This window comes from Nocardia sp. XZ_19_231, assembly GCF_015355705.1.
In the GTDB taxonomy this organism is placed as follows: domain Bacteria; phylum Actinomycetota; class Actinomycetes; order Mycobacteriales; family Mycobacteriaceae; genus Nocardia; species Nocardia salmonicida.
This window is the reverse complement of sequence record NZ_JACUZI010000011.1, coordinates 112,227-166,486: the sequence shown is the minus strand read 5'-3', so window position 1 is coordinate 166,486 and position 54,260 is coordinate 112,227. Positions and strand designations below refer to the sequence as shown.

The following is a 54,260-nucleotide window of genomic DNA, read 5'->3' as shown; positions in this document are numbered from 1 at the left end:
GGTATTGACGATTCGCCTATCCGTGGCGGGTTCGGAGTCAATGTGCGTTGAAAAGGATTGGGAATGATCGGCGAGACTTTCGACGACTATGTAGACGAACTGGGGACTATCCGGATTCCCGGCGATCAGACCTTGATCGACTTCGTCGACAAGCACAGCGAGGCCAACGGGGACGACCTGGCCTACCGCTTCATCGACTACTCAACCGAACGGGAGGGGGAATACCAGGAACTGACCTGGCGCGAATTCGGCGTGCGGCTGCGCGCGGTGGCCGCGCGATTGCAGCAGGTGACGAAGCCCGGTGACCGGGTGGCGGTGCTGGCGCCGCAGGGGCTGGACTACGTCGTCGCGCTGTTCGCGGCGGTGTACGCGGGGAATGTGGCTGTGCCGCTGTTCGATCCGGAGGAGCAGGGCCACAGCGACCGGCTTCATGCCGTCCTCGGCGACTGCGAACCCGCCGCGGTGCTCACCGTCGGCAGCGCGGCCGCGGGGGTGCGCAAGTTCTTCCGCGAACAGCCCGCCGCGCAACGGCCGAGAATCATCGCGGTCGAGGCGATTCCCGACACCGTCGGCACGCGCTGGCGCAGGCCCGACATCAATATCGACAGCGTGGCCTACCTGCAGTACACCTCCGGATCCACTCGGGTGCCCGCCGGTGTCGAGATCACCCACCGCTCGGTGGGGACCAACCTGCTGCAGATGATCGATGCCATCGGGATCACCGAGAACGCGCGCGGGGTCACCTGGCTGCCGCTGTTCCACGACATGGGGCTGCTCACGGTGATCCTGCCGACCATCGGCGGCAAGTTCATCACCATCATGTCGCCGAGCGCGTTCGTGCGCAGGCCGGCGCGCTGGATCAAGGAACTGGCCGCACAGGCCGACGGTGCCGAAATCTATTCGGCGGCACCGAACTTCGCCTTCGAACACGCGGCGATGCGCGGGTTGCCCAAGGGCGACGAGAGCCTCGACCTGTCGAATGTGATCGGCCTGATCAACGGCAGTGAGCCGGTGTCGGTGGCCTCGATGCGCAAGTTCAACGAGGCTTTCGCGCCGTACGGGCTGTCCAAGACCGCGATCAAGCCGTGCTACGGGATGGCCGAGGCAACGCTGTTCGTCTCGGCGACCAAGCGCGATGACGAGGCACGGGTGGTCTACGTCGATCGTGGCCAACTGAACGACGGCCGGATGGTGGAGTGCGACGAGCATGCCGCGAACGCGGTGGCGCAGGTGTCGTGCGGACACGTCGCGCGGTCACAGTGGGCGGTGATCGTCGATCCCGGCACCGGGGTCGAGCGCCGCGACGGCGAGGTCGGCGAGATCTGGTTGCACGGTGACAATATGGGCATCGGGTACTGGGGGCGGCCGGAGGAGACCGAGGAAACCTTCCACAACCGGGTGGTCGCGCGGATGCCGGTCGGCAGTCGCGCCGAGGGCGCGCCCGATGACGCGAAGTGGATGCGGACCGGTGATTACGGTGCCTATCACGGTGGCGAGCTGTTCATCACCGGTCGCGTGAAGGATTTGGTGATCGTCGACGGGCGTAACCACTATCCGCAGGATCTCGAGTACTCGGCGCAGGAAGCCAGCACCGCCCTGCGGCCCGGTTTCATCGCGGCCTTCTCGGTGCAGGCGGGCCAACTGCCCGCGCCGGTGCTCGAGGCCGGGACCGTGTCCGATCCGGCGGCGGAGCAATTGGTGATCGTCGCCGAAAGAGGTACGGGCGCGGCGAAACTCGAGCCGGGGCCGATCACGGATACGGTGCGTGCGGCCATCGCGCGCAGGCACGGGGTGATGGTGCGGGATCTGTTGCTGGTGCCCGCGGGGTCGATTCCGCGGACGTCGAGCGGCAAGATCGCCCGACGGGCCTGCAAGGCGGCGTATCTGGACGGCACGCTGCGCGGTGGGTACCGACAGCAGGCATATCCGGACGCTCCGGAGGAGTGAGGACCGTTCGGCCACTGGATATTCCGGTGGCCGAACGTGTCACCGGGCAGCTCAGTTGACGCAGGGGATGGTGCTGTCGATATTGGTGGACAGCGGTTTCCCCGCGTCGGGCAGTGGCGTCGATCCGGACGCCGTGGTGGTGGTCGGGGGTGTAGTCGTCGATGTGGTCGGGCTCAGCTCGGTGGGCAGGGTGAAGTCGGCCCCGAGTGCGACCCGAACCCGCCCGTCCTCCACCGACGGCGACGCCGAAACCGGTAGTCCACCGAGGAGTTCCGCCAGCGCGCGAGCGTCGTCTTCGGCACCGAGGCCGTAGGTGACGGTCGAATACTGATCGTCGCTCGAGTCACCGTTGCCGATCACGCCCGCACCGTAGCCGCGGGTCGTCAGCGCGGCCGAGAGCACGGCGGCCTGACCGTTCGCCGAGCCCACATTGTGCACATCCACCACGCTCGTCGGAATCGGGGCCGCGGTAGAGGTTTTCGGTACTTCCTGGCCGAAAGCAGCCCGGACCTCCCGTTTGATCGCGGCTGGGTCGACGATGTTCACGTCCTGACCGTCGATCACGTCGTAGCGCAGCACCGGCAGCGTGCGGAACTCCACCGGCACCGACCCGGCGGCGCCGAGGTCGCGGGCGAAGTCGAACAGGTTCCAGCCGTCGGAGAGCACCACATCGCGGTGCGCCACATCCATCAGCGCCGAGAGCTTGCTCAGGTTGGTGAGCGTTCCAGAGTCTTTGAGCGACTTGGCGACCGAGGTGAGAAACGCCTGCTGGCGGTGGGTGCGATCGAGGTCGCCGTTGAGCAGGCCGTGGCGTTGGCGAACGAACGCGAGGGCCTGCGAACCGTTGAGATGCTGCCTGCCCGCGGGGAAGACCGCACCGGAGAACTCGCTGTCGTCGACGGCGTGGTTGAGGCAGACGTCGACGCCGTCGATCGCGGTGGCCAGGTCGTAGAAGCCCGCGAGGGAGATCTCGGCGAAGCGGTCGATCGGCACGCCGACGAGATTGCGGACAGTGGTGACGATGGACGCGCGTCCGGCCTCGCGGCCGCGGCGCTCCAGCACCACCGGATCCTTCTCGCCCTGTTCGATCAACTTCGCTTGTACCGCGGCCTTTTTCAGGCCGTACGCCTCTTTGATCTTGAGCTGCTGGTACCCGGGGATACCGGTCACCGGTACGTAGTCGTCGCGCGGGATCGAGAAGGCAACGACCTTGCTCACGTCGGCCGGAATGTGGAGCAGGATCAGCGAATTCGCGTTGTAGCCGCCCTCGGTACCGTCACCGGCGTGCAGCTGGTCGAGAATCTCTTTCGGCAGGTCGTTGCCGTTGAGGTCTTTGCGGGTGTCCAAGCCGATCAGCAGGATGTTGACGGCGCCGCCGCCGGAACGCGGAGCATCATCACCGATCGCGGTGGAGTGGGTGAAGCCGGAATCGAAGTCCTGCTTGGCCGACCAGGCAAGGCCGGTGCCCGCGAGCACAGCCAGCGCGGTCGTCGCCACGAGCATCCTGGCCATGATCAATCCGGCGCGGCGGGCGCGTCCACGACGGGGCGCGCGGTGGTCGGCGATGCGCCTGCCGACGCGCTGTGGTCCCCGCCCTGTCGTTTCCCGGGGCGCCCCCACCGGAAATTCGTTGTCCCCGTTCACCGCAGTGCGCTACCTGCCTGCCACTGTTCCCACGGCACACTCCAGTCGCCGTTCTGCCACACCTCGAGCGGCGCGCCGCCGGTATTCCTGATGTCGACCACGTCGCCGGGTTGGGAGAAATCGTAGAACCAACGCGCGTTCTCGCCGCTGAGATTGAGACAGCCATGTGAGACGTTGGTGTTGCCCTGCGCCCAGATTGTGTCGTCGAGTTGGTGCAGATAGATGCCGTCGGTGCTGATCCTGGTCGCCCAGCCGATGGATTCCTTGTAGCCGAGCCGGGAGTTCACCGGCAGGCCGTAGGTGGAGGAATCCATGATCACCGGGTTCGCCTTGTCCATCACGGTGTACACCCCCGGCTGGGTCCAGAAGGTGATGGTCTTGCCCGCGACGGTCTGGCTGCCGCCCATGCCCAGTGAGGTGGGCATCGTCTTGATGAGTGTGCCGTTCTCGTACACCTGTACCTGCTTGTCGTTGTCGTCGACGATCGAGACGTGCGAGGGGCCGATGGTGAAGCTGGTCCTGGTGTCTTCCTGGCCGTAGAGGCCGCCACCGAGGTCTTTGCCGTAGATGTCGGCGGCGAGTGTGACTTTCGTACCCGGCGCGTAGTAGTTCGCGGGGCGCCAATGGGCGTTGCGGTTGTCGAGCCAGTACCAGGAGCCGGTGACGGGCGGGTCGGTGGTGACCGACAGGTACTTCTCTGCCGTCGCGCGATCCGGCACGTCTTCGTCGAAGTGTGCGACGACGACGGTGCCGACGCCGAAGGTGGTCGATGGGGAGAGTTCCGTACCGCCGGTGGTTCGGAAATAGACCTTGGTCTGGTTGTTGGGCGCCAGGGTGGTGAACGACGAGGTGATCGGCCCGACCCGACCGGTGACGGTGACCGCCTCGGCCGTGACCGTGTAGGTGTGGCCGTAGCCGAGTGGTTCCGACGGCTTCCAGGCCGACTGGTCGGGGGTGAGGATGCCCTCGACCGTGCCGCCCTGCTCGTTGGTCATCGTCACCGCGGTGAGTTGCCCGTCGCTGGTGCTGACCCGGACCGGAGCGAGCGGATCGAACTCGGTCGCGCCGTCGACCGGTGCGACCGAGATCGCCGCTGCCGGTGGGGCGGTGGATTCGGGCCCGGAGTCGGTGGGCGAGCTACCGCAGCCCGCGACCAGCACCATGAGCGCGGCGGCGAGGCCTGCTCGAAAACGTCGTCCTGACATACGCTCTCCTGTGCTCGGTGCCGCTCAGCTCTGCAGCTGACCTCGACCCCGGTCTCTCCTCACCGGGCGACCCGGCCGTGTGCGGCCGGCGGGCGTGAAGCGATAGCGCCAACCAGCGTAACTCCGTTCACCACGGGCGGGTCAGTCCTCGCTGGTGGCGCGTTCGCCGAGAAACCGGAGCAGGGCAGGATCGGTGGAGGTGAAGCGGTCTACTTCCTGGCCACCGGTGCATTCGTAGAGGGCGATGGTCACCGCGTCCGGTCCGCGCCCGACGACCCGCCAGATCGCGCCGGAATCCTGCCAGCGGCGGAGGGTTTCAACAGGGTCGGCGCTCACTCGATCCACCGTAACGCGCCGCGAAGGCGGAAGGGTTGTCGCTCAGGTCCGTTCGCGGTAATTCGCGGCCACGAGCGCGAGGCAACACGCGGCGATCGCGGCGGTGACCAGGTACATGGCCGGGTAGCCGAAACCGAGACTGCTGTGCAGGGCCGACAGGACCGCGGGCACGCCGAAGCCGAGGTAGCTCACCGAGTAGAAGACGGCGTTCAGGCCGGCCAGATCGCCGGGGCCCGCGATGCGTTCGATCTGTTGCAGGCCGGCGACGAGGCCGATGCCGTAGCCGCTGCCGAGCACGACGGCGGTCAGTAGCGTCACCCAGATGCTCAGGGTGGCCGCGGTCCACGCGGCCAGGACCATGCCGGTGGTGAGCAGCACCAGCGCGATCACTCCCGCGCGTGCGGTGCCGGGGCGGTCGATGCGTCGCGCCGCCGATTGGATGGTGAATCCGCAGCCGAGCGTCACCATGGTGACCAGGGCGGAGAAGGCGATCGGGGCCTGCTGCACGCGTGGCAACATCAGGGTCGGCAGGACGGCGTAGGCCGTGGCGTTGGCGGTGAACAACCACAGTGCGATCGGCACCGCCACCCGCAGGAATCGTCGGTGCCCGGCGGCGGGGATCTTCAGGTCGTCGCGCAGCCTGCCCGGGCTCGCTCGGCGGGTCACGGTTTCCGGTGTTCGAGCCACCCAGAACGCGGTCGCGACGCAGAGCGCCGCGTTGACGAGATAGGCGGTCGAATCCGGCAGCGGACCCCACTGCGCGAGGGTTCCCGCCACACCCGCGCCGAGGGCGAAGCCTGCGGTCAGGCTCATCGCGGATCGACGGGCCCCTTTGCCCGTGGCGGCCGCGGCGAACGGCGGTTGCGACAGTTCCTTGAGCCAGCTGCCACCGACCGCCATCGCCAGTCCGAGCGCGACACCGCACAGCATCCGCCCGGCGGCCAGCATCGGCACCGAGGCCGCGCCCACCGCGAGCAGCAGCGAACCGGCCGCGGCGATCAGCGGTGCGGGCAGCATCAGCGGGCGGCGGCCGAACCTGTCCGAGAGCGGGCCGCCGATGAGCAGGGCGGGCACGATACCGAGGACGTAGTAGAACAGCAGCAGGTCGACGGCGGTCAGCGCGAGACCGTGGGCCTTGTACATCACCAGCAGCGGTGTGAACTCGTTGCCGCCCCACGCGATCGCCACCATGGCGGCGGACACGCCGAGCCAGGCGCGGCTGACGGAGACAGCACTGGGCCGCTCGGTGGTGAGAATCGCCATCACAGGCCCTTTCCGGTCCCGCCACCCGTGCATGGGCGAAATGGTGGCAACCGGTCTCATTTTAAGGGCGGCCGGTCGCTGTATTACCGTCGGCCTGTGCGTGAGCTGCGGATGGGGTGTGCGATGTGGACCCATCCCCAGTGGCAGCAGCGGATGCCGGCGTCGGGGGAGCGGCTGCGCGCTTACGCCGGGCACTGCGGTGCGGTCGAGGGCAACACCACGTTCTACGCGACGCCGTCCGCGTCCACCGTCGAGTCGTGGGCCGGGCAGACCGCACCTGATTTCCGGTTCGTGCTCAAACCGCCGAGGGCGGTGACGCACGAGCGCAGGCTCGTCGACGCCGGTGCCGAACTCAGCGCGTTTCTCGACGTGATGGCGCCGCTCGGGCCACGGGTACACGCCCTGTGGATCCAGTTGCCCGCGTCGTTCGGGCCGACCGATCTGGGCGCGCTCGCCCGCTTCCAGCGGGAGCTGCCCGGTGGGCTGCGGTGCGCTGTGGAGGTGCGTCATCCGGCGTTCTTCGACGACGAACGGGCGGCGGTACAGCTGGAACGGGTGCTCGGGCGGATCGGGGCCGAATGGGTGCCGTTCGATACGACGGTCCTATTCGACGGTCCACCCGGCGACCCGTCGGAATACGAGGCGAGGGCGAAGAAGCCTCGGGTGCCGCGCCGGATGCGGGCGTTGACCGAGTACCCGATCGTGCGATACCACGGCCGCGCCGACGCCGAACGCACCGTGGCGGGCTGGCAGCCGTGGATCGAGACCGTCGCCGGATGGCTGCGCGAAGGTCGCTCGCCCACGGTCTTCGTGCACACTCCCGACAACGCCGCCGCCCGCGGATTGGCCCGCCGCTTCCACGACGAGGTCCGCGCGATCGTCCCCGAGTTGCCCGCGCAGCCCGTCCCCGAGCCCGATGAACCGATGACGCTCTTCTGAGGGCGGGCCGGACAACGTGAGGTGACCTGCACCGATTTCGCGAACACATGTCGTACCCCCGTGTAATGCTGTGCGCCACCGCTGGGGAGTGGGTGGGTGAACTCGAAGGGGACGAGTATGTCGACGGATGGAGTGTTGTTGTCGCCCGCGCCGCACTGCGAGCCGCAACTGGAGGGCGGGGCCGTGGTACATCGGTCAGCGGCTGAGAATATTGTCGGGCCCCCACCGCTCAGGGGATCGGTTCGGCGCAGGGCGGCAGGTGGCACACCGGCCGGAATCCGCAGGGCAGTGCGGGCATCGTGCCCGCAGGGCGCGCCGCCCGCCGCCGGACCGTCCACGAGTGCGAAGCGATTCACCGAGCAGGTCTTGCGGCTACTGCTCGAGGTCGTCGATCGGCGCAGATCGTCCACGCATCTGCGCGCGTTCACCGAGGCGAAGGCGCTGGCGGCCATCAACACGATGCTCGCGCAGGATTCGGTTCCCGACCGAAACCTCGGGACCGCCACCTTGACTCGCTTCCACCTGACCCCGGTGGGCGGCGATGCCGCCGAAGTCTTCGCTTCGTACCAACGCGGCCCTCGGACATTGGCCATCGCGGGTCGCATCGAATCTTCCAAGGACAGTTGGCGATTGGTCGCAGTACGAATGTTCTGACGGTGCCGAGTCGGGGCTCGCGGTCGCCTCAGCGCAGGGCGGTGACTCCGGAGAAGTTATGGGGTGCGCGGTGATTGCGGTCGGGAAGGCTGCCGAGGGCATGGTCGGGGTGCAGGCCGAAGTACTGCTTTCGGGTCTTGCTGGTCCAAGCCAGTGCGGCCGCGGCGGCGATGCGGTGGAAGTGGACGGTGTAGCCACGTTCGTAGATGCGCAGGAGGGCATAGCCGCCGGGGTATTCCTTCACGGCCGCTACCTCGAGGTACTCGACACGGCCGGAATCGGGGCGGGTGCGGCGATTTCGGTGGGTGTGGCCGCTGTGGTGCAGAAAGACGCCGGGGCTGGTTCGGTAGCACGCTTGGAGTGCGGCCGCGCTCGCGCGATCGAGAACGAAACCGGGGCCGCCGGGATTGCTCAGCGCCGCATAGCGCGTTGCCGGGTGGTGTCCGAAGATCAGCGTCGGTCGGTCGGGGTCGGCGGCGAGTGTCGTGCGCAGCTGGGCGAGTTGATCGCTATCGATCGTCCCGCCGGAACCTCGTTTACGTGTGGTGTCGAGGGCGATCAGGCGCAGGCCGCCGAGTTCATGACAGGCGAGCTGCCCGAAAGGCTGAAAGACGCTGCCCCAGTGATCGTTCGCGCCGTGTGGAACGTCGTGATTGCCGCGGCAGACGAAGTGATCGCGGCCCGCCGAGCCCCAGTCGTCCAGGCGCGCACCGATGCCCGCGGATTGTTCGGCGGTGCCGCTATCGGTGAGGTCGCCCGCGACGACGAGGTGGTCGACAGCGCGCTCGGGTCGGCGGATGTCGTGCAACAGCGCCTCGGTCATCACCTGCGGGTAGTGGCCGTCGTCATGTCGCAGCCCCGGCGGCAGCCCTGCGACGATCAAGCCGCTGCGATCCTCGCCCCAGTGCAGGTCGTTGGCGAGCGCGATCGTGCGCAGCAGTCGCCCCTGCGGCGGCGGTGCTGTCAGGAAAACGCCGGTGACCTCGGGGGTTCCGGGGCGTCGGGTCACCCAGGTGCGGCCGGGTACCGCGGTTTCGCCGTCCGAGCAGGCCATGAAGCGATAGCGGCGGCCGGGCTCGAGCCCGCGCACCTCGGCATAGTGGTGTGCGGTACGACGGCTGTCGAGGTATCGGGTGACAGCGGTGGCCGAGCTGTCGGCGGGGGCGAGTCGCACCTCGGTGTCGGCCGCTGCCGGGCGAAGCTGTCCCGCACGGTCGCGTCGATGAGTGGACCAGGTGAGGATCGCCGTGTCGTGGGTAACTGTCACGACCTCGAGATCGGTGACCACGAGCCGATCACGCACGCCGGTCAGCGAATACGGCCGGGCCATCGGCGCCCGAACCGTCGCCGCCGCGGCGCCCGAGGCCGCGTTGACCAACCATGCGGTGTGTAGTCGCGGATCGAGCATGCCGGGCTCCGTTCGCCGTCTGACGCTGACGGTACGGTGCCCGACTGAACACGTGTGGACGGCGATGTGGCCGTTGACCGCCCAGGTAGCGACCGTGAAGTGATGCGCACCGACTGCTACTCGGATCGTGGCTCGTTCCGGCTCGGTTGTGCCTCACCGCTTTCCGGGGTGTCGCCGTCGAGTCCGTCGGGCAGCCGCCGAGCGCCGCTGGCCACCTCGGCGATGAGATCGTCGTAGCCGCAGGCCAATTCGTGCAGGCGTAGCTGCGCGGCGTGCAGTTCGGCTTCGGCGCCGCAAGCCAGCGCGCGGTAGGTGAGCGCGGCGAAATGGGCCATGCGGTCGACGACGGCGCCGATGCTCTCGGTGTGCATCGGCGCCGACGTCGCCGGGGTGGGGGAGCGCAGGACGACCCAGCGGTCGATCTCGCAGACCAGACGCGCACGCGTCCAATCGATGTCGCTGGTATCACCGGGTATCTGTTGTTCGCGGCGTTCGTGCAGGGTGGCGAGTTCGTGTGCGGCGGCTAGGACCGGATCACCGTCACCGGCGACCCCGCAGACCGCCTGCATCATCTGTGTTCGGTCCGGCAGTACCGGTTCCGGTCCGGGTCGTCCCGTCGAACCGCTGCCGTCCGTGTCCACTGTTGCCGCACCGTCCTCGTCGTCTGATCTGTACCGCTTGTCGAAGGACATTCGTCTCGGCGGGGACGACGGATAGGTCACGAAATGACCCCTCAACAGCGAAAACCGGCCGCGAACAACTGTTCGCGGCCGGTCGAGATCATCTGCCGAGCCGGCGTATCACAGGCTCCGGGCGATGATTTCCTTCATGATCTCGTTGGTGCCCGCGTAGATGAGCTGGACACGGTTGTCGACCCACATGCGTGCGATCGGGTACTCGTTCATGTAGCCGTAGCCACCGAACAGCTGCAGACAGGTGTCGGCGATCTGCATTGCCTTGTCGGTGGTCCACCACTTGGCCATGGCGACGGTGGGGATGTCGAGCTCGCCGCGCAGGTGCTTCTCGACGCAGTCGTCGATGAACACGCGCGCGATCCGCGCCTCGGTGGCGACCTCGGCCAGCTTGAACTTGGTGTTCTGGAATCCGAACACCGCACGGCCGAACGCCTCGCGCTCCTTGGTGTAGCGCAGCGTGTGATCGAGGGCGACCTCCATGCCCGCGACCGCGCCCATCGACACGATCAGGCGCTCCTGGGGCAACTGCTGCATCAGCTGGATGAAGCCCTGACCCTCCTGGGTGCCGAGCAGGTTGGTGACCGGGACGCGCACGTCCTCGAAGAACAGCTCGGAGGTGTCCTGGCCCTTCTGGCCGATCTTGTCGAGCACGCGGCCGCGACGGAAACCCTCGCGGTCGGCCTCGACCAGCACCAGCGAGACGCCGGACGCGCCCTGGGTGGGGTCGGTCTTGGCGACCAGGATGATCAGGTCGGCCTGCGCGCCGTTGGTGATGAAGGTCTTGGAGCCGTTGATGACGTACTCGTCGCCGTCGCGGATCGCTTTGGCCTTGACCGCCTGCAGGTCGGATCCGGTGCCGGGTTCGGTCATCGCGATGGCGCCGACGACCTCACCGCTGGCCATCTTCGGCAGCCAGTGCTTCTTCTGCTCCTCGGTGCCGTAGGCGAGCACGTAGTGGGCCACGATGCCGTTGTGCAGGCTGATGCCCCACGAGGTGTCGACCGCGCGGGCCTGCTCCTCCATGAGCACGGCCTCGTGCGCGAAGGTGCCGCCACCGCCGCCGTACTCCTCCGGGATCGAGATGCACAGCAGGCCCACTTCGCCTGCCTTGTTCCACAGGTCGCGGTCGACGTGGTGCTGCTCGCGGTACTTGTCGATATTGGGGACCAGTTCCTTGGCCATGAACGCACGGGTCATGTCACGCAGGGCGTCCAGGTCCTCGTTCATCCAGCTGGACCGATTGGCGGCCATCGAGTCTCCTTGTTCGGCTCGGCACACCACCGGTCCAGGCGTGACCGGTGGTTACGGACACCAGTGTGCCGCAGTATTGGCGTAGTGACAATAGTAGCGCCGAAATGGCCTCTCACCAGCGGATCATGGGCAGCGGTGAGAGGGGATGGATGAGCGCGCGCCGTACCGTGAGCTCCACCAGCTTGAAGTGGAACCCGCTGTCGGGGTAGCGCCGCATCAGCGCGGAGTAGGCCGCGTAGGGCAGGCCGTAGCGGCGCGCGCCGAACGTCACGTCGATCAGATCGGCCCGCCGGAACAGCTCGACCGGGTCGGTGGCGTTGCCCGCCGAGCGCACCCGATGGTGGTCGCGGATCATCTCGGCGACGAGCTCGGCGATGTCCTCACGGTTGTGCGCGATCAGCCAGTCGCCCGCCAGGGCGCACGACGGTTCGAGATAGTCGAACGTGGCAGCCGCCCAGATGCCGAGGTCGTGGAAGGTCGCCGCGGTGCGGAACTCCTCGCGCGCGCTCGGCGGCGGCCCCGGCTCGCCGCTGCGGGCGAACAACAGGTCGGCCGAGCGGAGTACCCGAAGCACGTGATGGAAGTAGGCCTTGCGGTCGGCGCCGAGCCGTGCGGTCCACGGTTCGAGCCGTTCGGCGATCGCTCGGTCGAGTTCGCTTGTGTGCTGGGTCAATTCGCTTCTCCGGAGTCGATCTCACGGGCGTGCACGTCCCCCCGGCACCCCGGCTCAACCCTAGGTGCCTGTGGTTCGCGACACCCGGGGAAATGGAGTTTCACCCGGACGGTCGACGCCTCCGAGCACGCGTGGCCGCGACGGCTCACGGGGCGCTGATCCGGTCGGGTCGGGTTGTCGGCGCGCGGTGTTCGGCAACGGTCGGGCACCGAACCGCTGGAAACTCCGGCTCCGTCGGCGGCGGGGGATTATCTTCGCAGATCCGGTCACCGGCCGAAATTGTTGGGCGTGTCGCGCGCGGCGCGCCGTGTACGGGGAGCCGTGTGGGAGCATCGGTTTCGCGCTCGAGGGTATATCGACTAAGAATGGCCTGTGCCGTTCACACCTGTGGTCACCTGCCTGCCTTCGCGCGCCCGGGGCGGTGGTCTGGCATGACGATCGAGTCCGGTCTCGAGGACGACGTCAGCCAGCTCGCCCAGCGAGTCGAACGCGCCCGGGGTCGCCTCGCCTACCAATTCGATCCGGCCCTCACCGACGCGCTCTCCGAAGACGAGCTGCGCGCCGAACGTGAACTCGCCGAACGCATCCGTGAACAGGATCGCGAGCAGCGCTGGAAGCACACCCAGGCGATGGCGTCCGCATCGGACCGCAGCCGACAGACCACCGAAGCGATCGAGAAGGCCGACATGCGAGATCTGCTGCTCGCCAGGAAGGCGATGGCGTCCCAGCGTCGCGAATCGAGCCCACACGCGAAGCTCGCCTCGCTGTACCGGCACCGGTCGTGGTCGCTGAAGGCATTGGCCGGCGTGGTGGGCGCGGGCATGCTGTGGTCGGCGGTGAACGTGCAGCAGAACATCGCGCCCGGTGGGCCGAGTGATCCGCTGTTCTGGTTCAGCTATCTGCTCGAGGCGATGATCAGCGTGTGTCTGATCATCATCATGGTCGGCACGAACAAGGTCGCCGAGTGGGGCGTGATCGATAACCGGCGCCAGGTCGCCCTCGCCGAGCTTGCGCTGCTCGGCCTCACCGTCACCCTCAACACCTATCCCTACGTGCGTGACGGGCGGTGGTACGACGTTGCCGTGCACGCGGTCGCGCCGGTGATGATCGGTGTCGCGCTACTGATCCACGACGCGGTCAGCGCCCGCTACGGCTTGGCCATCACTCGCGCGACCAGCCAGGTCAGGGACCTGCCCGACCCGGCCGACAACATCCTCGGCCGCCAGGCCACCGAAGGTATCCGCCTCACCTACACCCCGCCGATGACGGGCATGGCTCGCGCGGAAGCGATCGCCGCCGCTGAACCGGCCGCCACCACCCCTGTCACCCGCGAACCCGCGTGGACGCCCACCGAGCCGATCACCAACGGCAACGGCCGCCCGCCGGAGAAGCGCAAGCGCTTCGGCATCGGCAAACCGTCCTCGGCCGACAAAGCCACCGCCAAGAAATCCGCCCAGGCCCCCGCGCCCGTCGTGGCACCGGAGCCCCCCAAGGAGCCGGTCAAGCCGGAGCCGGCCACCGACTCGGTCCCCGCCGCCCGCAAGAGCGCGATCTCCGATATCGAGGCCCGCGTCGAAAAAGCGTTCGCCGAAGCCAATTTCGGCTACGAGGCGATCGAGCCGACCAGCATCTACGACACCGGCCAATTCCGGATCGCGGAGAGCCTGGAACAGGAACTCAACGACATGCGTGAAGCCCGCCGCCAGGCCCGCAAGGAGCGCGCGAACTAGCAGACACACAAAAGGCCGATACCCGTGAGTGAGCGGATATCGGCCTTTTGCTGTGTTCGGGGTCAGCCGAAGATGCTGCCGCCGGTGCCTGCCTGCTGGCCGCCGCCGGTGCCGCCGATGAGGCCGCCCGGAGGCAGTTCGGAGGGTTGGACGATGACGAAGCCGCGGCCGGAGAAGGCCAGGGTGCTCGCCTCGCCGGTGCTGCGGCCCATCAGACGGCCGAGGCCGAAGGAGTCGTTGCGCTTGATGCCGGTTTGCAGGCTGGACGACCACGCCACGGCGGCGTTGGGGTCGGCGTAGGTGGCCTGGTCGACGGTGAGGACGACGGGGCTGCCGTGGGTGGTGATGGCGATGCGGCCGCGCCCGGTGAAGACGCAGTTGAACAGGCCCGCGTTGGAGGCGTAGCCCGCGGCGCCCTGGACACGGCCGATGTCGTAGCGCAGCGTGGAGTCGAAGGCGAGCACGTTGGCGCCGTTGATGGTGAGGCCGTCGGTGCCGTCGAGGTCGATGATGTGCACGTCGGCGGCGCTGTTGGCGAGGAACAGATCGCCTCGGCCGCTCACCTTCATCAGCGGCACGCCTTCGCCGGTGAGGTGCTGACGGATGGCGCGGCCGATGCCGCCGGAGCCGAGCGCTTCGAATTTCAGGTCACCCTGGTAGGCCACCATCGATCCGGACCGCGCCATCACCTCCCCGTTCATGCCGACCTTCACCATCTTGCCGCCCTGCTTCTGGATACCGAGGCCGTTGACCTCGGCATGCGAGGGGTCGAACAGATCGCTGTGCACGGGCTGGGCTCCTTGCTGAGAAGAGAACGAGGGTTGCTGCTGTTGCGCGGGTGGCGGGGCGAACTGGCCCGGTTGGCCCGGAGCGCCGTGACCGGGGTAGGTCGGCGGGGGAGTGGCCGGATACGCGGGCGGCTGACTCGGGGGTACCGGAGCACTCTGCGCGGCGGGAACTTCGGGCTCGTCGTCGAGATTCACGCCGAAAGCCGAAGCGATCCCGGCCAATCCGTCGTCATAGCCCTGCCCGATCGCCCGAACCTTCCATGCCTCGTTGCGCCGGTAGATCTCCACGCACACCACACCGCTCTCGGTGGTGAGCCCCGAAATCGGGAAGGTCAGTGCGGTGGAGCCGGATTCGATGGTGGCGGTCAGGGCGCCGACCGAGGCGAAAGTCGCGGGCCCGCGACCGTCGAGACTCGCGGTGACCACCACCTTGTCCACCTCGGCGGGCAACGCCGAGGTCTGCACGCCCACCACGTCGGGCCCACCATTACCGTGCCGGTACACCACGCCCGGTCCGGTGGGCTGATTGAAGAAGACGAAGTCGGCGTCGGAACGAACTTTGCCGGCGCTGTTCACCAGTAGCGCCGACACATCGACCGACGCCGAACTCGCCACGGTGATGGTCAACTGATCACCGGGCGCGGGCCGGTTCTCGCCGGGAGCCAGCGCGGTCACGACACAGCACCCGAAGGTCGGGCGATTCGTTGGTGTTCCACGAGTTCGATAGTGCCGTGTATGCCGTCACCGCGCCAGCAGCGACCTGTCAGTGCGGCTGTTCGCCGCCGCGCTCCAGCGGAATCTCCAGGTGCACCGTCTGGAAACTGTCGTGCGGGCCCCGTGCGTCCAGCGGCGCGCGAGCTCGGCCGGATGCGGCCGATGGGCGGGTCCCTGCGCCCGGATCGCGGTGGTGTCGACGATCAGGCCCTCGTGCTCGGCCACCCACAGCCGGTGGTGGTGGTCATCGCAGCTGCGCCAGTTCACGGTCGAGTACTTCCAGCCCCTCGACGGCGACCGGCCCCGGTCCGGTGTAGCCGAAGGGCGCCACGATGATCCGGTTCTCGCGGATCGCGCGCAGCCCGGCGAGTTCGGGGCGTTGGCGCAGGGCGGTGCGTACCGAGTCGGGTGTCTGGTCGCCCTGGGTGAGCAGAATGATCACCTCGGGGTCCGCGGCGATGAGGGTTTCGGTGTTGGCCTCGAAGTTGCGCTTGTCGATCTGGCCGTAGACATTGCCGAGACCGAGGATCTCCATCTGTTCGTGGACGGTGCTCTTGGCGCCGTAGGCCTTGAGCTGGGCGCCGTCGCGCGACAGGATCAGTGCCGCGGCGGGGCGGGGAGTCGTTGCCCCGCTGTGTCGTTCGGTCACGGCCTGTACCCGCTTCTTCAGCGTGGTGACCTCGGCGTCGGCTGCGTTCGCGGTGCCGAAGAGCTTTCCGTAGAGGGTGATGTCGGCGAAGACGTCCTCGAAGGTGCCTGCCGCGTCGCGGCAGTAGCCACGGGTGACGATCAGCGGGATGTTCACCTGGGCGAGGTCGTCGGGGGTCACCGAGAGCCCTTCGACGCTCACGACGAGGTCGGGGGATCGGCTGATGATCTCCTCGCGGGCGAGTTCAGCTGTGGGCGCGGTGATTTCGATGTTCTTCAGCGCGTCGCCGTATTGTCCGGGGAACGCCGCGGCTTCGAAGGTGCGGGTGACGATGCGGTCGGCGGCGCCCGCCGCCGCGATCAGCGGTGCGGCGATGGAGCCGACCGTGACGACGCGCTGTGGTGGTGAGGTGAAGGTGACGTCGCGACCGCAGCTCGAGATCGTGAGGGGAAAGCCGCTTTCGGCTGACGTGGTGGCGGGAGCCGGTGTGCCGCAGCCGGTAACGATCGCACTGGTGAGAAGGGCGAGTACGGGGATCGCGGAACGGCGCGCGGAGATGACACGGGTGAACACGGTGATCGATGGTCCTAATCTGATGGGGAGGGATTCGCCGGTCCCGATGACCGGAACCGACTGGTGACGTGCGGTATTCAGGACGTCCGGTAGTCAGGACGCTCCGGTGGCCCGGAAGCGGCGGATCAGGACGAGGAGCAGTGGTGCGCCGACGGCGGCGGTGACGATGCCGATGGGCAGTTCGCGCGGCGCGAAGACGGTGCGTGCCGCCACGTCGGCCACGACCAGGAACAGCGCCCCGATCAGCGCGCTGACCACCAACAGGTGCCGGTGTGTTCCGCCGGTGCACAGTCGGGCCACATGCGGCACGATCAGCCCGACGAAACCGATCGCTCCCGCGACGGCGACCACCGCGCCGACCGCGAGCGCCACGATCAGCAGCGCCCACAGCCGAATGCGGTTCGGTGTGATGCCGAGCGTGCGCGCGGTGTCATCGCCTGCGGCCAATGCGTCGAGGCGGGGCGCCATCAGCAGCACCGCGAGCAGCGACACCGCGACGACGGCCATGGTCGTGGCCACCGAGGACCAGGCGGCGGGCGCGAGCGACCCGAGCAGCCAGAACAGCACGGTGCGTGCGCCTTCGGGCCGGTCGGACGCGAAGATCAGGAAGCTGGTGGCGGCCGAGAAGATGTAGCCGATGGTGACCCCGCCGAGCAACAGCCGCAGCGAGGTGAGCTGCCCGTTGATCCGCGAGATCACGAACAACAGCGCGGTGGCGATCAGTGCGCCGGCGAACGCGCTCGCCGCCAGCGCGGTCGCAGTGGTCGCCGCGGCGACCCCGAACAGCAGGTACACGGCGGCGCCGGTGGACGCGCCGGAGGTGACGCCGAGGATGTGGGGGTCGGCGAGCACATTGCGCACGATGGTCTGCAGGACCGCGCCGGTGATCGCCAGTGCGGCGCCGACGAGCGCGCCGAGCAGTACGCGTGGCACCCGCACCAGCCAGACGATGGAGTCCTGTGCGGCGCTCCAATCGACGGTCACCGGGTGACCGAAGGCGTGGTGGCCGATGATCCGCGCCACCGTGCCCGGCGGGACCGCGACCGGCCCGAGCCCGGCCGCGACCACCAGGGTGAGGGCCAACGCGACGGTCAGTCCCGTGGTCAGCAGCAATGTTCGACCCCGGTGACGGGCGTGGTCGAGGTCGTCGATCGCTGGGTCGGCCACCAGGGTCGTCGCGGTCATCGCGTGGCCGCCTCTCTCGTATCGGCCGTGGGGGAACCGGCGCTCAGGGCGGGGAGGTCGTGCTCGGGCCCACGGTCGGTTTCCTCACCGGTCGCCGGGCCGAAGAGCAGTTGGACGGCGCCGAAGGCGGAGGTTCGGCGGACCGGAATCTGGTAGACGGGTTCGAGGACCTGCGGGGTCAGGACCTCGGTGACGGTTCCGGCGGCGGCGATACGACCCTGGTCGAGCAGGACGAGATGGTCGCAGTAGCGGGCGGCCAGGTTCAATTCGTGCAGCACCACGACGGTGGTGGTCGTGGTCAGACTGCGCACCAGGGTGAGCAATTCGTGTTGGTAGCGGATGTCGAGGTGGTTGGTCGGTTCGTCGAGGAGCAGGTGGTCGGCCTGCTGGGCCAGTGCTCTGGCGATCAGGACGCGCTGACGTTCGCCGCCGGAAAGTTCCGCGAAACGGCGCTCGGCCAGCGCCCGCGCTCCGACGTGTTCCAGCGCGGCCGCGGCGGCGATCCGGTCGGCCCGCGAATACCCTTGGAACGCACCGACCCACGGTGATCTGCCGAGCAGCACTGTCTCGGCCACGGTGATCGGCGTGTCCGGCGGAGCTTCCTGCGCGACGACGGCGAGGCGGCTCGCGAGTTCGCGCCCGCGCAGCTGTCGCACCGGCGTCGAGTCGATCACGACGGAGCCGCCCGCCGGGCGAAGTGCCCGATACATCAGCCGCAACAGCGTGGACTTGCCCGATCCGTTGGGCCCGATCAACCCGAGCGTGCTGCCGGGATCGGCTCTGAAGCTGATGTCGTCGAGGGTGATTCGGCCGTCGTAGGTGAACTGGATCCGGTCGACGGTGATCATCGCGGCGTGCTCTCTGTTCGGGGAATGGCCAGCGGGTGTGCATGGTCGACGGCGGGAACGCGCTGCGCGCCGGGTCGCCACGAGTGGTGCACCGTGACCGAACAGGCGAAGTCGGCGCAGATCTGTCGCGCCGCGAGGACTTGCTGGCGCAGCCGTGGATCGTTGTCGGCGAGCAGGATTCCGGTGGTCGTGCCGCTGTGGGCGACGACGACTCCGGCCGCACCGATCGCGCGCGCCGCCTGGATCGTCGCGTCCAGATGCGGCCGCGCACGCGAGATCGTGCTCAGCGCGGCGCTGCGAGTGGCTACCTCGCCGATGGCGGCGACGTCACCGTGTGTGATCGCTGCGCCGAGTTCATCGAGCAGCCTGTCGAATTCCCGTTTGTCGGCGAGGGTGAAACTGGGTTCGCCCCGGTTGAATGCGACGGTGTCGACCGAGCCGCCCTCGTCACCGGTGACGATCGTCAGCGCCGGGAGGGGACCGAGCCGGGCGAGCAACCGGACCTCACGATGGAAGTAGGCGACCGCGCCCTGGTACATCACGCCGTCGGACGGTTCGATGGCGCGTAGATCGGCTTCGAGTTCGCCGACGGGCACGGTGCGGCCCTCGGCGTCGGCGACCGCGCGGGCGGTGGCGACGAGATCGGCGGTGGAGCTCGCCAGTCCTTTGCCTTCGGGCAGTTCGCTGTGCAGGGTGAGCTGTCCTCCGCGCAGCACCCCGGACCGAGCCACCATCGCGCTCGCGAGGCGCTGCGCCTTCGATTTACCCTCTGGCACTACGGATATGCCGTTGCCTCCGGGTTCGAACACCGCCACCGTGCCGCGCCGAATAGGCAGCGTGACCAGGAAGTGCCGGTTCTGTTCGGTGACGCCTTGCAGGAGCTCCCCGCAGCTGCCGTAGGCGCGGCCGACGCCGATCCCCGGCATGGCGAGATCAATCGTCATCGGTATCAGCGCCTTTCGCGGGAGTGAGTACCGGCGGGACCGTTTCGGGTCCGGGCAGCAGGTTTCGCCGGTGTAGTCGCAGCAGAGCGACCGCCGAGAGCAGACCGGCCGCGGCGCATAACAGCGCGGGCGGCCAGCTCAGTGGACCGCCGGTGCGGTCGAGCACGGCCCCGGTGGCCGAGGTGGCCATGACGGTGAACAGCCCGGACGCGAGGTAGAACGCGCCGAAATAGGTTCCGGTCAGCCGAGTTCCCGCGAACCGGCCGATCGCCTCGTTGACGAAGGGCTGGACCGCGGTCACGCCGATCGCGAGCAGCACGGCGGCCATCACCACGGGCGCGACTCGGATCACTGTGTCCGCCACACTGTTTCCCTCGAACGCGACGACGCCCGCCGCAGCCGGCGGCAGCAGGAACGCGGCGCCCATGATCGCCATCCCGAGTGCCATCGCGGGTCCTCGCTGTGGTCGGCGCGACAACACCGTGGTGACCCGAACCTGCAGGGCGACCACGGCGATCGTCTCGACCACGAACAACGCGGCCACCGCCGCGGGACCGTGACCGGGCCCGGCACTGTCCTGTGCTTGGAGGGTGAACAGGAAATAGATCTGGCTCTGCAAGGCGAACATCGGCATCAGCGCGAGGGTGAACGCCCAGAACCGGCGATCGGTGAACACCGTCGCGAAGTCGGCGCCGACCCCACCCTCGTGCGCGGGCACCGGTCGCGCGGGCAGCAGCAGCCATTGCACCACGGCCAGTACCGCGAAGATCGCGGCGGCGACCAGGGCGGATATCCGGAACCCCGCGGCGATCAACACCGTGCCGAGGACCGGTCCGATCGCGGAGCCCGCATTGCCGAAGACGTTGAACAGCGCGAACGCCTTCGCCGAGTGCGCACCGCTGTCTCTGGCGATGAACGCGCGGACCGCCGGATTGAACAGTGCCCCGGCGAAACCCGTGAGCACCGAGGCCGCCAGCACCACCGGCAGCGAACCGCCGACGGCGAACAACGCGAAGCCGACCGCCCTGATCGCCAGGCCGACCATGATGACGCCGCGTGCGCCGAGCCGGTCGGCGGCCGAACCGCCGACGAGGAACAGCCCCTGCTGGCTGAGGTTGCGCACCCCGAGCACGATGCCGACGACAGCTGCCGACAGCGCGAGGTCGTCGAGCAGGTAGTCGGCCAGAAACGGCACGAGGAGGTAGAAACCGATATGGCCGACAAGGTGATTCACCAGCAGCAGCCGCACGGCGCCGGGCAGTGCGCGGAAGGTGCCGCGAGCCGACTCGGTGGTGAGCGTCATGCGCTGACCTCGGCGGCCGGGTCACGGACGATCGAACATCGGCCCCAGCCGACCACCTCATCGCTGTCGGGCGTGGTGATCGCGGTGGGTTCGGTGGTGGGCGGCCGGAAGAGGCCGTTGGTTCGACACCAGTCGTCGTCGTAGATGGTGCGCAGGTAGCGATGTGGCCCGTCGGGGAACACGGTCAGTACCCGCGCGTCCGGTTCGCGCTCGGCCACCCAGCCCGCGACCAGCGCGGCGGCGCCGGTGCTCCAGCCGCCCGCGATGCCGGTCGACGCCGCGAGCCGACGACACGACGCGACCGCTTCGGCGGCGTCGACCCAGTGCACCTCGTCGAAGTCCGCGTAGGCGACATTGCGGGGCAGGATGCTGCTGCCGAGCCCGCGCATGAGTCGGCGCCGGTCGGGTTGGCCGAAGATCCGGGAACCGACGGCGTCGACCCCGATCACCCGCAGCCGAGGCCATCGCGTTCGCAGCACCCGGGCGAGTCCGGCGCAGTGCCCACCGGAACCGATCGAGGCGACCAGCACGTCGACGGCGTCGACCTGGGCGAGGATCTCCTCGCCCATCGCCTGGTAGCCGCCCGCGTTGTCGGGGTTGTCGTACTGGTCGGGCCAGTACGCGCCCGGCGTGGCGGCGAGTAGTTCGGCCAACCGATCCAGCCTGGCCTGCTGCCAGCCGCCGGTCGGGTGTGGTTCGGTGACCACGTCGAGCGGGATCCCGAAGGCCGAGAACAACGCGCGGAGATCGGGTTCCAGCTCGTTGTCGACCACCAGCAACACCGGATGGCCCAGCGCCTTACACGCCAGTGCGAGCCCGAGTCCCAGCGTGCCGCTGGTGGATTCGATGATCGTCGCGCCCGGTGCGAGGTCGCCTCTCGCCGTCGCGGCGCCCAACATCGACACCGCCGCACGGGCTTTCATGCCCGCGATGCTCGCCGCTTCGAGTTTCGCTGTGTACCAGTGGTTTCCGGATGCGATGGGCACGGCGGGTGTACCGCCGATCAGCTGCAGGAGCGCGGGCTGTGGTGGTGTCATGACAGCTCTCGGTAGGTGACGATGGTGCTCGGCCCGCCGTCGAGGGAGAAGAACGGGTAGGGCTCGGCCGAGACCGCGTGCACGCCCGCGCCGAGGAACCAGGGCAGCACCGCGCTGCCGGTCTGTGCGAACAGCACCAGCGGCAGGCCGCGCAGCTTCGCCACGGCACGGAAGTCATCGAATGTCTCGTTACCCAGAGACATTCCGGTGACGAGTAGCGCGTCGTAGTCCGATGGAGCCTGGGCGACCGACTCGAACACCGGCTCACCCCATTCGGTGACGCCACCGGCGAGGTCGCACGGCAGGTACGCGATCGCGCGCGCCCGCAATTCGGCGAGCAGCGAACCGACCACACCGACGACCAGTACCCGGGATACCCCGGCCGGCAGCAGATCCACGACGGCGCCGGCCCGGCGACGCGACTTCGTCAGCGAGGTCGGCCCATCGATCAGCACCGGTGCGCCGTCCACCCCGCCCGCGTACGGGTGCGGACGGGCATGCATCAGATAGGCGTCGAGCGCTGCGATCCTGACCGCGGGCACCGGATGCGCGAGCAATTCCGCGATGGTCGCCGCGACACAGCTGTCGACCAGATCGGCGGTGGCCGTGCCGGGTTCGAGCCCGCACGAGCCCACCGCAGCGCCGATCCGCAGGCTCAGCACCTCGTTGCGGTATCCACTGGTGCGGCCCGCGTGCCGGGTGCCGTAGGTGGTGCGGAACGCCGTCGAAGCACGCAGGGTGGTCGGCTCGGGCCCGAGCCGACCCATGCGTGCCCAGGTGGTGAGCTCGGCGACGGATTCGGGGCGAGGGGCGGACCCGATCATCGCGCGCCCCCGAGTTCGAAACGCAGATCGGCGATCAATCGCTGCGCGAGATCGCCAGTGGTGCTGTGTGTTTCATCCACGACCATGACATGGCCCAGGTAGGTGTTGTTGTCGGTGGCGGGGCGGACCTCGGTGCCGGGCTCCGCCAGCTTCTGCTCCACGATTCTGGTGTCGGCCGCCCAGCTCTGCGCGCCGTCCACCCTGGTCAGCAGCCCGCTGTGCGTGGGCACAGCGAAGGCGACGGCGGCGCTGGCGATGCCGGTGTCTCGTGGCGTGACGTCGGGCTTTCCGCCCGCGACAGCGTCGGCGTGCACCGCGGTGAGGTCGACTCCGGTGACTCGTCGCACCAGTTCGGTGATGCGATTGCCCGCGGGCCGGGGGTTCACCTCGATCAGGCGGGGGCCCCGCGCGCCGAGTTTGATCTCGGTGTGCGCGACGGTCGCATCGAGACCGAGTGCGGTGATCGCCGCGACTGCCAGGTCGGCCACGGCGGTCGTGTCGGCGCAGGACAGAGCGGCGGGGAACATGTGACCCGACTCGATGAAGGCGGGGGCGCCGGTGATCCGTTTGTCGGTCACCCCGATCACGGTCGTCTGCCCCGCGACGGTCACCGTCTCCACGCTGAATTCCGGCCCGTCCAAGCATTCTTCGAGCAGGATGTGGGGTGAGCGGAGTTGTCCTCTGGCGTTGACCGGGAATTCGGCGACAGCGTCCACCGCGGCGCGCAGTTCGATGTCGTTGTCGACCCGGCGGACGAACATCCCGCCGCACAGGTCGACCGGCTTCACCACCAGCGGATAGCCGAGTTCAGCTGCGGCGCCGACGATCTCATCCCACTCTCGCGCGACGGCGAAGGCGGGGCCCGCGATACCGGCGGCACCGCAGATCTGCCTGGTCCGGTACTTGTCGCAGGCGTCGGCCACCGCTTCACGGCCCGGACCCGGCAACCCCAGATCGGCGGCGATCGCGGCGACGGTCGGCAAGTAGTAGTCGCACGAGGTGAGCACCCCGTCGAAACCGAAGGCCTCCTGCAGTTTTCGCACGTAGGGCAGCAGGGTCGACTCGTCGTTGGTCTCGGCGGTGAAGATGTTGACCGCACCGAGTAGTGGGTGGGGGACCGGGGTCCCGGCTCGCAGATAGTGCCCGAGGTCTCGGGTCAGGAGGCTGAATTCGTGTCCGCTGTTCTTGATTCCCGCCGGGAGCAGGGTGCTCATCGAGCCGACCCAGCTCTCCACCATCAACAGGTGTCCCACATGTCCTCCAAGCTCGAGCAAGACGCTAATGATAACCATTATCGTTAAATTGCGATAGTCGAGCGACGATGGACGAGGCTCCGGTCGTGTAGTCGACGGGTGCCCCCGGGGAATCTCGTTACCGCGGCAAAGGGCCTCCTGCTCGGATTACGCTGCGGGTATGAGCTCTGCCGTACACGGATTCACCGACGATGCCCTCGGAACGCATGACGCGGTCGGTGTCGCCGCGGCGTTGCGCGCGGGGGAGGTGAGTCGGGCTGAGGTGATCGAGGCCGCGATCGCCCGGACTCGGCGGGTCGATCCGAGTCTGGATGCCGTGCAGATGACCTGTTTCGAGCGTGCGGCGTCGACCCCGGAAACCGCGGGTGTGTTCGCGGGCGTGCCCGCGTTCGTCAAGGACAACACCGATATCGCGGGCCTGCCGAGTTGCCACGGCTCGGCCGCGTTCACCCCGCACCCGGCCACGGTGACCAGCGGTCCCGGAGCGCAGTTCCTGCATTCGGGCGTGATCGTGCTCGGTAAGTCGACGCTGCCGGAGTTCGGCCTCACCGCGAGTACCGAGTTCACCCATCGTGCGCCGACCCGCAATCCGTGGAATCCGGAGTACTCGGCGGGTGCGTCCTCGGGCGGCTCGGCGGCGCTCGTCGCTGCGGGAGTGGTGCCGATCGCGCATGCCAACGACGGTGGCGGCTCTATCCGCATCCCCGCCGCGGCCAACGGTCTCGTCGGCTTGAAGACCACCCGCAATCGCCTGCTCGACCAACCGGGCGCCCGCAAACTGCCGGTGCATCTGGTTGCCGAGGGCGTGCTCACCCGCTCGGTCCGCGACACCGCCCACTACTTGGCCGCCGTCGAACGATTCGACCCGACCTCCAGCCTGACGCCGGTCGGGCTGGTCGAGGGGCCGAGTACGCGACGGTTGCGGATCGGTCTGATCACCGCCGATATTCTCGGCCGACCGGTGCACGCCGACAACGGCGTCATCCTGGCATCCGCGGCGAAGGTGCTCGAAGGTCTCGGCCACGAGATCGTCGAGATGCGCCTCGACGTGGATCCGCGCTTCGTCGAGGACTTCAAGCAGTACTGGGCGGTGATGGCCGCGGCGATGGCGCTGTCGTTCCGGCTGGGGCACCGCGGGCACTTCGATCCGCGCAAACTCGACCCGTTCACCACCGGTCTGATCGGGCTGGCCAAGCGCAATCCGCTCGGTGTGGTCGCGTCGACGTGGCGGTTGCGCGGGGGTGTCGCGGCCTACGACAAGCATTTCGCCGACATCGACGTGATGCTCACCCCGGTGCTTTCCCACCCCGCGCCGCGCATCGGCGAACTCGCACCCGGCCAGCCGTTCGACGCCCTGTTCACCAAACTCGCCGACTACGTGGGCTTCACCCCACTCAACAATGTCGGTGGGGGACCAGGCATTTCGCTACCGCACGGGCTACTGCCGAGCGGTCTGCCCGGCTCGATCCAGTTCGCCGCTCGCCGTGGCGACGAGCGGACCCTGCTCGACCTGGCTTACCAACTGGAGGCGGCGAGCCCGTTCCCACGGATCGTCGATCGGGCCGCCGCCGCGGGTGCCGCCTGATCAGTTGTTGCGTACCGCGACATTGATCGGGCGCAGCCGTCCGGGGCTGTCGGTGCCCGCGTCGAATGCCCAGTGCTCGCCGTCCCAGCTGGGGTAATCGGCACGCCAACGATCGACGAGGCGCGCGTCCTCGAGCGAGGCGACGACGCCGGCCGAGCCGGTGTACTGCAACCGCTCGTATTTGTGCCGGGTGACAGTGTCGACGGTGGATGGAACGGTGGCTAGGACTGACATTGACCCTCCGGAATCGGGGCGAACGATGACGTGACGAGTGCGCTACCCGAGCCGTCGGCCCGGGTGCTGCGGTGGCGCGTCACCGCTCGATCCGAGAGTATGCCGCTCGCCGTGACACCGCGCAGGTTTTGAAAATCCAGTTCTTCGGATTAATTGAGTACCCGATATGAAATCGTCGGGTCGCGTCGATTGGTTACGGCGGTGGTGACTGTTCACCAGCTCGGGCGGACCCGTCCTGGGACGACGACACGGCTCAGTGCCTTGCTGACCTGGGTGAGGGTCGCGGCGCCGAGGGTATCCGACCAGGTCTGGGTGAATTCGGCCAGTGCGGCGTCGGCGGCCCGGGTGCATGCCCAGCCGCGGTCGGTGAGGGTGATCAGGCGGGCGCGCGCGTCGCGCGGGTGTGGGTTGCGGTCGGCGTAGCCCTTGGTGACCAATTCGTCGACCAGCTGGCTGGCCGCCTGTTTGGTGACGCCGAGGTGCTCCGCGATCTCTCCGACCGTCGCGCCGTCGGGCGCCATGCGCACGAAGGCGAAGCCGTGCGTCGGCCGGATATCGGTGAACCCCGCGGCGACGACTCCGGCGTGCACCGCCTGGGTTACCTCGGCCGCTGCCGCGAGCAGCAGGAGGGGGAGGTCTGCGTTCGCGGGCACGACAGCCATTCTGGCACTTGACACAATGGTCAATCTACTTGACCATATAGACAATTTGCTTGACTTTATGGAGGTTCGAATGCCGGTAATCCGTTCCACCGACGCGCAGGTGCACGAGGTGCACAACGCTCGGTTCACGTCTCTGATCCGTCCCGGCACCGGCAGTGCCGAACTCTGCGTCTGGCAGACGGAGGTCGGCGCCGATTCGGTCGGCGTGCCGCACCGCATCCTGGGGGAGGAGGCCTTTGTGCTGCTGTCGGGCGAGGTGGTCATGACCATCGACGGTGAATCCGCGCCGATGAAACCGGGTGACGCGGCGGTCGCGCCCGCAGGCGCGATGATCGCCCTCGCGAACTCGACCGACGAGCCGGCCGTGCTGCTGGTGACTGTGCGCGTCGGCTTCGCAGCGGAACTTCCCGATGGCTCGACCTTCACCCCGCCCTGGGCATCCTGAGCCGTCTTCGCGACTGTTTCAAGACCAGAACTTGAAAGTTCGGGTACCCGAACAATATAATTCTGGAATGAGGGTTGGGTTCTACCGTTCGCCGGTGCGACGCCGGGTGCTTGCGGCATGTGTTCTGAGTGCCATGGCGTTCGCGCTCACCGCCTGCGGTGGGATCACCTCCGATGACGACGAGCGGAAGGTGGTCCTCACCACGTTCACCGTGCTCGCCGATATGGCGCGGAATGTGGCAGGCGGGCTCCTGAGGGTGGAATCGATTACGAAGGTCGGCGCTGAGATTCACGGTTACGAGCCGACCCCGGGCGACATCAAGAAGGCGGCCAAGGCTGACCTGATCCTGGACAACGGGCTCAACCTGGAGGCCTGGTTCAACCAGTTCGTCGCCGATCTCGATGTGCCGCACGCGGTGGTCAGCGAGGGGGTGGCGCCGATGGACATCAGCGAGGACGCCTACCGGGGCAAGCCCAACCCGCACGCCTGGATGTCGCCGGTGAACGCGCAGATCTACGTGGACAACATGGTTCGCGCGTTCACCGATCTCGACCCCGAACACGCCGACGCCTACCGTGCCAACGGTGACGCCTACAAAACCCAGCTCGGCACCGTGCGCGACGATCTCGTCGCCGCGGTGAACACCCTGCCCGCCGACCAGCGCGCCCTGGTCACCTGCGAGGGCGCGTTCTCCTACCTCGCTCGTGACGCGGGGCTGACCGAGAAGTACATCTGGCCGGTCAACGCCGAACAACAGGCCACCCCGCAGCAGATCGGCTCGACCATCGACTTCGTCCGCCAGCGCCGAGTGCCCGCCGTGTTCTGCGAATCGACGGTGTCCGACGCGCCGATGCAACGCGTGGTCGAAGCCTCCGGCTCGCGGTTCGGTGGCGTTCTCTACGTCGACTCGCTCTCCGAAGCCGACGGACCGGTGCCGACCTATCTGCAGCTGATCCGCCACGATGCGAACACCATCGCGGCCGCACTCGCCGGAGCGTCGAAATGACCGCGCCGGTGGTCGAAATCCAGGATGTGACAGTCCATTACGGCGATGTGCTCGCGCTCGACAATGTGGAACTCACGTTGAAATCGGGCCGGGTCTGCGGGCTGATCGGCATGAACGGCTCGGGCAAATCCACGCTGTTCAAGACGGTCATGGGTCTGGTGACGCCCGACCGAGGCCGGGTGCTGATCAACGGTCGCGCCCCGGCTGCCGCGCGCAAGGCGGGCAGCCTCGGATACGTGCCGCAGTCCGAGGACGTGGACTGGAGTTTTCCGCTGTCGGTGCGCGATGTCGTGATGACCGGGCGCTACGGAAAAATGGGGTTCACCCGCCGGGCGAGCAAGGCCGACCGCGCCGCCGTCGACGCGGCGCTGGCCCGCGTCGAGCTCACCGACCTGGCCGACCGTCAGATCGGCCAGCTCTCCGGTGGTCAGAAGAAGCGCACGTTCGTCGCCCGCGGCATCGCCCAGGAGGCCACGATCCTGCTGCTCGACGAGCCGTTCGCCGGTGTCGACAAGCGTTCCGAGGCGACCATCACCGCGCTGTTGCGTGAGCTCGCCGCGGACGGGGCCACGATTCTGGTCTCCACCCACGACCTGCACGCGTTGCCCCAATTGGCCGACGAGGCAGTGCTTTTGAACCGTCGGGTGCTCGAACACGGCGACCCCGCTGTGGTGTTGCGGCCGGAGAACCTGGCCAAGGCCTTCGGCCTGGATGTGGACGGAGACCGATGAGCCTCGAGGAATTCTTCATCGACCCGCTGCGCTACGAATTCATGGTGCGCGCATTGGCCACCACCGTCACGGCGGCGGTGGTGTGCGCGGTGCTGTCGTGCTGGTTGGTGCTGATCGGCTGGTCGCTGATGGGTGACGCGGTGTCGCACGCGGTGCTGCCCGGGGTGGTGCTGGCCTACATCGTCGGCTGGCCGTTCGCCGTCGGCGCGGTGATCTTCGGGTTCCTCGCTGTCGCGTTGATCGGGGTCGTCCGCGATACGAGTCGCGTGAAGGAAGACGCCGCGATCGGCATCGTGTTCACCACCTTGTTCGCGTTCGGCTTGGTGCTGGTGTCGGTGACGCCGAGCCAAACCGACTTGAACCACATCGTTTTCGGCAACCTGCTCGGCGTGAGCCGCGGCGAGATGGTCCAGATCATGATTCTGGCCGCCATCGTCCTGGTCGCCCTTGTCCTCAAACGTCGCGACTTCACCCTCTATGCCTTCGACGCCACCCACGCCCACGCCATCGGCCTCAACCCCCGCGTCCTCGGTACCGCACTGCTCGCCCTGCTGGCGCTGACCTCGGTGGTCGCCCTGCAAGCTGTCGGGGTGGTCCTGGTGGTGGCCATGCTGATCATCCCCGGCGCTACCGCCTACCTGCTCACCGACCGTTTCTCCCGCATGCTCGTCATCGCCCCCACCGTGTCGGTGCTGTGCGCGGTGACCGGCCTCTACATCAGCTACCACCTCGATACCGCCGCGGGCGGCATGGTCGTGGTGACCCAAGGCGTCGCCTTCACCTTCGTCTACCTCTTCGCCCCCCGCCACGGCGTGATCGGCCGGCGGATCACCGCCTCGCGCGCCCGAAAGTCGGTGACCACCATCGGGGTCGTCGACTAGGGCTGCGACGGCAGCGGATCGGTGATCCGATCGGTGTCGGTGTGTGCTGTCAGGATGTAGATCATGAAGGTCACCGGGGACGACGTCCGCGCCCACGCCCTGTCGCTACCGCAGACGGCAGAGCAATTCGCCTGGGGCATGCCGATTTTCAAGGTCGCGGGCAAGCTGTTCCTCACCCTCCCCGAGGACGAGACCTCGATGGCGGTCCGCTGCCCGATCCTCGACCGCGACGAACTGGTCCTCGCCGAACCCGACAAATTCTGGATCGCCTCGCACGAGTCCGGTAACCCCTGGGTCCGCGTCCGCCTGACGTCACTCGACGATCGCGAGGAACTGGAAGCCATAATCACCGACTCCTGGCGCCAGGCCGCCCCGCGGGCCTTGCTGGACGCGGACCAGTGAGCGTGTGAGGGCCCACCGGTCCGCGAGGTCGATTACAGCACCGGCGTGATCGTGGCCTCGATCGTCTGGATGGAGTCCACCGGGATGACGAAGGTCTCGGTGATCTCCACGGTGGTCAGGCGGATGTCGCCCACTCCGGTGTCGAGGAGGTAGTGGGTGGTGACCGTGTCGCCGGATTCGGACATGGTGAGGTCGCGAATACCTCGGATCACGCGGTACTGGATGCCGTTCTCCAAGTCGGCGCTCAGCTGCGGGCCCGAGTAGCCGGTTTGAAAGCCGACCTCGACGCGGGTGGCGTCGGGGGCGAAGGGGACCGCGCTCGCGTCGTGGGAAACCAGGGCGTCGAGGTAGGCGCGGGCAATGGCCTGGCGGGGTGAGTCGGCCGCATTCGGTTCTGCCGCAGCGGTTGCCGTGCCGAGTGCGAGGAAAACGGCGGCCAGAGCCGAAACGTGAGTGATTCTCATGTAGAGATGCTGGCGGTCCGGATCGGTAAGCGCAACGGGTACTCGCGAGTAGTCGACGTTGCGGCCCGGTAAGGTCGGAGTTCCTATGGCACTCAGCGCAACACTGCACAACTTCGCCGTTCAGCTCGCCGATGTGGATCGGGGGGTGTACGAGGATCTCGAATTGCGGGTGGCTCGGCATCCGTCGGAGACCCTGGAATACATGATCACGCGGATCCTCGCGTACTGCCTGCAGTACGAGGAGGGGATCGTGTTCAGCGATGGTGGGATTTCGGCGACCGATGAGCCCGCGGTGCAGGTTCGGGATATGACCGGGCAGACCACCGCGTGGATCGAAGTGGGTGCGCCTGACGCCGATCGTATTCATCGTGGGAGCAAACTCTCAGGTCGTGCGGTGGTTTATACCCATCGCGACCCGGCGAAGGTGCTCGCGCAATACGCAGGCAAGAAGATCCACAACGCTGCGCGGATTCCGCTCGTCAGTTTCGATCGCGCGTTCATCGACGAGGCGGCGGCGCTGGTCGATCGTCGTAATACCGCCACCCTCTCGGTCACCGAGGGTGTGCTCTATCTGGACCTCAACGGCACCAGCCTGCGTACCGATGTCACCGAGCAACCCCTCGGCTGACGCCGGTACGGGGTAGCTTGGCGTGCACCGGCGACGCTCGGCCCGAGCGCTCTGACTGTGCCGGTCTCGTCGTCGAGTGGAGGTCGCGGTGCCCGGTGTGATGAGTCGGTTCGTGATTCCGGGATTCCTGCGGGTCACCCGGCGTAACCGGAACTACATCGATGCCGAGATGGCCGCGGCGCACGTGCGCGAACGCGGTCTGCGGCCCGTCGCCTACGGTCCGCCACGCAAACTGCGCGGTGTGGAGATCTCGGTGGTGCACGAGGGTGGCTGGCCGATCTACACCTTGACCCCGTCGGACGGCATCTCCCGCGGCGGTCTCGTGTACGCGCACGGCGGCGGCTGGGTGGGCGAAATCGCTTCGCAGCATTGGCAACTCGCGGCCCGTATCGCCGCGCAGACGCACCTCGTCGTGACGGTCCCGATCTATCCGCTGATCCCCTTCGGCACCGCGGCGCAGGTGATTCCCCGCTTCGCCGAACTGGTCACGGCAGCTGATAGGCGCTACGGCCCGACTTTCCTCGCCGGTGACTCCGCGGGCGGTCAGATCGCGCTGTCCACCGCGCTGCACCTGCGCGACGCGGGCCATACCGTTCCCCGCACGATTCTGATCTCGCCCGCCCTCGACCTCACCCTCGAAAATCCCGAGATCGATGCGGTGCTCCGACGTGATCCGTGGCTCGGTCGCGACGGCGGTCTGGTGTTCGGCAGGATGTGGAGCGGCGAGCTATCGATGAAAGATCCCCTGGTAAGCCCGCTGTTCGGCGAACTCGGCGGGCTGGGGCCGATCACGCTGTTCACCGGAACCGACGACATCCTGAACCCCGACGCCCGCCTACTGGAGGCGAAGGCGCGCTCGGCGGGCATCGACCTCGACTACCACGAAGAACCCGGACTCGTGCACGTCTACCCGCTCACTCCCAGCGCCGAAGGCGCGGCAGCCCGCCGCCGGATCATCACCATCCTGCGCGCCGAACTGGATGCGGCGCACAGCATCTCGTGAGGGATCTCAACGCTCGGACAGGTGCACCTTGAACAGGATCGTCAGCTGAGTGACCGCCTGGTCGAACGGGTGTGACGACTTGAGCGCGCGGCTGTGCACGATCGTGCCCTCGATGGTGGTGAGCAGGAAGCCGGCCAGCGACACCGCGGTGGAGCGTTCGATCCCGGTGGCCACGATCCCGTCGGCCAACCGGGCGGTCCATTCGGCGAAGGCCTGGCCCGCGATGGACTGGACGGCGGGGTCCAGCTCGTCGAGAGCGGCCGCCATCATGAACGAGCCCGCGGCGTAGTCGGACTTTTCCAGCGGAATTCGCCAGAAGGCGAGCAGGTCGGTGAGCCACTGCTGGGCCGAGGGCGCGGTCTGGAGGGCGTCGGCCATCGAGCTCACGTGCGAGTACACCAGACGGGCCACGATCCGGGCCGCTGTCTGCACCAATTCGCCTTTGCCGGAAGGGAAGTGCTGGTACAGCGAGTTTCGTGAGGTCCTACTGCGCTTGAGTAGTTCACTCAGCGCGGCCGCGTGGACACCGTGTTCCTGGACGGTGCTGATCGTGTGCTCGATCAGTCGGGCGCGTGGTCCGGCAGCCATCCGATCTTCTCCTACCCCTTGATTGAACCGATCGGTTCATGTTAGACCTATTTATACGTGAACCGATCGGTTCATATGGAGAGGATGCCATGCCCACCCCCATTGCCACCGCGGTTCCGGTCACCCACGCGGGAATTCTCGGCCTCGGCGTGTACCGCCCGCGCCGTGTCGTGCCCAATGCCGAGATCGTCGACGCGATCGAGTCGTCGGACGAATGGATCAAGACCCGTTCCGGGATCGCCGCCCGGCACTGGGCCGAGCCCGACGAGACGATCGTCTCGATGAGCGTCGCGGCCGCGCGTGACGCGCTCGCGGCGGCGGGGGTGAGCGCCGAGCAGGTCGACGCGGTGGTGCTCGCGACGTCGTCGCAAATGGTGCTCGGTCCATCGGCGGGCGCGGTGGTGGCGACCGAACTCGGCATGCACGACACCGCCGCTTTCGACATTTCCGCCGGCTGCGCGGGCTTCTGTTACGCGTTGGCCGATGCGGCGAATCTGGTGCGCTCGGGTCAGGCGCGGCAGGTGCTGGTGATCGGGGTGGAGCGGCTGTCGGATCTGCTCGACACCACCGATCGCGGGTGCGCGTTCATCTTCGCCGACGGCGCCGGTGCGGTTGTCGTCGGCGCGGCCGAACAGGAGGGGATCGGCCCGGTCGCGTGGGGTTCGGATGGCTCGCGGACCTCGGCGATCAAGCAGGACAAGGACTTTCTCGAGTACTTCGCCGAAGTCGCCGCGGCCGAGGCCAGTGGTGGTACCTCGCAACGTCCCTACATTCGGATGAACGGCACCGAGGTATTCCGCTGGGCTGTCACGTTTTTGGAGAAGGCATGTCGTGACGCGCTCGACCACGCGGGGCTCACGGCCGCCGACCTCGACGCTTTCGTCCCGCATCAGGCCAATATCCGCATCACCGACGCGCTGGTCCGAACTCTCGCCCTGCCCGAGAAGGTCGCCGTCGCTCGCGACATCATCGAAACCGGCAACACCAGCGCCGCGTCCATTCCGATGGCCATGGAACAGCTCGTGCGCTCCGGCGCCGCCAACCCCGGCGACACGGCGCTACTACTGGGTTTCGGCGCCGGTCTGGCGTACGCGGGCCAGGTCGTTCATCTGCCCCCGATCGCCTAGCCGTCAGGTCGTCATGCGTTCGCCTTCTCGCGCAGCGACCGCTGGGTCACCGGGACCGCGTAGGCCACGCCGTCGCGGATCCCGAATTCGAAGCGGCAGGGGAACAGCGAGGGTAGGCCGGTGGCACGTAGGTCGAAGTTCGCGGCGAGGGTTTGCATGGCCCAGTTCTGTAGCGAATCCGGGAGCTGCAGGGTGGTGCCGTCGACGCAGCACACGTAGGCGTGGGTCTGTTCTCCGTCGACAGGCAATGGGTTGCGCAGACCGACCGCGCCGATTTCCAGAATTCGTCCGGCGTTGCGGGAAGTAGCGACGCTCGGCAAATCCAACTCGATGTCGTCCATGCGGAAAACCGTATCGCAGCAACTATTCAGGGAACACCGAAATCGCGTGGTCTTGACGAACTTCGCTGATATCGCAAATACGGGAAAGGGCGAGGTCGTCGCCGCACCACGGCGGAGCTCGGCGCAGTGCGCGCCGGGCCCTGCCGCCGCGGTGTCAGCCGATGGCGAAGCGCAGCAACGCCTGACGATCACCCTGCTTGATCTTGCCCTTGCGGTCGAGGACCTCGAGCTGCCACACCGGACCGTTGCGGAAGGTCCGCGCGATCGCGTTGGCGTTCTCCGCGCCGAGCAGTGACGGCCAGATGTCGGCGACGGGCTGGGAATCGCCGCCGGTGGCGTCGTAGATCTTGAACGAGACGTTGTTCGCTTTCTCGAAGGAGCTGCCCTTCTTGAATGCGACGGCGACGAAGACGATGGAGTCGATGGCGGGGGGAACATTGGTGAACGTGACGTGCACGGTCTCGTCGTCGCCCACGGCCGCACCGGTCTGCTCGTCGCCGGTGTGCAGCACCGATCCGTTGCCGAGCGGGTCGAGTGAATCCAGACCGGCGAACCGCACCGGTTCACCACCTTGGAACAGCACGGCGATCAGATCCAGGTCGACACCGCGCTTGCGCCGGGCCATTCCGAGAATTCCACCGCTGGAACCCGCCGACGGATCCCAGCTCACCCCCACGCTCATCTTGGTGATACCGGCGAGATCGGCTGCGCCGTCTTCTTTCTTGAGAGTAATCACGATTTTCAGGCTACGGACTTCGCTCGCCACGTGCAGGGCGGCTGAATCGGTCAGCCGGAATGGGTCGCGAGGTAGACGAGGGCGGTCACCGCCAGGGCTATCGCGCCGAGGATCCCGCCCGCGATCGTGTCGGCGCGGTTGGTGGCCACCCCGCTCTCGATCCGGTCCCAGCCGACGAACGCCGCGGCCACGGCCCCGATGCCGGCGGGGGCGGCGATGAACTCGCTGACCACGGGAATGAACGAGACCGCGCAGGCGATGATGCCGAGCACCAACGCCGCGAGGCCGACGCCGTTGCGTGGCGGCGGCAGGGTCTCGGGACCGGGCATGCCATGAGCGTAGCCCTCGGTCACAGCTTCGTCATGGTTGGTGGCGCAGGGGTCGGGTACCCCATGGAAATGGCAGCCCTGCAGGGATCCATTCAGGGTCCCGAGTTTCCGGGCTGTGGAGTTCGAAAGGGGATAAGGTTTGTCGATTTCAGGTGACGAATCGAAAAGTCGAAACCCGAACAAAGGTTATGTAGCCCTGTTGGGTTGGAGTTTGAACGCGGTCGAGGCGATCGACCGGTTCGACCGCCGCTATATCGTAGTCGCGCCCGAATGGGCGGAAAGTTACTGTACCGAGCACGACATTCCATATATCCCCTGGGATTTCGAGCGGCTCAACGACCGTTCGATGGAGATCGCGGAGACCCTGAAGAATAAGGGGGTCGATGTCGCCATTCCGATCTTCGAGGAGACGGTGGAGTGGGCGGGTGCGATCAATTCCGTACTGCTCGACAATCCTCGGCTGCTCGGGCAGTCCATGCTCCTGCGCGACAAGTCGTTGATGAAGCGGCGCGCGCAGCTCGGTGGTATCCGGGTCGGCATCTTCGAAGAGGCGCACGAGCGCGACGATGTGATCCGCTTCCTGAAGCGGGTCAATCAGACGCTGCTGAAGCTCGACGGTGATCCCAACGATCCGATTCACCTCAAGGCGTTCGACAAGGCGGGCTGCCTCGGTCATCGGATCATCCGGACCCCCGACGAGGTCGACGCCATCCCCGACGACGAGTTCCCGATGCTGATGGAATCGCACCTGGACGGCTGGGAGTTCGCGGTCGAGGCCTGGGTTCACAACGGCCGCATCTGCTTCCTGAACATCTCGGAGTACGTGACGCTCGGATACTCGGTGTTCGTGCCTGCGACGCCGGAGCTGGAGAAATACCGGCCCGAGATCACGCGGCAGGTCGAAAAACTGATCAAGACCTTCGACATCGAGTTCGGCTTCATTCATCCGGAGTACTTCGTCACCAGCGACGGGGAAATGTACTTCGGCGAAGTCGCCTATCGGCCGCCGGGTTTCAAGGTGTTCGAGCTGTTGGAACGGACATACGGTTTCAACGCCTACCACGCGCTGGTGCTGGCTTTCGACCCGAAAACCACCGAGGAGGAGATCGACGCGTTCTTCCCGAAGGAAGTGGTCGATGCCACCGGCCACGCGGGGTGCTTCGGCGTGTATCCACGTCGGCGCGTGGTCAGTCGACTGTCGGTGCCGCAGGAGACCGAGGATCACGATTACTTCGACTCGCACGAGCTCACGGCGCCACTAGCCGAAATGGTCACCAAACGGACCGCGTTCGGTAATCACTGGGGTCTGCTCTATTTCTTCGGCGAGGACCCGTACACTCTGCGGGATCTGTTGAAGCGACAAGAAGAGCTCGACTTCTACATTTGATCCGTTGCCAGGGTGACGGTATGCGAAGGGATCGGCGATTGAGTCCAGATGGCCACGACGGGACGAGCCTGGACCGGCGCCTCGCCACGATGGACCACGCCACACAGTCCCTCGCGGACGCAGGCGATTTCGGCAAGCAGGTCAAACTGCCCAGGGTGATGGATTCCCTGCGGCGGGTGTTGCTGCTGCCCGGCGGTTGCGCAGCGGTGCGGGAACGCGCGGAGAAGTTGGAGACCGCGGGCCTGTTCCTCGGGACGGATTGGGCGCAACCGCAGATCCTCATCCCGGCGCTGAGCACCGGCTCGTTGCGCAGCGCCAATGCCGACACCATGGTGTTGGAGGCGGTGAGTGATCTGCGGCTGCTCGCGGTCGCCAAGGGTGACTACCAGCACGCGCTGGTTTCGGCCCAACAGGCCAATGATCATCTGTCGCAAGTGCTCGCGGTGAATCTGTCGCTGCTGTTCTCCCCGCCCTCCGAGGCCGAGCGGGAACAGCAGGGACGGATGGCACAGGTCTCGCGTGAGCTGCTGCACTACCTCGTCGCCGAGGTGGGGTACGAGAAGGTACTCGAGAACCTGGTCGACGAGATCTGGCGCATCCTGCGGCAGCGGCCCATCCAGGTCGACGGGGTCAAGCGGATGATCACCCAGATCGCCGTCGCCCGTGCGAATCCCGATGTCGATCTCGGTGCCAGTGGCCTCGGCGCCGATCGGCTGATCAGCAGCCTCTACGGAACCACCGAAGGGTGCAGGGAAGACCCGGGCGTCGAGATCTACCGCACGCGGCTGGAATCGATGGACGACAGCGCGTTGCAATACGAGGCAACGGGATTCGCGCGGTCCATGCACGACACCGGCCTGGTCTCGCCGTATCACGCTGTGCTGCTGCGCTTTCTGCTCGTCAAAGGTGCGTACCTGCTCGGTGAGGCGATGGGCTTGTCCAGCACCGGCCGTGACAGCCTGCTCTGCTACCACGAACTGGTGCACAGCCTCATCGAGCAGGCTGTGCACGTCGAGACGGCGCAGTGCATCTACGGACTCACCTTGATGCTCGAACGCGGTATTCTCTATCAGCCGCCGGTCGCGCCCGCGCTGTGGCGCCAACTGGCGCTACGGCTTTCACCGCACTCGTGCGCACGGCTGACCGCAGTGTTCGGGCCGACACCTGATCCGCGGGCGTGGTTGTTGTCGGGGATGCTGTCGGTGCTGGGTCTGCCGCTGGGGATCGGGCAGGGCGACAACCCGACCTGTCAATCGGCGCGGGCGCTGTCGATGTGGGCCTACAACGATCCGGACTATCTGCTGCAGACGCTGGTGTGGGCCGCGCGCGACGACGAGATCGTCATGCACTTCGAGGGGCAGCCGATTTCCTCGCGCGCGGCCGTCGACGCGGAATCGAGTGTGCTGCAACTGGATCTGGACCCGGTATCGCTGCTGGTGGTTCCGCACCTGGACCGGATCTACGCGGAGATGGGACAGCGCTGCATCGGCCGCGAAGGCGATCCGCATCGCTGGATCAATCCGGAGTTCCACGGCTGGTGGTCCGGGCGCGGCTTCCGGATCAATGTCGACGTGGCCACCGGCCACCTGACCGACCTCGACGAATTCCTGCGCCACTTCTACGCCGGGTACCACCCCTACTACAACGGCAACCAGCCGGTGATCCATCCGCAGCCCGCCGGGATCGCCGTGACCGACAGCGCTGCCCGCTTCGTCGGGTGGCATGCGATCACCGTGCTCCGGGTCAGTCTCGATCCGCAGGACACGATGCGGGTGTATTTCTACAACCCGAACAACGACAGCGGCCAGGACTGGGGCGACGGGGTGGTCGTCGGAACAGCCGGGCACGGTGAGCGTTTCGGCGAAGCGTCGCTGCCCTTCGAGCAATTCGCCTCGCGCCTCTACATCTTCCATTTCGATCCGCTGGAGCCGGGTGAACTGGCCGCCGTCGAGCGCGCGGAACTGGACCGGGTGATCGGCTACATCCACCGCAGTTGGGGCGCCGACCGCATGCCTGTGGAATCGGGTGCGGCCGAAGAGGATTGATCACAGCAAATGTTCAGAGTCGAACGCTAGGGTGTGGGCGTCGGCGCGCTTCGTGCCGCGATGATCAAGGGGAGATTCGATATGGGTGTCAGCTTGTCCAAGGGCGGCAATGTCTCACTGACCAAGGCGGCGCCGAACCTCACCGCCGTCGCGGTCGGCCTCGGCTGGGATCTGCGGACCACCACCGGCACGGACTTCGACCTCGATGCCAGTGCCATCGGCCTCGGCGCCGACAAGAAGGTGGTGTCGAGCGGGCACTTCGTCTTCTTCAACAACCTGAAGTCGCCTGAGGGCGCGATCGAGCACGCGGGCGACAACACCACCGGTGCCGGCGACGGTGACGACGAGACGATCAATGTCGACCTGGCCAACACTCCGGCCACGATCGATTCCATCGTTTTCCCGGTCTCGATCTACGACGCCGCGGCCCGCAGCCAGTCCTTCGGCCAGGTACGCAACGCCTACATCCGCGTCCTCGACCGCAGCAACGGCGAGGAACTGGCTCGCTACGACCTCTCCGAGGACGCGTCCACCGAAACCGCGATGGTCTTCGGCGAGCTGTACCGCAACGGCGCCGAGTGGAAGTTCCGCGCCACCGGCCAGGGCTACGCCTCCGGTCTGGAAGGCATCGCCCGCGATTTCGGCGTCAACCTCTGACGCGCTAGCACTGCCGGTCAGCTGCGCGAACCCTGGAAGATCAGGGCGATCACGCAGCTGACCAGCATGTCGGTCACGGCTACTCGGGGGCCTCGATCTCTCACGGCGGCGATGCCGGACACCGCGCCTCGCCTCGTCGGCGACCTGACCCGCCCAATTCACCCTTGTGGGGTGATGCGGAGCCTGGGGTGGGTGCCGAGCATCGAGTGGACGCGTCGACCGAGCTGAGGAGCTGGTGCACGATGGCATTGGACTATGACGATCGCACCGATTTCGAGAATGCTGATCGCGGGTTCATCAGGACCATGACGCCCATGCGGATCAGCAAGGCCGACGGCACGGTCGTCTTCGATACCAGCGGGTACGACTTCCTCCACGGGCCGTGTCCGGAGACGATCGACCCGAGTCTGTTCCGGCAGGCCCAGCTCTGTGTGAAGAACGGGCTGTTCGAGGTCGTGGACGGCATCTACCAGATCCGCGGCTTCGACATCTCCAACATGACCCTCGTCGAGGGCGATACCGGCGTGATCGTGATCGATCCGCTCATCTCGGCCGAGTGCGCGGCAGCCGGGCTGGCGTTGTATCGCCAGGAGCGCGGCGACCGGCCGGTGACCGGCGTCATCTACACCCACTCCCACGCCGACCACTTCGGTGGCGTCGACGGCGTGCTGCCCGACGGTCGTGGCGAGGTACCGATTCTCGCTCCCGCCGGTTTCATGGCGGAGGCCGTCTCGGAGAACGTCTACGCGGGCGTCGCGATGACTCGGCGCGGCACCTACATGTACGGCCTCGGGATGACGCCCGGACCCGAGGGCCAGTGCAGCACCGGGCTGGGTATCCAAACCTCCCACGGCACCGTCGGTCTGATCCCGCCCACCGTCGACATCACCCACACCGGACAGCAGGAGACCGTCGACGGCGTCCCGATCGTCTTCCAGATGACGCCGGGCACCGAGGCGCCCGCGGAGATGAACTTCTATTTCCCCCGCCACCGCGCCCTCTGCCTCGCCGAGAACGCGACCCACAACCTGCACAACCTGCTGACCCTGCGCGGTGCCCAGGTGCGTGATCCGCGGATCTGGTCGCGCTACATCGACGAGGCGATCGAGATGTTCGCCGTCGACGCCGATGTCGCGTTCGCCTCACACCACTGGCCTACCTGGGGCGCCGACAACATCACGGGATTCCTGTCGCTGCAGCGCGATCTGTACATGTACCTGCACGACCAGACCTTGCGGATGATGAACGTGGGACTCAACGGCCCGGAGATCGCCGAACAGTTCGAATTGTCGCCGAATCTGGCCGACGCGTGGAGCGCCCGTGGCTACTACGGGTCGGTGAGCCACAACGTCAAGGCGATCTACCAGCGCTATCTCGGCTGGTTCGACGGGAACCCGACCTCGCTCTGGGAGCACCCGCGCACGGCCAAAGCGGTCCGCTATGTCGAGACCATCGGCGGCATCGATGCGGTGATCGAGAAGGGCAGGGCCTACGCCGACGCCGGCGATCTGCGCTTCGCCGCCGAACTGCTCACCCACGCCGTTTTCGCCGAACCGAACAACAAGGCCGCGAAAGACGCACTCGCCCAGACCTATCAACAGCTCGGATTCGGTGCGGAGAATGCCACCTGGCGCTGCTTCTACCTCACCGGCAACAACGAATTGCGCCACGGAATCCAGCGGACCGAGCTCGACCTCGGCGGCGGGATGGCGGCGGCACTGTCGGTGGAGCAGCTGTTCGACTCGATCGCCATCCGGGTGAACGGTCCGCGCGCGGCGAAGGATTCGTTCCGGATCGAATGGCACTTCACCGACCAGGACTCCGTGGTGCGCCTCACCCTGTCCAATGGCGTCCTGATCCAGACACCCGATCCGCGGTCGAAGGCCGACATCGATCTCACGCTGACGCTCACCAAGGCGCAACTGCTCGGGATCCTCGCGGGCAAGGGCCTCGACGGGATCGACCACAGCGGCGACCCCGGCGTCCTGCAGCGACTGTTCGTCCTGCTCGACACCCCCGACCCGAACTTCGCGGTCGTCACACCGTGACCACACGGCGATGCGGCGGCGACGAAACTGGGCGCTGCCGCATCGCCGGACCAGTCCTGGGCGGCAGTTCGTTCCATTCGTCCAAGACCGACAACGGCGGTCGGTCATAGCGTTGTCATATGACAACTTCCCCTGGGTACGCGGTAGATGACGAACTCCTGGCCGTACTCGACGAGTGGCAGGTCGCGATCGTCGCCAACGACGCGGACCGGATCGGTTCGTATATGGCCGACGAATGGATCATGGTCTCCGACAACGGCATAACCACCGCCGAACAGTTCCTGGCGTTCGTCCGCTCGGGCGATCTCACGCATTCGGCGATGCAGCGCGTCGGCGACCCGAGGATCCGCTACCACGGAGAGCTCGTCCTGCTGACGACCCGAATCACCAATACCGCCCACTACCGAGGCATTCGATTCGATGCCGACGAATGGACCACCGACGCCTTCCTTTACACCGACGGCCGATGGCGCTGCCTGCTGACCCAGATCACCGCCACGAAGAAGTAGCGAGCTCGGCTGCTGGGGTCGACCCAACACGCAGACTTCGGTCGGGGTTCCAGGTGGCGACGGCCCAGATGACGGTGAGGTCGATGGCGATGATGACCACCGACCACCACGGGTAGTACGGCAGGGACAAGAAATTGGCGATGATCGAGAGGGAGGCCAGGCAGTAGGCGAAGATTCGGGCCCAGGTCGCGGTCAGCATCATCCCGATGGCGACGGCCACGAGGAGTACGCCGAGCGCCAGGTGGATCCAGCCCCAGTTGCTGACGTCGAGTTGGTAGCTGTATTCGCTCGGTATCAGGAATATTTCGTCCTTGGTGACGCCGGCGATGCCGCGCACGATGCTCAGAATGCCCGCCACCAGAAGCATGATCACCGCGAGCATAGTGATGCCGGCCGCGAGAACTTGGCGGACGGGATGCGAGGTGGTCGTCATGGTGTCGACGGTAGGGGTCATCGACGACGATCCGAATCCCCCGTTCCGGGTGAACTCGCGCGGCGGCTCGGACGGATTCACCCGATTCGGATGATGTGTGCGACCCGGGTTCTTCGCGACGATGGCGGCATGGATGGAACCGTGACCGCCGGCCGGTGGTCACGCATCACAGAAGTGAGGGTCGATCATGTCGTCAGTGTGGGACGTTCTCTGGGTCATCATTGTGAGTTTCTGCTTTGTCGCCTACCTGATGTTGCTGTTCTACATCCTCACCGATCTTTTCCGTGATCGGTCGACCTCGGGCTGGCTGAAGGCGGTGTGGGTGGTGTGTTTGATCCTGCTCCCGCTGCTCACCGGACTGGTGTATCTGATCTTCCGCGGCGCCGGCATGGCGGAACGGACCGCCGAAGCGCACAAGCAGGCACGCACGGAGGCAGACGAATACATCAGGCAGACCGCGGGCACCAATTCCGCCGCCCAGATCGCCGACGGGAAGAAGTTGCTCGATGCCGGCGCCATCACCGAGGCGGAATTCCAGCAACTCAAGGCCAAGGCCCTCGGCTGAAATCCGCAGCGCTACAGCTGATGACCAGCCAGCAGGATGCCTCGGCCGGCATCGCAGCCGACGATCCTGAACCCACTTGCTCACGACGGAGCGCATGACGAAAGCCGATGTGGTCGCCGGGATTCCGGGCGCGATCGGCGGTGTCGCGGACGGTATGGCGGCGACTAAGCCCGACGGCCTGTTGAACGCGCAGGGCCTTCACATCGAATTCTTCCCGGCGACAAGCGTTCTCGGCGAGTCGGCACTGGCCGCCTAGCCGGAAAGGACCGTCATGCTGAGCTCTCTGGTCCCCCAGGACCAACGCCGATCGTTGGACGAGCTGACCGACAAGCTGGATCTGTCGGTGGGCCAGGCCGACTCGAAGCGGTCGGCGTTCTGGATCATGCTGGTGATGTCGGCGGTGATCGCGATCTCGGGCGTGATCGGCAACTCCACCGCGACAGTGATCGGCGCGATGATCGTCGCGCCGCTGTCGATACCGATCCTCGGTGTCGCGTTGGGGGTGGTGACCGGTCGTGCGTCGTTGCTCGGCCGAAGCCTGTTGCTGGTCGTATCGGGGATCGTCGTGGTGGTCGCGCTCGGTTTCCTCTTCGCGCAGTTTCTGCCCAATCCCGTCAATGTTCTGTCCAACCCTCAGGTGGTCGGCCGGACCTCGCCGATGCTGATGGATCTGACCGCCGCGATCGCGACCGGCCTTGTCGCGGCGATCGCGATCGCTCGTCGTGACGTGGGCGACGTGCTGCCCGGGGTGGCGATCGCGATTTCGCTGGTCCCGCCCCTCGGGGTGGTCGGCGTGTGTCTGGGTTCGCACGCGCCCGCACTCGCCGGTGGTGCGTTCGTGCTGTTCGCGTCCAACGTGGTCGCGATGATCATCACCTCGACGATCGTGCTTCTCATCGCCGGGTACGCCGATGACGCGGATCCGACGACTGTGCGCCGCGGCAAGGCGTACCTGGCGCTCGGCGTGGCCCTTGTGCTGGTGGCGATTCCGATGGTGCTCAATTCGCTGTCCTCGTTGTGGGCCGGTCAGATCGCCGACGCGGCCGTTCTCTGGCTGGGCGACGCACCGGACGCGCAGGTCACCGACGTCACCCTGCAAGGTGGCACCGCGACGGTCTCGGTGCTCGGACCTCAGCAGTTGCCGCCGCGCGCGGAGTTGCAGCAGGCGGTGAACAACCTCGTTCCGTGGGATCCGAGGGTTGTCATCATCCATACGGTCGGTGGTCGGGTGCAGTAGCCGATTACACACAACGATGCCCCCGCCGGTCGGTGGGGGCATCGTCGGCTGGGCGCTCAGCTGAGCAGTTTGGCCTTCGCGGCGGCGAATTCGGCGTCCGACAGCGCCCCGGAGGAGTGCAGTTCGGCCAATTGTCGGAGCTGGGCAACGGTGTCCTGGCCCGCGCTCGCGGCAGCGGGCGGTGGGGGAGCCTGTTGGGGCGGTGGCGGTGCCTGTTGCTGGGAGTAGGCCTGCTGATCGGCGTTGCGCCGCGCGCCCCGGCGGTTCACCGCGTTCGAGGTCGCGGTGGCGGTACCCGCGACAACGGCCGTCCTCGCGACGGTGCCGAGTAGTCCTGGTCGCCCGACGCGACCCCTTCGAAGTGGCATATCGGTTCCTTTCTAGGCGAGGGCGAGCACGGCGTCGACGGCATCGCGCGGTACCTGCACGTGCAGCGCCACCTCGCCTTCGGCCGCGCGGACCGCGCCGGCCAGGCGCCGCGCCCACGTTTCCTCGAAAACCACGACGACAGCGGTCGTTCCCGGTTCCATCGACGCGCGGACGACGTCGAGGTCGTCGTCGCTGACGAGGTCGATGTCGGCCGCGGTCAGACCCGTCAGGCCCACCGCTGAGATGTCGTCGTCGATCTCGCGTTCGGTGACGGTGCCCGCGCCGTCCATGGACAGCACGACCAGGTCGAGCAGGGTGACCGTGCCCTTCGTGACGACCTCGGCCAGTGCCGCCGAGACGGATTCGTCGATCGCGGTGCCGGGAAAGGTGAGCACAAGGAATTCGACCGGTCCGAGCGTTGCAGGTGATCCCATAGGCCGAATCATGCCGTCGGCGAGTGCAGGCCACTTCACCCGATTCGGATGAAACACCGCGCGCGCAGTTCACCCGGAAGGTGTGAGGTGCACCGGGAGCGGCCCGCTTAACGTCGTGGCATGGGCTCAGTAATCGGCGGTCTGTTGCCACTGGCGGTGGGTGTCGCGGTCTCGCCGATCCCGATCATCGCAGCCATCCTGATGATCCTGTCGAAGAACGCGGGCGGTGCCGCGAAGGGCTTCGTCGTGGGGTGGGTGGCCGGAATCCTCATCGTGACCGGCGTGATGACCGTGCTCGCCGGAACATTGGGCGGCACGGACAGCGAACCGTCGAAGGGCGCCTCGATCGTGAAGATCATTCTCGGCGTCGCGCTGGTGGTCCTGGCGGTGATCCAGTGGCAGGAACGGTCGCAGACCGAGGTGCCCGGCTGGATGAAGGCGATCGACACGCTCACACCGGCGAAGGCGCTGGGGCTGGGAGCGCTGCTGTCGGGCGTCAATCCGAAGAATCTGCTGCTGTGTGTATCGGCGGGCGTCGCGATCGGGGCCGGCGGTCTGAGCGCGGGGGGCGACCTGGTCGCGATCGTGGTGTTCACTTTGCTCGCCTCGGTCACCGTCTTGGCGGTGGTCATCGGGTACATGGTCGCGGCCGACAAACTCGGTCCGATGCTCGACAGTCTGCGGGAGTGGTTGCAGCTCAACAACCATGCGGTGATGGCGATCGTGCTGCTGATCATGGGGTCGGTGGTCCTCGGTAAGGGCATCGGCGGGCTGTAGCGAGGAGGAACCGTGGCGCTGTCGATACCGTCGAAAGGAACGCAGATGAACGGCATTCTGATCACCCTCGTCGGAGCGCTGTTGTGCTTCTACGGGATTCGCTCGGTCCACCTGGGCTTGCTCGCGATCGGGTTCGGTCTCGGCTGGCTGATCGCCGACCTGTTCAACGCGAGCTTCTGGTGGCTGTTGCTGGCCGGGCTGATCGGCGCGGTGTCGGTCTGGGCGGTCACCTCGTTGGTGTTCCATTTCGCCGCCTATTTCATCGGCGGTCTCACCGGCGTGATGATCGGCACCAAGCTGGCGACGGTGTTGCAGCCCGGCGACAAGAACGTCGCCTTGAGCATGATCGTCGCGCTCGCGGTGGGCGTGTCAGGCGCGTTCCTGGCCCAGAAGTTCCGGGCTCGCGCACTGCTGTGGTTGACCTCGATCGGCGGCGCGAGCATGATCTGCAGCGGTGTGGCGCTGTTCAGCGACTCGCTGTCGTTCCTGCGCGACCCCGAGCCCGGCTGGCAGCAGGTCACCGCCACCCTCGTCTGGGTGGGTCTGTCGGTTGTCGGCTGGATCACCCAGCGCCACCTGTTCGCCGAGAAGCTCGGCATCGAGCACCTGGTCGATGATGACGACGACAAGCCGGATATGCGCGATCGTAACGGCGGCTGGCCCGCCGTCTAGGCGACCAGACCGGGCTTGCCCGGAATTCCAGGAACCGAACCTGGTCTGAACTGCCGACGGCAGATCGACATCACCGCATTCTGCACACAGCGGGTCGAGCAGCTGCTCGGCGACGAATAGGGCAGGTGCCGGCTGGTCAGGTGAGCAGGCGCTGGTGACGATCTCGGTCGAAGGTGGGCAGGGGAGCGCCGGTGCGCAGGATGCGGGCGATCGCGGGCTCGGCGAGATGCAGGCGACCGATCGCGACCAGGTCGAATTCGGCGTCGGCCAACCGTCGGTAGAGACCGTCGAGAGCAGCCGGTTCGGGACTGCCCTGCTCGTGCAGGGGCGTGCTCAGTCCGACGCTGCCGACGGCCATGCTGTACGCGCCGGTCAGCTTCTTCGCCCAGCCCGCCAAGGTCAGGTCGCTGCCCTCGAAGGCCGGTTGGTCGAAATGCCTGCTACTGGCATCGAATACATCGACGCCTGCTTCCTGTAGCGCGGTGAGGATCACGCCGAGGTCGTCGGGGTTCTCGGCGATGCGTGCGCCGTAGTCCTGCTGTTTGTGTTGGGAGAAGCGGTAGAAGATCGGCAGTCGCGGGCCTATTTCCCGGCGGATCGCGCGCACGACCTCGACCGGGAAGTTGACCCGTCTGCTCAGATCGCCGCCCCAGTGATCGGTGCGTTGATTGGTGGCGTCCCAGAGAAAAGAGTCGAGTAGATACCCGTGACCAGCATGGATGGCGACGCCGTCGAAACCGGCCGTTACCGCGTTGCGGGCCGAGCGCACGTAAGCCGCGATCACATCCTCGATGTCGTGTTCGGTCATGGGGGCGGTCGGTGTGCTCACCGTCGACAGGTAGCGCTGCGAGTACGTCGTGCGCCCGACCCGACCCCACAGACCCGACGGGCGCAGGGGTGTGAGCGTCGGATCCACGCGGGCCATCGCGCCCCACAGCGGGCCGACGTGCCACAGCTGCGGCACGATCCTGCCGCCCGCTTCGTGCACGCCGTCGACCACGCGGCGCCACCCAGACAGGGCTGATTCACCGTGTAGCCGAGGCACTTTCGCGCTGTCGACCGCCGTCGGATGATCGATCGCGACGCCTTCGGTGATGATCAGCCCCGTGCCGCCCTCGGCGCGCCTGCGGTAGTACGCGGCGACCTCGTCACCGGGTGTGCCGTCGGGGGAGTGCTGCCGGGTCATCGGCGACATGACGATGCGGTTCGGCAATGCCAACGGCCCGATTTGCAGGGGAGCGAACAGGGCGTCGGCGGTAGTCATACGCCTACGTTCCCAGTGTTGTCGGTTACGGGCAATCGGCAGGGACCGCGTGCGCCCTCGCGGGGCCGATGACCTTCTTGCCGCTTCCCTCAGCGGAGGTCGTCGGGGTGTGGTCCGGTGGCGAACGGGTTCGGTTCGTCCTGGGCGAGGATGCCCACGAAGGGTTCGCCCTCGTCGGCGAAGGTGTATGCGCCGCCTTCGATGCGGTCGATCAGGCCGTGGGTCCAGGCCGCCTCGCTGTCGGCGGAGTGCACCCACATGTTCATGATCTCGCCGATGTGGCCGAGCTGTCCCGGTCCCTGCTCCGGTGTGTAGTACTCGGTCACCGAGGCGCGCCACTGTTGGAGGCCGATGATCCGCTGCTTCAAGAGTGCGACGGCCTCTTGGCGGGGGAGGTCGACGATGAACCCGATGGCGGCCGAGATCATGTCCATCTGCTGGTCGTACGAGGTCAGGGCCCCGCGGAGCAGCGTAAGGAATTCTTCGGTGCCCTTGTCGGTGATCTCGTACTCGACGCGAGGCGGACCGCCGACGGTGCTCGGGGCCACCTCGTGCGCGAGGAGAAGTCCCTGCTTGGCCATCTGCTTGAGCGCGTGGTAGATCGAGCCCGGCTTGGCGTTGGACCACTCGTGGGCGCCCCAGAATTCCAGGTCGTTGCGCACCTGATAGCCGTGCGCTCGTCCGTGCTGACGGACCGCGCCGAGGACCAGCAGCCGGATCGCTGACATGGACGTCTCCCTTCCGAGTAAGTGCGACCAAAATAGCAGTATTCAAGTTTGACTAATCGAACCGGTCCCGGTACCTTGGCCCTCTAGTCAAGTTTGATCACTGGTGATGGAGGGTGTTTTGACTGACCACGATCTCTCGATCGTCGTCGAAGGCCTGCGGAAGAAGTACGGGGCGAAGCAGGCTCTCGACGGACTCGATCTGGCTGTTCGAGCCGGTACCGTGCACGCGGTACTCGGCCCGAACGGCGCGGGCAAGACCACGGCCGTGCGCATCATGTCCACCTTGCTCCGCCCCGAGGCGGGCCGTGTCGAGGTGGCGGGCATCGACGTGCGGACGCGGGCGGACGAGGTGCGCTCACGAATCGGGCTACTCGGCCAGAGCGCGGCTGTCGACGAGGAGCTCAGCGGGCGACAGAACCTGGAGATGTTCGGGCGCCTGTACCACCTGGGGGCCCGCCGCGCGGGCATCCGGGCCGATGAACTCCTCGCGCGATTCGGGCTCGCGGACACCGGGAAGAAGGCGGTCAAGCAGTACAGCGGCGGTATGCGCCGCCGGCTCGACCTCGCGGCGTCCCTCATTTCCGAACCCCAGGTGCTGTTCCTGGACGAACCGACGACCGGGCTCGATCCTCGCGGTCGCGCCGAGGTGTGGAGTTCGGTGCGTTCCCTGGTCGACGGCGGCACCACCGTGCTGCTGACCACGCAATACCTGGAGGAGGCCGATCAGCTGGCCGACCAGATCTCGGTGATCGACCACGGAAAGGTCATCGCGGAGGGCACTGCCGAGCAGCTGAAATCCAAGACCGGCGGCGACCGCATCGACGTAGTCCTGCACGACTCCACCCAACTGGCGCTCGCCGCCGCGCTCATCCCCGGCGAGGCGGTGGTGGACGAGGACCGGCGGATGGTCAGCGCGGCGGTCGGCGACCGGATGGCGGCACTGACCGAGACCGTCCGGGCACTGGAGACCAACGGCATCGCCGCCGAGGACATCGCGATCAGACGGCCGACTCTCGACGAAGTCTTCATGCACCTGACCAAGGAGGACGCGGCGTGAGCGCGACCTATACGACGAACCACCCGGGTTCGACTCTGCGCACGGCGATCACCGATTCCTGGACGATGACCAGACGCGAGTTGGCGCATTGGGCCCGCCAGCCGGTTCAGGTGGTCGTCGGCCTGGTGTTCCCGGTGATGCTGTTGCTGATGTTCAGCTACCTGATCGGCGGCGGGCGCGGCATCGACGGCGACTTCAAGGACTACCTGGTCCCCGGAATACTCACCATGACAATGGCTTTCGGCCTCGAGGCGACCATGCTCGCGGTGACCCAGGACCTCGGCAAGGGAGTCATCGATCGATTCCGCTCGATGCCGATGAACTCGGCCGCGGTCCTGGTGGGACGCAGCGTCGCCGACATGCTGCAGTCGGCGGTCGGGCTGGCCGTGATGATCGCGGTCGGGTACGCGATCGGCTGGCGCTGGCACGACGGAGCCGCCTCGTTCCTGGCGGCCGTTGGCCTGCTGTTGCTGTTCCGGTTCGCGATGTTGTGGCTCGGCATCTATCTGGCGATGGTCGCGGGCAAGCCGGAACTGGTGCAGGCGGTGCAGATCCTGGTCTGGCCGATCAGCTTCCTCTCCAATGCCATCGCCTCGCCCGAATCGATGCCGTCCTGGCTGGGTGCGGTCGTCGAGTGGAACCCGATGTCGGCGACGGCCACGGCGGTGCGCGGTCTGCTGGGCAATCCGGGTGCGGCCGGCGACTCCTGGGCCGCGGCACACGCCGAAATGCTGGCGGTGGCGTGGCCGTTGGCCTTGATCGCGGTGTTCTTCCCGCTGGCGGTGAAGCGGTTCAGAGATCTGAGCCGCTAGTCAGCGGAGCATCTCGGTGCCGACGACCTCGGGGTGGCGAAACGATTCATGTCCCGGGGTCGGACCCCGGATAGCCCCATTCTCGGCACGCCGACTTCAGTGCGTCCGGGATGGTCGGGTCGGCGGGCAGCGGGCGTCCCGGCTGGATGACGCCGGAGCGGATGGTCTCGCTCCAGTCGCCGATACCGCGAACGTAGCTTCCATGGTCGAATCGGCCGTAGTCCAGCATCGAGGGCTGCCACTCCACGTCGAGGAAGCGGCACAGCCCGCGCACGGTTTCCTCGGGGTGGTGGGTCAGGTCCTCGTAGCGAACCTCGTGGCCGTCGAGCGCCGCACGGGCCTCGTTCATCGCCTCGACGAACTCCAAAGTTCTTCGCACCGGTTCGATTTCACCGCGATCAGCCCAGGCACGTCTGAGGGAGTCTGCGATCTGCGTCGGGTGGCGCAGGAGGAATACGTAGCGAGCATCGGGCCAGCACGCGGCGATCCGTCGCCAGGTCAACACGCTGCTCGTCGTCTTGTTGACCATCCGGTCCTTACCGCTGCGTTCCAGTTCGTGGTGCAGGAGGCGGTCCCAGAGCAGATGTTCGAGCTCGCGGATCGTCAGGCCGAGCGCGTCCAGCGAGATACTCGCGTAGCGCTCGGTGATGTCGTCGGCGGTCCACTCGAGTTCCTGGACGGTCAGCAGATTCAGATGTAGTTCGTGCGGGGCATGGATGCGTGCATGGCTGTTCAACACCGAACGCAGCAGGGTGGAACCGGATCGGGGCGCGGACAGGATGAAGATCGGCGCGGGCACGAGGCGGGTTGCCTGCTTCACGGTTGTCGGCTCGGTGCGGGGGCGGTGACCAGACCCCGTCGGATCAGGAGTTCGAGCACGCGATCGGTGGACTCGGCGACCGTCTCGGCAGTGGTGTCTATCCGCAGCTGGGGGAGCAGCGGTTCCTCGTAGGCCGCATCGACCCCGGTGAGCTGGGTCAGCTCGCCCCGTGCCCGGCGTGCGTACAGCCCTTTGACATCGCGCTGTTCGCAGGCCGAGAGCGCGGTGGCGACGTGGACCTCGGCGAAGTCCAGGCCGGCGTCATCGTGGCGCGCCCGCATCAGCGCACGATCGGCGGCGTACGGCGCGATGGCTGCCACGAGAACGAGCACACCGTGGCCGGCCAGCATCACCGCGAGGGTGGTGATCCTGCTGAGGTTGCGCCTGCGGTCGTCGGGGGTCAGGCCGAGTTCGGGCCACAGCCGCCCGCGCACGTCGTCGCCATCGAGTACTTCGACCGGATATCCGGCGTCTGCCACGCGGTGTCGGGTGGCGGTGGCGATGGTGGTCTTTCCCGAACTGGGCAGCCCGGTCAGTAGAACTGTCCCGCCCGGTCCGCAGGGCCCGTCATTCATCAGACATTTCTGACAGGGCGAAATTATGCGGGGGTATCGATTACGGGATCGACGCGTAAACGGCTGCTGCCCAAAGGAATTCGTCCTGGGACGATAGTGGATACGGTGCCACTGATAATGAATCAGCGCAGCTCGAGCCTAATTTCCGAAGACGAAGGTGCGCAGGACCAGGAATCGCAGACCGCCCACCACTGCCATGACAGCGAGCACGGCGCCCGCCTGCGCGGCCTCGCCGAGGCCCGGCGCCAGGAAATCCAGTCCGGCCAGCGCCGCCGTGCTGATTCCGAGGCCGAGTAGCGCCAATCCGCCGCCCTCCCACTGCGCGGTGAACCCGCCGACCCTGCTCCCCGCCCGGAAGGTGAGTTGCCGGTGCAATTCGTTGGCGATCACCGTGCTCACCATCGATCCGGCGACATTGGCGACCAGTGGGCCGCTGCCGTGCATGGTCAGAAACAGCAGCACGTAGGCGATGTTGCTGGCCCCGCCGACCAGGGTGAAGCGGATCAACTGGGCGAAGGTGTGATCGCTGCGCAGGAATCGCAGTACGAGATCGATGCGCGGCCCATGGCCTGCCCACCCGGTGTAGACGCTGGTGGGAAGCATTCCCGGACGGGTGATCTGCGGGGCGGTCATGTTCGTTCCGATCAAGCGTGCGGATGTCGGCGGTGTGCCCGGCAACGCTTGTGACTATACGTAGATGTATACGTATATACAAGAGGTGGTGACCGGCGAGTGCGTTTCCAGACGGCGTCGTAATCGGCATGGCACCCGCAGCGCAGTCGGCGGACACTGGAGTGATGGTTGACAGGGAGCAACGCACGCCCTTCTACGGAGTGGTGCTGATTCTGGTAGCGCTGGGAGCGGCGATGGCGGTCAGTTATTACGGGCCGACCTGGGTCCGCGTCACCGTCTACATCCTGGCGGTGATGGGTATCCTGGTCGGCGGCGTCATGACGTTCCGGGACTACTCGCACTGACGCTGCGACGCGATGCGCGCCCCGGTTCGCGGGGCGCGAGGTTCAACGATGTCGATGCTGCCGGTGACGTGATGGACGGACCCGCTGAGGAGTTCGCTGTGGCCTATATCGTGGATTTCGAGACCGTGTCGACCCAGGGATTGGAGTCGTCGCCGGTCGTGGACGCGCTCGCCGGATTGCGGGCGAACGAGGCTCGGTACTTCAAGAACAAATACGATCACGTCTTCACGGTGGAGCCCGCGACCGAGGCGAAATCGGCCGTCGACTGGGTGAGCCGGATACTCGCGGACGAACGTGACATCGTGATCTCTTCTCGTCCGCTGGAGGCCACGGCTTTTCAGGTCGAGAACCTTCGGATCGCCTACGTCTTCTACGAGAGCGGTCTGTCGATCAATGTCATGTACTCGATCAACGACGCGAAGAAGCGGGCGGTCGGGTTCAAGCTCAGCGAGGGCATGGAAGTGCCCGCCGAGCTCGACTCGTTCAAGTTCGCGCGGCAGAAGTCGAAGCTCGCGGGCACCATTCGCGGCTCCTACTTCGTCATCAAGCACGAGTACTGACCGCTTCGGTCCTGAACTCACCCTGCGGCAAACCCTGTTGGGAAGACGGCTGCGACGAGGACCCTGTGGTGGTCCGAGTATTCCCCCGTTGTCGCAAGGAGACTCCCATGACCGTCGACGCCAGTACCCGCCTCAACGACGTGAACATCGAGGCCGTAAGCGGTCTCGTGTCGGCAGTTCGAGCCGACCCGGCCAAGGCGCAGACCACCTGGGCGGCGCATATCGCGTGGGACGGTGGGTTCTCCTCCGAGGCGCGTATCCGCAAGTTCGCGGCCATCCCTTCGGACGAACCGGCAGCCCTCGGCGGCGGCGACACCGCCCCCAACCCGGTCGAACAACTCCTTGCCGCACTCGGCAACTGCCTCGCGGTCGGCTACGCGGCCAATGCCACGGTCGCCGGCATTCGTATCGACAACTTGCGCGTCGATGTGAAAGGCGACCTCGACCTGCGCGTATTCCTCGGACTCGCCCAGGGCCACGCAGGCTTCGAATCGATCACCGCGACAGTCTCGATCGAAACGGACGCCTCCCGCGAGCAGCTCGAGGAACTGCACACGAAGGTGCAATCCAGCTCTCCGGTGGGGCATACGTTGCGCAACGCGGTGCCGCTCGACGTGACCCTCGCCCAGGTGTACTGACCTGGCGAGTCGCCAACGTTTCCGTCAGTCTTCTCCGGCGGTCGGCTGTTGCCCGGCCAGGGCGAGTCGCTGCCGAGCGATGCCGATGATGTCGAGGGCCGGTGTGCGAACGCTCTGCGCGGCCGTGCTGCCGGTTGCCTCGAGGTACGCGTGGACCATGCGCGTACCCGCTGCGTAGCCGGCACCGGTCGGCAGTCCGACGGGTTCGGCACCGAACAGCCGCGCACTGGCATCGCCGTGGACCCACGCGGTGAAGTTCTCCATCCCCGTCACGTCGAGCCCGGTCGCGACTTTGGCCAGAACCCTGTCGTCGGTGCGCGTCTCCTCGGCCACGAAGTGGGTGTGGCCGACCTCGCCGTACAGCTCGGCGGCGAAGACATCCGCCAGGCCCTCGGCGACAACTTGCTCGCCGACCGTGACCGTCGTCGGATCCCACACGATCCCGCCGGAGGTGTAGCGAACGTTGTGATGCAGCTCGTGCACACCGATCGCCTCCAGCCGGTCCACCACGGTCGGGGTCGGCCACACCGTGATCGCGATGTAGCCGCTGATCCCGCCGAACGCGGACAAGCCTCGCACCTCATTCATGAAGTGCGCGTTCGCCGGATCGCCGACGACGAGCAGCACGGTCAGATCGGGGATTGCCGCACCGGGGTCGGCAGCGCGAAGCG

The 54,260-nt window shown here is 66.9% G+C and carries 62 protein-coding genes (2 of these 62 cut by a window edge); 29 read left to right on the top strand and 33 right to left on the bottom strand.

What is annotated here, in order from left to right; genetic code table 11:
• Together IBJ82_RS31880 and fadD32 are read left to right on the top strand one after the other, a co-directional pair.
• A protein-coding gene (locus tag IBJ82_RS31880; RefSeq protein WP_255284545.1) for a KasA/KasB family beta-ketoacyl-ACP synthase crosses the window boundary here: on the top strand, positions 1-8 show its final stretch. The gene continues 1,240 nt to the left of window position 1, outside the view; the window shows 8 of its 1,248 coding nt (coding positions 1,241-1,248); the start codon falls outside the window, past its left edge; its stop codon occupies positions 6-8.
• A 58-nt stretch (positions 9-66) separates the two neighbouring features.
• On the top strand, positions 67-1,947 hold the full coding sequence (gene fadD32, locus IBJ82_RS31875) for a long-chain-fatty-acid--AMP ligase FadD32 (RefSeq protein ID WP_370585574.1): 1,881 nt from the start codon (positions 67-69) through the stop codon (positions 1,945-1,947).
• Between the two features lie 51 nt (positions 1,948-1,998).
• On the opposite strand, the gene IBJ82_RS31870 is transcribed toward fadD32, so the two are convergent.
• From IBJ82_RS31870 to IBJ82_RS31855, 4 genes are all read right to left on the bottom strand, one after another.
• On the bottom strand, positions 1,999-3,513 hold the full coding sequence (locus tag IBJ82_RS31870; protein WP_370585573.1) for an LCP family protein: 1,515 nt from the start codon (positions 3,511-3,513) through the stop codon (positions 1,999-2,001).
• A gap of 74 nt (positions 3,514-3,587) precedes the next feature.
• The gene (locus IBJ82_RS31865; protein WP_194829672.1) at positions 3,588-4,796 is read right to left on the bottom strand and encodes an Ig-like domain-containing protein; all 1,209 of its coding nucleotides are present in this window, start codon (positions 4,794-4,796) and stop codon (positions 3,588-3,590) included.
• A 141-nt stretch (positions 4,797-4,937) separates the two neighbouring features.
• A complete protein-coding gene (locus tag IBJ82_RS31860; RefSeq protein ID WP_194829671.1) occupies positions 4,938-5,132 on the bottom strand; it encodes a hypothetical protein in 195 nt (64 codons plus the stop codon).
• Between the two features lie 42 nt (positions 5,133-5,174).
• The gene (locus IBJ82_RS31855; protein WP_194829670.1) at positions 5,175-6,395 is read right to left on the bottom strand and encodes an MFS transporter; all 1,221 of its coding nucleotides are present in this window, start codon (positions 6,393-6,395) and stop codon (positions 5,175-5,177) included.
• Positions 6,396-6,491: 96 nt separating this feature from the next.
• Between IBJ82_RS31855 and IBJ82_RS31850 the strand changes: the two genes are divergently transcribed.
• Positions 6,492-7,334 (top strand): DUF72 domain-containing protein, encoded by an 843-nt coding sequence (locus IBJ82_RS31850; RefSeq protein ID WP_370585570.1) that lies wholly within the window; start codon positions 6,492-6,494, stop codon positions 7,332-7,334.
• Positions 7,335-7,622: 288 nt separating this feature from the next.
• Positions 7,623-7,988, top strand: a complete 366-nt coding sequence (locus IBJ82_RS31845; RefSeq protein WP_194829669.1) for an Rv3235 family protein — start codon at positions 7,623-7,625, stop codon at positions 7,986-7,988.
• A 28-nt stretch (positions 7,989-8,016) separates the two neighbouring features.
• Here the strand turns inward: IBJ82_RS31845 and IBJ82_RS31840 are convergent, their stop codons facing one another.
• From IBJ82_RS31840 to IBJ82_RS31825, 4 genes are all read right to left on the bottom strand, one after another.
• Positions 8,017-9,396, bottom strand: a complete 1,380-nt coding sequence (locus IBJ82_RS31840; RefSeq protein ID WP_194829668.1) for a metallophosphoesterase — start codon at positions 9,394-9,396, stop codon at positions 8,017-8,019.
• A 116-nt stretch (positions 9,397-9,512) separates the two neighbouring features.
• On the bottom strand, positions 9,513-10,037 hold the full coding sequence (locus IBJ82_RS31835; protein WP_194829667.1) for a DUF4254 domain-containing protein: 525 nt from the start codon (positions 10,035-10,037) through the stop codon (positions 9,513-9,515).
• A 159-nt stretch (positions 10,038-10,196) separates the two neighbouring features.
• Positions 10,197-11,342, bottom strand: coding sequence for an acyl-CoA dehydrogenase family protein (locus IBJ82_RS31830; protein WP_194829666.1), 1,146 nt, complete (start codon positions 11,340-11,342; stop codon positions 10,197-10,199).
• A gap of 112 nt (positions 11,343-11,454) precedes the next feature.
• On the bottom strand, positions 11,455-12,015 hold the full coding sequence (locus IBJ82_RS31825; RefSeq protein ID WP_194829665.1) for a hypothetical protein: 561 nt from the start codon (positions 12,013-12,015) through the stop codon (positions 11,455-11,457).
• Positions 12,016-12,446: 431 nt separating this feature from the next.
• On the opposite strand from IBJ82_RS31825, the gene IBJ82_RS31820 reads away from it, so the two are divergent.
• Positions 12,447-13,745: a hypothetical protein gene (locus IBJ82_RS31820; protein WP_194829664.1), complete on the top strand. Its 1,299-nt coding sequence runs from the start codon at positions 12,447-12,449 to the stop codon at positions 13,743-13,745.
• A 62-nt stretch (positions 13,746-13,807) separates the two neighbouring features.
• Here IBJ82_RS31820 and IBJ82_RS31815 read toward each other — a convergent pair whose 3' ends face one another.
• From IBJ82_RS31815 to IBJ82_RS31775, 9 genes are all read right to left on the bottom strand, one after another.
• Positions 13,808-15,208, bottom strand: a complete 1,401-nt coding sequence (locus IBJ82_RS31815) for an AIM24 family protein (RefSeq protein WP_194829663.1) — start codon at positions 15,206-15,208, stop codon at positions 13,808-13,810.
• Positions 15,209-15,491: 283 nt separating this feature from the next.
• Positions 15,492-16,469 carry an ABC transporter substrate-binding protein gene (locus tag IBJ82_RS31810; protein WP_194829662.1) on the bottom strand — a complete coding sequence of 326 codons (978 nt, stop codon included), beginning with the start codon at positions 16,467-16,469 and terminating at the stop codon, positions 15,492-15,494.
• A 93-nt stretch (positions 16,470-16,562) separates the two neighbouring features.
• Positions 16,563-17,654 carry an iron ABC transporter permease gene (locus tag IBJ82_RS31805; protein WP_194829661.1) on the bottom strand — a complete coding sequence of 364 codons (1,092 nt, stop codon included), beginning with the start codon at positions 17,652-17,654 and terminating at the stop codon, positions 16,563-16,565.
• Positions 17,651-18,502: an ABC transporter ATP-binding protein gene (locus tag IBJ82_RS31800; protein ID WP_194829660.1), complete on the bottom strand. Its 852-nt coding sequence runs from the start codon at positions 18,500-18,502 to the stop codon at positions 17,651-17,653. Before IBJ82_RS31800 ends, IBJ82_RS31805 begins: the two co-directional genes overlap by 4 nt.
• Entirely contained in the window at positions 18,499-19,446 is a 948-nt protein-coding gene (locus tag IBJ82_RS31795) for a kinase (protein WP_194829659.1), read from the bottom strand. The genes IBJ82_RS31800 and IBJ82_RS31795 overlap by 4 nt, the downstream gene beginning before the upstream one ends.
• Positions 19,436-20,749, bottom strand: a complete 1,314-nt coding sequence (locus IBJ82_RS31790; RefSeq protein WP_194829658.1) for an MFS transporter — start codon at positions 20,747-20,749, stop codon at positions 19,436-19,438. The genes IBJ82_RS31795 and IBJ82_RS31790 overlap by 11 nt, the downstream gene beginning before the upstream one ends.
• Positions 20,746-21,786, bottom strand: coding sequence for a PLP-dependent cysteine synthase family protein (locus IBJ82_RS31785; RefSeq protein WP_194829657.1), 1,041 nt, complete (start codon positions 21,784-21,786; stop codon positions 20,746-20,748). Before IBJ82_RS31785 ends, IBJ82_RS31790 begins: the two co-directional genes overlap by 4 nt.
• Positions 21,783-22,610, bottom strand: a complete 828-nt coding sequence (locus IBJ82_RS31780; RefSeq protein ID WP_194829656.1) for a hypothetical protein — start codon at positions 22,608-22,610, stop codon at positions 21,783-21,785. Before IBJ82_RS31780 ends, IBJ82_RS31785 begins: the two co-directional genes overlap by 4 nt.
• Positions 22,607-23,884, bottom strand: a complete 1,278-nt coding sequence (locus IBJ82_RS31775) for an ATP-grasp domain-containing protein (protein ID WP_228537952.1) — start codon at positions 23,882-23,884, stop codon at positions 22,607-22,609. Before IBJ82_RS31775 ends, IBJ82_RS31780 begins: the two co-directional genes overlap by 4 nt.
• Before the next feature lie 139 nt (positions 23,885-24,023).
• On the opposite strand from IBJ82_RS31775, the gene IBJ82_RS31770 reads away from it, so the two are divergent.
• Positions 24,024-25,448: an amidase gene (locus tag IBJ82_RS31770; protein WP_194829655.1), complete on the top strand. Its 1,425-nt coding sequence runs from the start codon at positions 24,024-24,026 to the stop codon at positions 25,446-25,448.
• On the opposite strand, the gene IBJ82_RS31765 is transcribed toward IBJ82_RS31770, so the two are convergent.
• Together IBJ82_RS31765 and IBJ82_RS31760 are read right to left on the bottom strand one after the other, a co-directional pair.
• Positions 25,449-25,682 carry a hypothetical protein gene (locus IBJ82_RS31765; RefSeq protein WP_194829654.1) on the bottom strand — a complete coding sequence of 78 codons (234 nt, stop codon included), beginning with the start codon at positions 25,680-25,682 and terminating at the stop codon, positions 25,449-25,451.
• Positions 25,683-25,894: 212 nt separating this feature from the next.
• Positions 25,895-26,335 (bottom strand): MarR family winged helix-turn-helix transcriptional regulator, encoded by a 441-nt coding sequence (locus IBJ82_RS31760; protein ID WP_370585569.1) that lies wholly within the window; start codon positions 26,333-26,335, stop codon positions 25,895-25,897.
• Between the two features lie 25 nt (positions 26,336-26,360).
• Between IBJ82_RS31760 and IBJ82_RS31755 the strand changes: the two genes are divergently transcribed.
• The 5 genes from IBJ82_RS31755 to IBJ82_RS31735 all read left to right on the top strand — a co-directional run bounded on the left by IBJ82_RS31755 (position 26,361) and on the right by IBJ82_RS31735 (position 29,809).
• Complete coding sequence (locus IBJ82_RS31755) at positions 26,361-26,789, top strand: cupin domain-containing protein (RefSeq protein WP_228537951.1); 429 nt, start codon at positions 26,361-26,363, stop codon at positions 26,787-26,789.
• 67 nt (positions 26,790-26,856) lie between these two features.
• A complete protein-coding gene (locus tag IBJ82_RS31750) occupies positions 26,857-27,795 on the top strand; it encodes a metal ABC transporter substrate-binding protein (RefSeq protein WP_194829653.1) in 939 nt (312 codons plus the stop codon).
• Entirely contained in the window at positions 27,792-28,526 is a 735-nt protein-coding gene (locus IBJ82_RS31745; RefSeq protein WP_194829652.1) for a metal ABC transporter ATP-binding protein, read from the top strand. Before IBJ82_RS31750 ends, IBJ82_RS31745 begins: the two co-directional genes overlap by 4 nt.
• Positions 28,523-29,407, top strand: a complete 885-nt coding sequence (locus IBJ82_RS31740) for a metal ABC transporter permease (protein ID WP_062985031.1) — start codon at positions 28,523-28,525, stop codon at positions 29,405-29,407. The genes IBJ82_RS31745 and IBJ82_RS31740 overlap by 4 nt, the downstream gene beginning before the upstream one ends.
• Positions 29,408-29,470: 63 nt before the next feature.
• Positions 29,471-29,809, top strand: coding sequence for an MmcQ/YjbR family DNA-binding protein (locus IBJ82_RS31735; RefSeq protein WP_194829651.1), 339 nt, complete (start codon positions 29,471-29,473; stop codon positions 29,807-29,809).
• A 32-nt stretch (positions 29,810-29,841) separates the two neighbouring features.
• Here IBJ82_RS31735 and IBJ82_RS31730 read toward each other — a convergent pair whose 3' ends face one another.
• A complete protein-coding gene (locus tag IBJ82_RS31730; protein ID WP_228537950.1) occupies positions 29,842-30,273 on the bottom strand; it encodes a hypothetical protein in 432 nt (143 codons plus the stop codon).
• 85 nt (positions 30,274-30,358) lie between these two features.
• Here IBJ82_RS31730 and IBJ82_RS31725 point away from each other — a divergent pair, with 85 nt between their 5' ends.
• Together IBJ82_RS31725 and IBJ82_RS31720 are read left to right on the top strand one after the other, a co-directional pair.
• Positions 30,359-30,901 carry a YaeQ family protein gene (locus IBJ82_RS31725; RefSeq protein WP_194829650.1) on the top strand — a complete coding sequence of 181 codons (543 nt, stop codon included), beginning with the start codon at positions 30,359-30,361 and terminating at the stop codon, positions 30,899-30,901.
• Between the two features lie 100 nt (positions 30,902-31,001).
• Entirely contained in the window at positions 31,002-31,904 is a 903-nt protein-coding gene (locus tag IBJ82_RS31720; RefSeq protein ID WP_228537949.1) for an alpha/beta hydrolase fold domain-containing protein, read from the top strand.
• 6 nt (positions 31,905-31,910) lie between these two features.
• On the opposite strand, the gene IBJ82_RS31715 is transcribed toward IBJ82_RS31720, so the two are convergent.
• On the bottom strand, positions 31,911-32,492 hold the full coding sequence (locus tag IBJ82_RS31715) for a TetR/AcrR family transcriptional regulator (RefSeq protein WP_056821725.1): 582 nt from the start codon (positions 32,490-32,492) through the stop codon (positions 31,911-31,913).
• Positions 32,493-32,581: 89 nt separating this feature from the next.
• On the opposite strand from IBJ82_RS31715, the gene IBJ82_RS31710 reads away from it, so the two are divergent.
• A complete protein-coding gene (locus IBJ82_RS31710; protein WP_194829648.1) occupies positions 32,582-33,619 on the top strand; it encodes a beta-ketoacyl-ACP synthase 3 in 1,038 nt (345 codons plus the stop codon).
• Positions 33,620-33,630: 11 nt separating this feature from the next.
• Here the strand turns inward: IBJ82_RS31710 and IBJ82_RS31705 are convergent, their stop codons facing one another.
• The 3 genes from IBJ82_RS31705 to IBJ82_RS31695 form a co-directional block, all read right to left on the bottom strand.
• Positions 33,631-33,960 (bottom strand): hypothetical protein, encoded by a 330-nt coding sequence (locus IBJ82_RS31705; protein ID WP_194829647.1) that lies wholly within the window; start codon positions 33,958-33,960, stop codon positions 33,631-33,633.
• 154 nt (positions 33,961-34,114) lie between these two features.
• Complete coding sequence (locus tag IBJ82_RS31700; protein ID WP_194829646.1) at positions 34,115-34,696, bottom strand: TerD family protein; 582 nt, start codon at positions 34,694-34,696, stop codon at positions 34,115-34,117.
• Between the two features lie 50 nt (positions 34,697-34,746).
• Positions 34,747-35,025 carry a hypothetical protein gene (locus IBJ82_RS31695; protein WP_228537948.1) on the bottom strand — a complete coding sequence of 93 codons (279 nt, stop codon included), beginning with the start codon at positions 35,023-35,025 and terminating at the stop codon, positions 34,747-34,749.
• A 346-nt stretch (positions 35,026-35,371) separates the two neighbouring features.
• Here IBJ82_RS31695 and IBJ82_RS31690 point away from each other — a divergent pair, with 346 nt between their 5' ends.
• From IBJ82_RS31690 to IBJ82_RS31670, 5 genes are all read left to right on the top strand, one after another.
• The gene (locus IBJ82_RS31690) at positions 35,372-36,412 is read left to right on the top strand and encodes an acetyl-CoA carboxylase biotin carboxylase subunit family protein (RefSeq protein WP_228537984.1); all 1,041 of its coding nucleotides are present in this window, start codon (positions 35,372-35,374) and stop codon (positions 36,410-36,412) included.
• A gap of 89 nt (positions 36,413-36,501) precedes the next feature.
• Positions 36,502-38,457: a hypothetical protein gene (locus IBJ82_RS31685; protein ID WP_228537983.1), complete on the top strand. Its 1,956-nt coding sequence runs from the start codon at positions 36,502-36,504 to the stop codon at positions 38,455-38,457.
• A gap of 81 nt (positions 38,458-38,538) precedes the next feature.
• On the top strand, positions 38,539-39,114 hold the full coding sequence (locus tag IBJ82_RS31680) for a TerD family protein (RefSeq protein ID WP_056821714.1): 576 nt from the start codon (positions 38,539-38,541) through the stop codon (positions 39,112-39,114).
• Positions 39,115-39,356: 242 nt separating this feature from the next.
• Complete coding sequence (locus IBJ82_RS31675) at positions 39,357-41,162, top strand: alkyl/aryl-sulfatase (protein ID WP_194829643.1); 1,806 nt, start codon at positions 39,357-39,359, stop codon at positions 41,160-41,162.
• Between the two features lie 119 nt (positions 41,163-41,281).
• Positions 41,282-41,671 carry a nuclear transport factor 2 family protein gene (locus tag IBJ82_RS31670; protein WP_194829642.1) on the top strand — a complete coding sequence of 130 codons (390 nt, stop codon included), beginning with the start codon at positions 41,282-41,284 and terminating at the stop codon, positions 41,669-41,671.
• Here IBJ82_RS31670 and IBJ82_RS31665 read toward each other — a convergent pair.
• On the bottom strand, positions 41,652-42,125 hold the full coding sequence (locus tag IBJ82_RS31665; RefSeq protein WP_370585568.1) for a hypothetical protein: 474 nt from the start codon (positions 42,123-42,125) through the stop codon (positions 41,652-41,654). The genes IBJ82_RS31670 and IBJ82_RS31665 overlap by 20 nt on opposite strands.
• A 166-nt stretch (positions 42,126-42,291) precedes the next feature.
• On the opposite strand from IBJ82_RS31665, the gene IBJ82_RS31660 reads away from it, so the two are divergent.
• The 3 genes from IBJ82_RS31660 (at position 42,292) to IBJ82_RS31650 (ending at position 43,906) form a co-directional block, all read left to right on the top strand.
• Positions 42,292-42,669, top strand: coding sequence for an SHOCT domain-containing protein (locus tag IBJ82_RS31660; RefSeq protein WP_194829640.1), 378 nt, complete (start codon positions 42,292-42,294; stop codon positions 42,667-42,669).
• A 94-nt stretch (positions 42,670-42,763) separates the two neighbouring features.
• Positions 42,764-42,925: a hypothetical protein gene (locus IBJ82_RS31655; RefSeq protein WP_194829639.1), complete on the top strand. Its 162-nt coding sequence runs from the start codon at positions 42,764-42,766 to the stop codon at positions 42,923-42,925.
• A gap of 15 nt (positions 42,926-42,940) precedes the next feature.
• The gene (locus IBJ82_RS31650; RefSeq protein ID WP_194829638.1) at positions 42,941-43,906 is read left to right on the top strand and encodes a DUF389 domain-containing protein; all 966 of its coding nucleotides are present in this window, start codon (positions 42,941-42,943) and stop codon (positions 43,904-43,906) included.
• A gap of 56 nt (positions 43,907-43,962) precedes the next feature.
• Here IBJ82_RS31650 and IBJ82_RS31645 read toward each other — a convergent pair whose 3' ends face one another.
• Positions 43,963-44,274 (bottom strand): SHOCT domain-containing protein, encoded by a 312-nt coding sequence (locus tag IBJ82_RS31645; protein WP_194829637.1) that lies wholly within the window; start codon positions 44,272-44,274, stop codon positions 43,963-43,965.
• A gap of 12 nt (positions 44,275-44,286) precedes the next feature.
• Positions 44,287-44,709: a DUF6325 family protein gene (locus IBJ82_RS31640; RefSeq protein ID WP_194829636.1), complete on the bottom strand. Its 423-nt coding sequence runs from the start codon at positions 44,707-44,709 to the stop codon at positions 44,287-44,289.
• A 120-nt stretch (positions 44,710-44,829) separates the two neighbouring features.
• Here IBJ82_RS31640 and IBJ82_RS31635 point away from each other — a divergent pair, with 120 nt between their 5' ends.
• The gene (locus tag IBJ82_RS31635; protein WP_194829635.1) at positions 44,830-45,486 is read left to right on the top strand and encodes a GAP family protein; all 657 of its coding nucleotides are present in this window, start codon (positions 44,830-44,832) and stop codon (positions 45,484-45,486) included.
• Positions 45,487-45,531: 45 nt separating this feature from the next.
• Positions 45,532-46,158, top strand: a complete 627-nt coding sequence (locus IBJ82_RS31630) for a DUF4203 domain-containing protein (RefSeq protein ID WP_194829634.1) — start codon at positions 45,532-45,534, stop codon at positions 46,156-46,158.
• A 136-nt stretch (positions 46,159-46,294) separates the two neighbouring features.
• Here IBJ82_RS31630 and IBJ82_RS31625 read toward each other — a convergent pair whose 3' ends face one another.
• Together IBJ82_RS31625 and IBJ82_RS31620 are read right to left on the bottom strand one after the other, a co-directional pair.
• A complete protein-coding gene (locus IBJ82_RS31625; RefSeq protein ID WP_370585572.1) occupies positions 46,295-47,353 on the bottom strand; it encodes a 12-oxophytodienoate reductase in 1,059 nt (352 codons plus the stop codon).
• A gap of 158 nt (positions 47,354-47,511) precedes the next feature.
• Positions 47,512-48,150: a PadR family transcriptional regulator gene (locus IBJ82_RS31620; protein ID WP_194829632.1), complete on the bottom strand. Its 639-nt coding sequence runs from the start codon at positions 48,148-48,150 to the stop codon at positions 47,512-47,514.
• Between the two features lie 118 nt (positions 48,151-48,268).
• Between IBJ82_RS31620 and IBJ82_RS31615 the strand changes: the two genes are divergently transcribed.
• Both IBJ82_RS31615 and IBJ82_RS31610 read left to right on the top strand, forming a co-directional pair.
• Positions 48,269-49,207, top strand: coding sequence for an ATP-binding cassette domain-containing protein (locus IBJ82_RS31615; RefSeq protein ID WP_194829631.1), 939 nt, complete (start codon positions 48,269-48,271; stop codon positions 49,205-49,207).
• The gene (locus IBJ82_RS31610; protein WP_370585567.1) at positions 49,204-50,019 is read left to right on the top strand and encodes an ABC transporter permease; all 816 of its coding nucleotides are present in this window, start codon (positions 49,204-49,206) and stop codon (positions 50,017-50,019) included. Before IBJ82_RS31615 ends, IBJ82_RS31610 begins: the two co-directional genes overlap by 4 nt.
• A gap of 46 nt (positions 50,020-50,065) precedes the next feature.
• Here the strand turns inward: IBJ82_RS31610 and IBJ82_RS31605 are convergent, their stop codons facing one another.
• The 3 genes from IBJ82_RS31605 to IBJ82_RS31595 all read right to left on the bottom strand — a co-directional run bounded on the left by IBJ82_RS31605 (position 50,066) and on the right by IBJ82_RS31595 (position 52,047).
• Positions 50,066-50,839 (bottom strand): sulfotransferase, encoded by a 774-nt coding sequence (locus IBJ82_RS31605; protein WP_370585566.1) that lies wholly within the window; start codon positions 50,837-50,839, stop codon positions 50,066-50,068.
• Positions 50,836-51,414 carry an adenylyl-sulfate kinase gene (gene cysC / locus IBJ82_RS31600; RefSeq protein ID WP_194829630.1) on the bottom strand — a complete coding sequence of 193 codons (579 nt, stop codon included), beginning with the start codon at positions 51,412-51,414 and terminating at the stop codon, positions 50,836-50,838. The genes IBJ82_RS31605 and cysC overlap by 4 nt, the downstream gene beginning before the upstream one ends.
• 138 nt (positions 51,415-51,552) lie before the next feature.
• Positions 51,553-52,047: a GtrA family protein gene (locus IBJ82_RS31595; protein WP_194829629.1), complete on the bottom strand. Its 495-nt coding sequence runs from the start codon at positions 52,045-52,047 to the stop codon at positions 51,553-51,555.
• A gap of 164 nt (positions 52,048-52,211) precedes the next feature.
• On the opposite strand from IBJ82_RS31595, the gene IBJ82_RS31590 reads away from it, so the two are divergent.
• The 3 genes from IBJ82_RS31590 (at position 52,212) to IBJ82_RS31580 (ending at position 53,589) form a co-directional block, all read left to right on the top strand.
• Complete coding sequence (locus IBJ82_RS31590) at positions 52,212-52,391, top strand: hypothetical protein (RefSeq protein ID WP_056821658.1); 180 nt, start codon at positions 52,212-52,214, stop codon at positions 52,389-52,391.
• A 98-nt stretch (positions 52,392-52,489) separates the two neighbouring features.
• Positions 52,490-52,951: a phage tail protein gene (locus IBJ82_RS31585; protein ID WP_194829628.1), complete on the top strand. Its 462-nt coding sequence runs from the start codon at positions 52,490-52,492 to the stop codon at positions 52,949-52,951.
• Positions 52,952-53,058: 107 nt separating this feature from the next.
• Complete coding sequence (locus tag IBJ82_RS31580; RefSeq protein ID WP_194829627.1) at positions 53,059-53,589, top strand: OsmC family protein; 531 nt, start codon at positions 53,059-53,061, stop codon at positions 53,587-53,589.
• Positions 53,590-53,613: 24 nt separating this feature from the next.
• Here IBJ82_RS31580 and IBJ82_RS31575 read toward each other — a convergent pair whose 3' ends face one another.
• Positions 53,614-54,260 carry the 3' portion of a DUF2268 domain-containing protein gene (locus IBJ82_RS31575; RefSeq protein WP_194829626.1) on the bottom strand. 274 nt of this gene lie beyond the right edge of the window, so the window shows 647 of its 921 coding nt (coding positions 275-921); its start codon lies beyond the right edge, outside the window; the stop codon is at positions 53,614-53,616.

Bases quoted from the DNA above. Each gene is read 5' to 3' on its own strand.
- IBJ82_RS31785 (WP_194829657.1), bottom strand. From the start codon at position 21,786: ATGACACCACCACAGCCCGCGCTCCTGCAGCTGATCGGCGGTACACCC.
- IBJ82_RS31780 (WP_194829656.1), bottom strand. From the start codon at position 22,610: ATGATCGGGTCCGCCCCTCGCCCCGAATCCGTCGCCGAGCTCACCACC.
- IBJ82_RS31840 (WP_194829668.1), bottom strand. From the start codon at position 9,396: ATGCTCGATCCGCGACTACACACCGCATGGTTGGTCAACGCGGCCTCG.
- IBJ82_RS31800 (WP_194829660.1), bottom strand. From the start codon at position 18,502: ATGATCACCGTCGACCGGATCCAGTTCACCTACGACGGCCGAATCACC.
- IBJ82_RS31805 (WP_194829661.1), bottom strand. From the start codon at position 17,654: ATGACCGCGACGACCCTGGTGGCCGACCCAGCGATCGACGACCTCGAC.
- IBJ82_RS31720 (WP_228537949.1), top strand. From the start codon at position 31,002: ATGAGTCGGTTCGTGATTCCGGGATTCCTGCGGGTCACCCGGCGTAAC.
- IBJ82_RS31680 (WP_056821714.1), top strand. From the start codon at position 38,539: ATGGGTGTCAGCTTGTCCAAGGGCGGCAATGTCTCACTGACCAAGGCG.
- IBJ82_RS31630 (WP_194829634.1), top strand. From the start codon at position 45,532: ATGAACGGCATTCTGATCACCCTCGTCGGAGCGCTGTTGTGCTTCTAC.
- IBJ82_RS31595 (WP_194829629.1), bottom strand. From the start codon at position 52,047: ATGACCGCCCCGCAGATCACCCGTCCGGGAATGCTTCCCACCAGCGTC.
- IBJ82_RS31580 (WP_194829627.1), top strand. From the start codon at position 53,059: ATGACCGTCGACGCCAGTACCCGCCTCAACGACGTGAACATCGAGGCC.
- IBJ82_RS31695 (WP_228537948.1), bottom strand. From the start codon at position 35,025: ATGCCCGGTCCCGAGACCCTGCCGCCGCCACGCAACGGCGTCGGCCTC.
- IBJ82_RS31635 (WP_194829635.1), top strand. From the start codon at position 44,830: ATGGGCTCAGTAATCGGCGGTCTGTTGCCACTGGCGGTGGGTGTCGCG.
- IBJ82_RS31655 (WP_194829639.1), top strand. From the start codon at position 42,764: ATGACGAAAGCCGATGTGGTCGCCGGGATTCCGGGCGCGATCGGCGGT.
- IBJ82_RS31675 (WP_194829643.1), top strand. From the start codon at position 39,357: ATGGCATTGGACTATGACGATCGCACCGATTTCGAGAATGCTGATCGC.
- IBJ82_RS31685 (WP_228537983.1), top strand. From the start codon at position 36,502: ATGGACCACGCCACACAGTCCCTCGCGGACGCAGGCGATTTCGGCAAG.
- IBJ82_RS31725 (WP_194829650.1), top strand. From the start codon at position 30,359: ATGGCACTCAGCGCAACACTGCACAACTTCGCCGTTCAGCTCGCCGAT.
- IBJ82_RS31795 (WP_194829659.1), bottom strand. From the start codon at position 19,446: ATGACGATTGATCTCGCCATGCCGGGGATCGGCGTCGGCCGCGCCTAC.
- IBJ82_RS31730 (WP_228537950.1), bottom strand. From the start codon at position 30,273: ATGAGAATCACTCACGTTTCGGCTCTGGCCGCCGTTTTCCTCGCACTC.
- IBJ82_RS31750 (WP_194829653.1), top strand. From the start codon at position 26,857: ATGAGGGTTGGGTTCTACCGTTCGCCGGTGCGACGCCGGGTGCTTGCG.
- IBJ82_RS31705 (WP_194829647.1), bottom strand. From the start codon at position 33,960: ATGGACGACATCGAGTTGGATTTGCCGAGCGTCGCTACTTCCCGCAAC.
- IBJ82_RS31745 (WP_194829652.1), top strand. From the start codon at position 27,792: ATGACCGCGCCGGTGGTCGAAATCCAGGATGTGACAGTCCATTACGGC.
- IBJ82_RS31645 (WP_194829637.1), bottom strand. From the start codon at position 44,274: ATGCCACTTCGAAGGGGTCGCGTCGGGCGACCAGGACTACTCGGCACC.
- IBJ82_RS31830 (WP_194829666.1), bottom strand. From the start codon at position 11,342: ATGGCCGCCAATCGGTCCAGCTGGATGAACGAGGACCTGGACGCCCTG.
- IBJ82_RS31715 (WP_056821725.1), bottom strand. From the start codon at position 32,492: ATGGCTGCCGGACCACGCGCCCGACTGATCGAGCACACGATCAGCACC.
- IBJ82_RS31740 (WP_062985031.1), top strand. From the start codon at position 28,523: ATGAGCCTCGAGGAATTCTTCATCGACCCGCTGCGCTACGAATTCATG.
- IBJ82_RS31620 (WP_194829632.1), bottom strand. From the start codon at position 48,150: ATGTCAGCGATCCGGCTGCTGGTCCTCGGCGCGGTCCGTCAGCACGGA.
- IBJ82_RS31670 (WP_194829642.1), top strand. From the start codon at position 41,282: ATGACAACTTCCCCTGGGTACGCGGTAGATGACGAACTCCTGGCCGTA.
- IBJ82_RS31765 (WP_194829654.1), bottom strand. From the start codon at position 25,682: ATGTCAGTCCTAGCCACCGTTCCATCCACCGTCGACACTGTCACCCGG.
- IBJ82_RS31770 (WP_194829655.1), top strand. From the start codon at position 24,024: ATGAGCTCTGCCGTACACGGATTCACCGACGATGCCCTCGGAACGCAT.
- IBJ82_RS31855 (WP_194829670.1), bottom strand. From the start codon at position 6,395: ATGGCGATTCTCACCACCGAGCGGCCCAGTGCTGTCTCCGTCAGCCGC.
- cysC (WP_194829630.1), bottom strand. From the start codon at position 51,414: ATGAATGACGGGCCCTGCGGACCGGGCGGGACAGTTCTACTGACCGGG.
- IBJ82_RS31640 (WP_194829636.1), bottom strand. From the start codon at position 44,709: ATGGGATCACCTGCAACGCTCGGACCGGTCGAATTCCTTGTGCTCACC.
- IBJ82_RS31735 (WP_194829651.1), top strand. From the start codon at position 29,471: ATGAAGGTCACCGGGGACGACGTCCGCGCCCACGCCCTGTCGCTACCG.
- IBJ82_RS31625 (WP_370585572.1), bottom strand. From the start codon at position 47,353: ATGTCGCCGATGACCCGGCAGCACTCCCCCGACGGCACACCCGGTGAC.
- IBJ82_RS31650 (WP_194829638.1), top strand. From the start codon at position 42,941: ATGCTGAGCTCTCTGGTCCCCCAGGACCAACGCCGATCGTTGGACGAG.
- IBJ82_RS31690 (WP_228537984.1), top strand. From the start codon at position 35,372: ATGGAGATCGCGGAGACCCTGAAGAATAAGGGGGTCGATGTCGCCATT.
- IBJ82_RS31660 (WP_194829640.1), top strand. From the start codon at position 42,292: ATGTCGTCAGTGTGGGACGTTCTCTGGGTCATCATTGTGAGTTTCTGC.
- IBJ82_RS31710 (WP_194829648.1), top strand. From the start codon at position 32,582: ATGCCCACCCCCATTGCCACCGCGGTTCCGGTCACCCACGCGGGAATT.
- IBJ82_RS31755 (WP_228537951.1), top strand. From the start codon at position 26,361: ATGGTCAATCTACTTGACCATATAGACAATTTGCTTGACTTTATGGAG.
- IBJ82_RS31590 (WP_056821658.1), top strand. From the start codon at position 52,212: ATGGTTGACAGGGAGCAACGCACGCCCTTCTACGGAGTGGTGCTGATT.
- IBJ82_RS31820 (WP_194829664.1), top strand. From the start codon at position 12,447: ATGACGATCGAGTCCGGTCTCGAGGACGACGTCAGCCAGCTCGCCCAG.
- IBJ82_RS31665 (WP_370585568.1), bottom strand. From the start codon at position 42,125: ATGACCCCTACCGTCGACACCATGACGACCACCTCGCATCCCGTCCGC.
- IBJ82_RS31865 (WP_194829672.1), bottom strand. From the start codon at position 4,796: ATGTCAGGACGACGTTTTCGAGCAGGCCTCGCCGCCGCGCTCATGGTG.
- IBJ82_RS31790 (WP_194829658.1), bottom strand. From the start codon at position 20,749: ATGACGCTCACCACCGAGTCGGCTCGCGGCACCTTCCGCGCACTGCCC.